The organism is Lactiplantibacillus paraxiangfangensis (assembly GCF_036246185.1).
Taxonomy (GTDB): domain Bacteria; phylum Bacillota; class Bacilli; order Lactobacillales; family Lactobacillaceae; genus Lactiplantibacillus; species Lactiplantibacillus paraxiangfangensis.
Genome location: NZ_BTPW01000002.1, coordinates 1 through 57,671 on the forward strand (window position 1 = coordinate 1; position 57,671 = coordinate 57,671).

General features: G+C 45.7%; 39 protein-coding genes, 1 riboswitch and 1 other annotated feature (1 of these 41 running past the window's edge). Of the genes, 6 read left to right on the forward strand and 33 right to left on the reverse strand.

Translation table 11 applies throughout. From position 1 onward, the window contains the following. Positions 1–651 precede the first annotated feature (651 nt). The 12 genes from lysS to pth all read right to left on the reverse strand — a co-directional run bounded on the left by lysS (position 652) and on the right by pth (position 16,207). Positions 652–2,154, reverse strand: coding sequence for a lysine--tRNA ligase (lysS, locus tag AAA939_RS01110; protein WP_338208170.1), 1,503 nt, complete (start codon positions 2,152–2,154; stop codon positions 652–654). A gap of 101 nt (positions 2,155–2,255) precedes the next feature. Next, positions 2,256–3,269: a tRNA dihydrouridine synthase DusB gene (gene dusB, locus AAA939_RS01115; protein ID WP_338208169.1), complete on the reverse strand. Its 1,014-nt coding sequence runs from the start codon at positions 3,267–3,269 to the stop codon at positions 2,256–2,258. Position 3,270: 1 nt separating this feature from the next. Next, positions 3,271–4,158 carry an Hsp33 family molecular chaperone HslO gene (gene hslO / locus AAA939_RS01120; protein WP_338208168.1) on the reverse strand — a complete coding sequence of 296 codons (888 nt, stop codon included), beginning with the start codon at positions 4,156–4,158 and terminating at the stop codon, positions 3,271–3,273. A gap of 95 nt (positions 4,159–4,253) precedes the next feature. Continuing rightward, positions 4,254–6,482 carry an ATP-dependent zinc metalloprotease FtsH gene (gene ftsH / locus AAA939_RS01125; RefSeq protein WP_338208167.1) on the reverse strand — a complete coding sequence of 743 codons (2,229 nt, stop codon included), beginning with the start codon at positions 6,480–6,482 and terminating at the stop codon, positions 4,254–4,256. A gap of 100 nt (positions 6,483–6,582) precedes the next feature. Then, positions 6,583–7,122 (reverse strand): hypoxanthine phosphoribosyltransferase, encoded by a 540-nt coding sequence (hpt, locus tag AAA939_RS01130; RefSeq protein WP_338208166.1) that lies wholly within the window; start codon positions 7,120–7,122, stop codon positions 6,583–6,585. Between the two features lie 19 nt (positions 7,123–7,141). After that, positions 7,142–8,494, reverse strand: a complete 1,353-nt coding sequence (tilS, locus tag AAA939_RS01135; RefSeq protein ID WP_338208165.1) for a tRNA lysidine(34) synthetase TilS — start codon at positions 8,492–8,494, stop codon at positions 7,142–7,144. A 504-nt stretch (positions 8,495–8,998) separates the two neighbouring features. Beyond that, positions 8,999–9,544, reverse strand: coding sequence for a S1 domain-containing RNA-binding protein (locus AAA939_RS01140; RefSeq protein WP_338208164.1), 546 nt, complete (start codon positions 9,542–9,544; stop codon positions 8,999–9,001). Positions 9,545–9,668: 124 nt separating this feature from the next. Next, positions 9,669–10,067 carry an FtsB family cell division protein gene (locus AAA939_RS01145; protein ID WP_057706581.1) on the reverse strand — a complete coding sequence of 133 codons (399 nt, stop codon included), beginning with the start codon at positions 10,065–10,067 and terminating at the stop codon, positions 9,669–9,671. 121 nt (positions 10,068–10,188) lie between these two features. Then, the gene (locus AAA939_RS01150) at positions 10,189–10,470 is read right to left on the reverse strand and encodes an RNA-binding S4 domain-containing protein (RefSeq protein ID WP_338208176.1); all 282 of its coding nucleotides are present in this window, start codon (positions 10,468–10,470) and stop codon (positions 10,189–10,191) included. 2 nt (positions 10,471–10,472) lie between these two features. After that, the gene (locus AAA939_RS01155; protein WP_338208163.1) at positions 10,473–12,077 is read right to left on the reverse strand and encodes a polysaccharide biosynthesis protein; all 1,605 of its coding nucleotides are present in this window, start codon (positions 12,075–12,077) and stop codon (positions 10,473–10,475) included. Between the two features lie 19 nt (positions 12,078–12,096). Next, complete coding sequence (gene mfd, locus AAA939_RS01160; protein WP_338208162.1) at positions 12,097–15,633, reverse strand: transcription-repair coupling factor; 3,537 nt, start codon at positions 15,631–15,633, stop codon at positions 12,097–12,099. A gap of 16 nt (positions 15,634–15,649) precedes the next feature. Continuing rightward, entirely contained in the window at positions 15,650–16,207 is a 558-nt protein-coding gene (pth, locus tag AAA939_RS01165; RefSeq protein ID WP_338208161.1) for an aminoacyl-tRNA hydrolase, read from the reverse strand. A 316-nt stretch (positions 16,208–16,523) separates the two neighbouring features. On the opposite strand from pth, the gene AAA939_RS01170 reads away from it, so the two are divergent. The 3 genes from AAA939_RS01170 to cbpA all read left to right on the forward strand — a co-directional run bounded on the left by AAA939_RS01170 (position 16,524) and on the right by cbpA (position 20,332). Beyond that, positions 16,524–17,486 carry an L-lactate dehydrogenase gene (locus AAA939_RS01170; RefSeq protein ID WP_338208160.1) on the forward strand — a complete coding sequence of 321 codons (963 nt, stop codon included), beginning with the start codon at positions 16,524–16,526 and terminating at the stop codon, positions 17,484–17,486. Between the two features lie 658 nt (positions 17,487–18,144). Beyond that, on the forward strand, positions 18,145–19,539 hold the full coding sequence (locus tag AAA939_RS01175) for a L,D-transpeptidase family protein (protein WP_338208159.1): 1,395 nt from the start codon (positions 18,145–18,147) through the stop codon (positions 19,537–19,539). A 154-nt stretch (positions 19,540–19,693) separates the two neighbouring features. Then, positions 19,694–20,332 carry a cyclic di-AMP binding protein CbpA gene (gene cbpA / locus AAA939_RS01180; protein WP_318767160.1) on the forward strand — a complete coding sequence of 213 codons (639 nt, stop codon included), beginning with the start codon at positions 19,694–19,696 and terminating at the stop codon, positions 20,330–20,332. Between the two features lie 81 nt (positions 20,333–20,413). Here cbpA and AAA939_RS01185 read toward each other — a convergent pair whose 3' ends face one another. The 5 genes from AAA939_RS01185 to cshA all read right to left on the reverse strand — a co-directional run bounded on the left by AAA939_RS01185 (position 20,414) and on the right by cshA (position 25,129). Then, positions 20,414–20,920 (reverse strand): QueT transporter family protein, encoded by a 507-nt coding sequence (locus tag AAA939_RS01185; RefSeq protein WP_338208158.1) that lies wholly within the window; start codon positions 20,918–20,920, stop codon positions 20,414–20,416. An 8-nt stretch (positions 20,921–20,928) separates the two neighbouring features. Beyond that, positions 20,929–20,973: riboswitch (PreQ1 riboswitch) on the reverse strand. Between the two features lie 187 nt (positions 20,974–21,160). Beyond that, the gene (locus AAA939_RS01190) at positions 21,161–21,553 is read right to left on the reverse strand and encodes a type II toxin-antitoxin system PemK/MazF family toxin (protein WP_057706573.1); all 393 of its coding nucleotides are present in this window, start codon (positions 21,551–21,553) and stop codon (positions 21,161–21,163) included. Positions 21,554–21,809: 256 nt separating this feature from the next. Beyond that, on the reverse strand, positions 21,810–22,937 hold the full coding sequence (gene alr / locus AAA939_RS01195) for an alanine racemase (protein ID WP_338208175.1): 1,128 nt from the start codon (positions 22,935–22,937) through the stop codon (positions 21,810–21,812). Next, positions 22,937–23,299: a holo-ACP synthase gene (acpS, locus tag AAA939_RS01200; RefSeq protein ID WP_338208157.1), complete on the reverse strand. Its 363-nt coding sequence runs from the start codon at positions 23,297–23,299 to the stop codon at positions 22,937–22,939. The genes alr and acpS overlap by 1 nt, the downstream gene beginning before the upstream one ends. 240 nt (positions 23,300–23,539) lie before the next feature. After that, complete coding sequence (gene cshA / locus AAA939_RS01205; RefSeq protein ID WP_338208156.1) at positions 23,540–25,129, reverse strand: degradosome RNA helicase CshA; 1,590 nt, start codon at positions 25,127–25,129, stop codon at positions 23,540–23,542. A 1,128-nt stretch (positions 25,130–26,257) separates the two neighbouring features. Between cshA and AAA939_RS01210 the strand changes: the two genes are divergently transcribed. Next, the gene (locus AAA939_RS01210; protein WP_338208155.1) at positions 26,258–31,771 is read left to right on the forward strand and encodes a BspA family leucine-rich repeat surface protein; all 5,514 of its coding nucleotides are present in this window, start codon (positions 26,258–26,260) and stop codon (positions 31,769–31,771) included. A 314-nt stretch (positions 31,772–32,085) separates the two neighbouring features. Here AAA939_RS01210 and AAA939_RS01215 read toward each other — a convergent pair whose 3' ends face one another. From AAA939_RS01215 to AAA939_RS01235, 5 genes are all read right to left on the reverse strand, one after another. Next, a complete protein-coding gene (locus tag AAA939_RS01215; RefSeq protein WP_338208154.1) occupies positions 32,086–33,474 on the reverse strand; it encodes a UDP-N-acetylmuramoyl-tripeptide--D-alanyl-D-alanine ligase in 1,389 nt (462 codons plus the stop codon). Between the two features lie 219 nt (positions 33,475–33,693). Then, a complete protein-coding gene (locus AAA939_RS01220) occupies positions 33,694–34,482 on the reverse strand; it encodes a hypothetical protein (protein ID WP_338208153.1) in 789 nt (262 codons plus the stop codon). A 60-nt stretch (positions 34,483–34,542) separates the two neighbouring features. Further along, positions 34,543–35,442 carry a zinc metalloprotease HtpX gene (gene htpX / locus AAA939_RS01225; protein WP_338208152.1) on the reverse strand — a complete coding sequence of 300 codons (900 nt, stop codon included), beginning with the start codon at positions 35,440–35,442 and terminating at the stop codon, positions 34,543–34,545. An 11-nt stretch (positions 35,443–35,453) separates the two neighbouring features. Then, positions 35,454–36,014, reverse strand: coding sequence for a LemA family protein (locus AAA939_RS01230; RefSeq protein WP_338208151.1), 561 nt, complete (start codon positions 36,012–36,014; stop codon positions 35,454–35,456). Positions 36,015–36,121: 107 nt separating this feature from the next. Next, complete coding sequence (locus AAA939_RS01235; RefSeq protein WP_338208150.1) at positions 36,122–36,826, reverse strand: class A sortase; 705 nt, start codon at positions 36,824–36,826, stop codon at positions 36,122–36,124. Positions 36,827–37,024: 198 nt separating this feature from the next. Between AAA939_RS01235 and AAA939_RS01240 the strand changes: the two genes are divergently transcribed. Continuing rightward, positions 37,025–38,161: a baeRF6 domain-containing protein gene (locus AAA939_RS01240; protein ID WP_338208149.1), complete on the forward strand. Its 1,137-nt coding sequence runs from the start codon at positions 37,025–37,027 to the stop codon at positions 38,159–38,161. A 121-nt stretch (positions 38,162–38,282) separates the two neighbouring features. Here the strand turns inward: AAA939_RS01240 and AAA939_RS01245 are convergent, their stop codons facing one another. The 5 genes from AAA939_RS01245 to AAA939_RS01265 all read right to left on the reverse strand — a co-directional run bounded on the left by AAA939_RS01245 (position 38,283) and on the right by AAA939_RS01265 (position 45,722). Next, entirely contained in the window at positions 38,283–41,837 is a 3,555-nt protein-coding gene (locus AAA939_RS01245; protein ID WP_338230421.1) for a bacterial Ig-like domain-containing protein, read from the reverse strand. A 288-nt stretch (positions 41,838–42,125) separates the two neighbouring features. Continuing rightward, on the reverse strand, positions 42,126–42,371 hold the full coding sequence (locus AAA939_RS01250; RefSeq protein ID WP_057706561.1) for a type B 50S ribosomal protein L31: 246 nt from the start codon (positions 42,369–42,371) through the stop codon (positions 42,126–42,128). Positions 42,372–42,477: 106 nt separating this feature from the next. Then, positions 42,478–43,773 (reverse strand): transcription termination factor Rho, encoded by a 1,296-nt coding sequence (gene rho / locus AAA939_RS01255; RefSeq protein WP_338225895.1) that lies wholly within the window; start codon positions 43,771–43,773, stop codon positions 42,478–42,480. Positions 43,774–43,805: 32 nt separating this feature from the next. Beyond that, positions 43,806–45,086 (reverse strand): UDP-N-acetylglucosamine 1-carboxyvinyltransferase, encoded by a 1,281-nt coding sequence (locus AAA939_RS01260; RefSeq protein ID WP_338208146.1) that lies wholly within the window; start codon positions 45,084–45,086, stop codon positions 43,806–43,808. 444 nt (positions 45,087–45,530) lie between these two features. Beyond that, positions 45,531–45,722: a hypothetical protein gene (locus AAA939_RS01265; protein ID WP_057706558.1), complete on the reverse strand. Its 192-nt coding sequence runs from the start codon at positions 45,720–45,722 to the stop codon at positions 45,531–45,533. A 373-nt stretch (positions 45,723–46,095) separates the two neighbouring features. Here AAA939_RS01265 and AAA939_RS01270 point away from each other — a divergent pair, with 373 nt between their 5' ends. Further along, positions 46,096–46,422: a hypothetical protein gene (locus AAA939_RS01270; RefSeq protein ID WP_338208145.1), complete on the forward strand. Its 327-nt coding sequence runs from the start codon at positions 46,096–46,098 to the stop codon at positions 46,420–46,422. A 63-nt stretch (positions 46,423–46,485) separates the two neighbouring features. Here AAA939_RS01270 and AAA939_RS01275 read toward each other — a convergent pair whose 3' ends face one another. The 6 genes from AAA939_RS01275 to AAA939_RS01300 form a co-directional block, all read right to left on the reverse strand. Beyond that, entirely contained in the window at positions 46,486–47,220 is a 735-nt protein-coding gene (locus tag AAA939_RS01275; protein WP_338208144.1) for a helix-turn-helix transcriptional regulator, read from the reverse strand. A gap of 166 nt (positions 47,221–47,386) precedes the next feature. Beyond that, positions 47,387–48,277, reverse strand: coding sequence for an L-serine ammonia-lyase, iron-sulfur-dependent, subunit alpha (gene sdaAA, locus AAA939_RS01280; protein WP_338208143.1), 891 nt, complete (start codon positions 48,275–48,277; stop codon positions 47,387–47,389). Between the two features lie 13 nt (positions 48,278–48,290). Then, positions 48,291–48,944: an L-serine ammonia-lyase, iron-sulfur-dependent subunit beta gene (gene sdaAB, locus AAA939_RS01285; RefSeq protein ID WP_338208142.1), complete on the reverse strand. Its 654-nt coding sequence runs from the start codon at positions 48,942–48,944 to the stop codon at positions 48,291–48,293. Positions 48,945–48,980: 36 nt separating this feature from the next. Next, positions 48,981–50,039, reverse strand: coding sequence for a PTS sugar transporter subunit IIC (locus AAA939_RS01290; RefSeq protein ID WP_338208141.1), 1,059 nt, complete (start codon positions 50,037–50,039; stop codon positions 48,981–48,983). A 301-nt stretch (positions 50,040–50,340) separates the two neighbouring features. Continuing rightward, positions 50,341–51,612 carry a serine--tRNA ligase gene (serS, locus tag AAA939_RS01295; RefSeq protein WP_338208140.1) on the reverse strand — a complete coding sequence of 424 codons (1,272 nt, stop codon included), beginning with the start codon at positions 51,610–51,612 and terminating at the stop codon, positions 50,341–50,343. A 56-nt stretch (positions 51,613–51,668) separates the two neighbouring features. Beyond that, positions 51,669–51,869, reverse strand: a binding site (T-box leader). Between the two features lie 243 nt (positions 51,870–52,112). After that, on the reverse strand, positions 52,113–57,671 hold the 3' portion of the coding sequence (locus AAA939_RS01300) for an MBG domain-containing protein (protein WP_338208139.1). Its footprint extends 4,194 nt past the window's final position; the window shows 5,559 of its 9,753 coding nt (coding positions 4,195–9,753); the start codon falls outside the window, past its right edge; its stop codon occupies positions 52,113–52,115.

A 57,671-nucleotide genomic window follows, 5' to 3' on the forward strand; every position in this document is an offset into this window, starting at 1 on the left:
CGCCGCCAGCGTTCGTCCTGAGCCAGGATCAAACTCTCAAATTAATGATGAGTTCTAAAAAAGCTCATTTAAAAAGTTGGTTCAAATTTATTAATTGTTTTCACGAATTGACTTCGCAAATGTTTTTGCTCTTGATACAAGATCAAGAGACCCTACACATTTGATTTGTCGAAACTTTGTTCAGTTTTCAAAGGTCTAAATCGTTAAGTTGATTACCTCAACGCAACTTAATCATCATATCAAGTCATCAGCAACTTGTCAACAACTTTTTATAAATGATTTCCGTTGAAGCCAAGCGGCTAACCGCTTTGTGCGCCTCAACAACGTATACTAATTTACCAATTATCCCTGCCAATTGCAAGCCCCAAATCGTAATTTCAACCAGTAATTATTACCATGTTAGCTTCCCGATTTTTATAATGTACGGATATACCAAATTAAAATGGGCTATTTTGATTTCCAGGCCCCCTTTTCCAGAATGATAATTCGTTTTTTCTTGATTTTAACTCCCAAATCAGAAAACAATGTTCGTTTTAAAATAATTTCAACTTTTTCTAAAAATCCCATTTTTTCACCCATCATTGCCGGTTTACAACGCAAAAGCGACTCCGAAATTAGTTTACACTAATCTCGAAGTCGCTTTAAATTAATTTATGCTTTATCTTCTTCAGGACGCATCGTTGGGAACAAGAGCACGTCGCGAATAGAATCCGCATCAGTCATTAACATCACTAAGCGGTCAATCCCGATACCTAAACCACCAGTAGGCGGCATACCGTATTCCAAAGCTTCAACGAAGTCTTCATCAATATGTTCAGCTTCGTCGTTTCCTTCAGTCCGTTCAGCAGCTTGAGCTTCAAACCGTTGCCGTTGATCGATTGGATCGTTCAGTTCGCTAAAGGCGTTCGCATATTCGTTACCTAAGATGAATAATTCAAACCGATCGGTAAACCGAGGGTCTTCTTCATTCTTCTTAGCTAATGGGGAAATTTCCACTGGGTGCCCGTAAACGAAAGTTGGTTCGTTCAACGTGTCTTCAACAAATTCTTCGAAGAACGCATTGATAATGTGTCCCACCTTCCAGTACTTTTCGTACTTCACGTGGTGTTCATCTGCTAACTTACGTGCATCTTCTAATGACATTGGTTGCCAGAAGTCGATTCCAGTCTTTTCCTTGATTGCATCTACCATGTGAATCCGGTGGAATGGTTGGTTGAAATCAACCTTCTGATCGTGATAAGTCACAATCCCATCATCAGTAACAGCTTCTGCCGCCGCTTTAAAAATGCCTTCCGTTTCGTCCATGACGTCGTGGAAGTCAAAGTAAGCCACGTAAGTTTCCATCATCGTAAATTCAGGGTTATGTTCACGGTCCATCCCTTCATTCCGGAAAACCCGACCAATTTCATAGACTTTTTCCATCCCGCCGACAATCAAGCGCTTAAGGTGTAATTCCAGCGCAATCCGCAAGTATAAGTCGATATTCAAGGCGTTATGATGGGTTACGAACGGACGAGCCGCCGCACCACCAGCCTGGTTATGCAACATTGGGGTTTCAACTTCAGTAAAGCCTTGACCATCCAAATGGTGTCGAATGGCTGAAATGATCTTTGTCCGCTTCAAGAACCGGTTAAAGCTGTCACGGTTAGAAATCAAATCCAAATAACGTTGGCGATAGATTTGTTCCACGTTTTGAAGACCATGGAACTTGTCTGGTAATGGCCGTAACGCCTTAGATAAGAACGTCAAACCAGTTACCTTGAGGGTCAACTCACCAAAGTCCGTCTTGAAGACGTCCCCAGTAATCCCTAAGAAGTCACCAATATCTGAACGTCTGAAAATGTGATAGGTGTCTTCACCAACAACATCTTTTCTGACGTACAATTGCATTTTACCGGAACGGTCCCAAATATCAGCAAAGCCGACCTTACCTTTACCACGTTTAGCAAGCATCCGGCCCGCAATCGTTGCGGTAACCTTTTTTGCGTCTAAGTCGTCTTTGTCCATGTCCCCGTATTTATCATGCAGGTCCTGAGCCAAATCTGTTCGTTCAAACCGGTGACCGAAGGGATCAATCCCCTCTTCACGCAGTTCATTCATCTTATCGCGACGAACCTTAAGTTGGTCGTTCATCGTCTGTTCTTGTCGTGCCACTAGTGTTCCTCCATTTCTAGTTAGCGTGCATTTAAACCGCACCTAAACAATCACTACATGTTAATTTTCACAGTCACGTTGCAAAAATGCAAGTGAATTCTTCACTTTAACGCTTTCGTTGCCAAATAAGTTTCCGTTTGGGCCGTAAACGCCTGTAAAATCGTCACCATTTCCGCTGACGACTCTGATTCCATCAAAGCAACCTTCGTCCGTGCCGAACGCGGAATCCCCTTCAAGTAGTAGGGCGCCTGTTCACGAAATTCGTGCGCCCCTCCCCGTTCACCTTTCAGGGCGACTAACCGACGCAAATGTTCCTGCGCCGTCGCCATCTTTTCGATTGGCGTTGGTGCGGGTAACAATGTCCCCGTCTCTAAATAATGGGCCGTCTGCTTTAACATCCACGGGTTACCTTCAACGGCTCGCCCCATCATAACGGCATCCGCACCGACTTCCGTTAACATCTTTTCGGCATCTTGCGGCGTTTGAACATCCCCATTACCCATAAATGGGATCGTTAGGGCGTCAGCCACCCGCTTCAGGATATCCCAATCGGCATTTCCCCGGTACATCTGTTTCCGGGTCCGCCCGTGCATGGCCAGTGCCGCAGCGCCAGCTCGTTCAGCAGCCCGCGCATTTTCAACCGCATAGACGTGTTGGTCATCCCAACCCGTTCGCATCTTGACCGTCACTGGTTTGTGAACGGCGGCGGTAACGGCTGCCACCATCTCATAAACCTTATCTGGGTCTAACAACCATTTGGCACCCGCGTCCGTCTTAACGACCTTGTTAACTGGGCACCCCATATTGATATCAATAATATCCGCCGTCGTCTGCTGATCGACAAACTTTGCCGCGTTGACCAAGGTCTCCTTAGAACCACCAAAGATTTGAATACTCATTGGGTGTTCCTTTGGATCCACAAACATCATATCCAAGGTCTTTTGATTATGGTACATAATGCCGCGGTCTGAGATCATCTCGCAAACAACTAGTCCTGCGCCAAAATCTTTACAGATCACCCGAAACGCTGCGTTAGTCACCCCCGCCATGGGAGCCACCACTAACCGATTCGGAATCGTCACGTTTCCAATCTGCCACGGTGTGTTAAGCGTCATACTAAGCATCACCCTTTGAGCGTGAAAGGACTGCTTCTAGCTCCGCTTCGCTGAAGTGGTATTCATTCCCGCAAAAATGGCAAACGGCCGTCGCACCATGGTCCTCATCGATCATTTCACGAACTTCGTGCTTCGGCAACGCCATCAGTGATTCTGCAAACCGTTCCTTAGAACAGTCACATTCAAACTTGACCGGCATCTTATCCAAAACTTTCACGTCACCATCAAATAACAAGTCCAAAACGTCTTCTGGTGTCTTACCTTCCCGCAGAAGCTGTGAAACTAACGGCATGTCTTTTAGTTTGGTTTCCAAAGCATCGATGGCCTCATCAGTGGCGTTTGGCAAAACTTGCACTAGGAAACCGCCCGCAACACCAATCGTATTATCATCGTTCACAAAAACGGATAACCCCACGGCCGACGGAATCTGTTCAGACTGTGCCAAGTAGTAGGTAAAGTCTTCACCTAGTTCACCGGAAACTAAGGCAACCGTCCCGGTAAATGGATCACCGACACCCTGATCCTTCGTGACCGATAAAAAGCCGTCAGTCCCAACGGCACCCTTAACGTCGATCTTATGTTTTTCATTCAATGGTAAGTGAATATGGGGGTGTTGTAGATAGCCCTTCACCGTCCCATTGGCGTTCCCATCGATCACGATACCACCGACCGGGCCGTTCCCATTAATTTTAACGGTCATCCGTTCGTCACCCTTCAATACGGATGATGCCAGTAGCAACGTTCCGACTAAACTCCGTCCTAGCGCCGCCGAAGCTGCACTCCAAGTATCGTGACGGCGTTGTGCTTCCGCGACAATTCCCGTTGCGTTCACAGCGTATGCCCGAAACATTTCGTTACCCGCCACACTCTTTACTAAATAATCTGCCATTTAAATACTCCTATCTCACATTTAATATTCTGCAATATCATACCGCATAAAAAGAGCCGAGACAAAGTCCCGGCTCCTTTATAGCTTGATTTTAATTAAGCTTGGCTATTATCATTGTTATCTTCAGACTTTGGTGCAGCACTTTCAGCACTGTCCTCGCCTGGCAAACCAGTTTCCGTATCATCAACGGAAGCATCCGCTGATTTTGGTGCACTAGTTGCTTCAGGAGTCGCTTGTGATTCACTTGGGAAGGTTGGCGCTTCAGAGACGCTGCTTGCTGCAGACGCTGCTGAAGTTGCTTCGCTACTCTGTGAAGTGCCTTCGCTGGATTGTGACGCTTGCTTTTCAGCTTCACGCCGTTCCAGTTCACGCTTGGATTCTTCGAAAGTGGCCGCTTTTTCACTAGGAAATTCGCTTGCACTATCTTTAATTGGCATTTCACCAGTCTTAAACAAACTGAGGATTTGCTTTTCATCCAAGGTTTCGTACTTCAAGAGGGCTTCCGCAATCACCTTATGTTGATCACGGTGTGATTGAATGATATCCGTAGCTGTCTGGTGCGCTTCTTCAGCTAACCGTCGAACTTCGTCATCAATTAATTGCGCCGTGTGTTGTGAAAAGGCGTTGGCGCCCATCCCTTGTTGGTAAGCAGCTTGCTGGTTGGCATTTTCTAATTCAACCGGTCCGAGTTTTTCACTCATCCCGTATTGGGTCACCATGGCACGGGCAATTTGCGTTGCCTGTTCAAAGTCATTAGAAGCACCAGATGATTGTGCGTCAAAGATAATTTCTTCGGCGGCACGACCACCCATTAAACCAGCCATCTGTTCCTTAGCATCACGTTTGGACATTAACATTTGATCTTCACGTGGCAACATGATGGCGTAACCGCCAGCACGACCCCGTGGCACGATTGTAACTTTATGAACGACCCGTGCATCGTTTAAGACCAACCCAACAATCGTATGACCAGCTTCATGGTAGGCAACGGTTTCCCGTTCCCGCTTGCTTACCACGCGATCATGCTTGGCTGGACCAGCGATAACCCGGTCTTCAGCCTCATCTAAGTCAGATGCGTCGACTTGTTTCTTATTCCGACGAGCAGCTAATAACGCCGCTTCGTTCAATAAGTTTTCAAGGTCGGCACCCACAAACCCAGGCGTTTGCTTAGCGATTTCTTTCAAATCAACATCGGCGGCCAATGGCTTGTTCTTAGCATGGACTTTCAAAATAGCTTCACGGCCCTTGACGTCAGGACGTCCAACCAAGATCTTCCGGTCAAAACGACCTGGACGAAGTAAGGCAGGGTCCAAAACATCAGAACGGTTAGTCGCAGCCATGACGATAACACCTTCGTTACCCGTGAAACCATCCATTTCAACCAATAATTGGTTCAAAGTTTGTTCACGTTCATCATGACCGCCGCCCATACCGTTACCACGTTGCCGCCCAACGGCATCAATTTCATCAATAAAGATGATTGACGGTGCGTTCTTCTTAGCTTGTTCAAACAAGTCACGAACCCGGCTAGCACCAACCCCGACGAACATTTCGACGAAGTCAGAACCAGAGATTGAGAAGAACGGCACGCCGGCTTCACCGGCAACCGCTTTGGCAAGCAACGTTTTACCAGTACCCGGAGGCCCCTCGAGAAGTACCCCCGATGGGATCCGAGCGCCCAATGAAACGAACTTGCGCGGATCTTTCAAGAATTCGACAACTTCGACCAATTCTTGCTTTTCTTCTTCTTCACCAGCAACATCTGAGAAACGAACTTTGTTTTGTTTACTGTCGGCTGGTTTAGCTTTAGTCTTACCAAAGTTCATTACACGATTGTTACCGCCACCCTGACCGGCTTGTCCCATCATCATGTAGAATAGGAATACAAACAGGATCAATGGCGCGATATACATTAATAACGTGACCCAGATTCCGCTAGATTCTTCAGCTTTTGCCGTCAAATTAACGTTGTGTGTAGCCGCCAACTTGGAAACGCGGTCGACCGTCGAATTGTTTTCCAACATAGTTGTTGAAAACGACGTGGTCTTCGTTGAAGCACTCTTAATCCCTAACGCGTTAGCGGAAGAAGTTGTTTGTGCCTTACGATATGAACCGGTTACCTTGTAGACGCCACCACTAGGCTGGATGCTAACGTTCTTAACGTTATTCTTGTCTAATTGTTTGACAAATTCGCTATAGCGAATATTTTGGGTCTGTGAGCTGGAATTTCCACCGAAAAAGAAGTAGATAATCCCCATCAAGCTTAAGAAGATCAAAATATAAAATAAGCTATTACGAAAGAGTCCATTGCGTCGATTGTTCATATGTGCCTCCTTCATCGAAACTTTTTATATACTATTAAAAGCATGGTACTCTACTTCGATAGTCTAAATAATAGCACATTTGACTATCATTGACCAATTATTAATGCTCATAAATTTTTGGCTTGAGAATTCCGACATACGGTAAGTTACGATACCGTTCCGCATAGTCTAATCCGTAGCCGACGACAAACTCGTTTGGCACTTCAAACCCAATGTAATCAGCCTTAATATCCACGAGGCGCCCTGCTGGTTTATCTAACAGCGTGCAGACCTTTACAGAGTTGACGTCCCGTCGTTTTAACAGGTCCACCAAAAACTTCAGCGTCCGACCAGTATCAATAATGTCTTCGATGACTAGCACATCACGGCCAGTGACATCCGCATCAAGGTCCTTCGTTAGCTGAACTTCACCACTTGATATGGTCTCATTACCGTAACTAGACAGGTTGATAAAATCAAGATCCGCATAAATGTCCATCTCCCGGATAATATCCGTTGTGAATAACACGGCACCCTTGAGTACGCAAATAATTAGTGGGTTCTTGCCGGCATACGCGGTCGTTAATTCTTTTCCAAGTTTCTGTGCAACCTGATGGATATCCTCGCGACTATAAAGTACTCGTTCAATGTCGTTGTTCATCGTTTCAGATGTACTCCTTTCAACTCTCATGTTTTAAGGCTAAAAATACTGTTTGTGTTCCAAAATCATGGGCACGATAAGTAAACTTATGTCCCACGACCCATAAGACCTCGCCCCGTGCGTTCACTAACACGTGGATTCCATCGCGCTGACCAGCCGGGACCTTTTGATTAATTAAAATCCGGCGAACTGACTGGTGACCGCCACCCCGAAGCGTGAGCTGGTCACTCGCCTGCCATGGTCGAAAGTAAAGCGGCCAATCCGTATCTGTTAATCGCAAGGGCTGGGCCGTCTGCTCAGTCATCCGCGTGAATAAACCCACAGTTTGAGTTGCAGTTATTTTCTGCCATTGGTTTAAGTCTACCATAGTTTTTTCACCGGGCATTAACTTTTTAACCCTTTTTTTATGTGGTTGAACATCAATGGTACCAACCCTTTTCACCAAGTCCATGTTCCCACTTATTTGGCGCTTCCCGGTCGGCTGGTTTTCATTTTGAATCCAGTGTCGTACGGGGGTTAACTTATCTTCACTAACAAGCTGACCCGTCCGCTGTTCGAGCCAACCTTTCAAAACGGGAATCTGCCATTGTGTTAATACCTGGTTAAATGCAGCCAGTTTCAAACGACTATCCGTTCCGACAACGGTCGGTAATAATTGCGTCACCATGGCTTGCTTTGCTTCCAATAAAGTCTGCAACTGTCGTTCGTACGCCGCAACGTGTGTTAGCAGTTCGGGGTTGACCGCTAAAAGCTCAGGCACGACCCGGTGCCGGATTCGGTTCCGCGTCAGCCGCACGTCTTGATTAGTCACATCTTCAAAGAACGTGACTTGATGTGCCGCCGCGTATTCATGAATCAACGGTTTAGGCCACGTCAGCAGCGGCCGCACGAGTTGACCGGAAGCAAATGGTCGCTGTGCCTTAATCCCCGTCAGCTGCGCCAAGTCTCCTCCGCGGGCTAACTTCATTAAATAAGTTTCAGTTTGATCATTCGCATGGTGCGCGGTCAGTACCGCACTCGCATGGGTAGCGTGCATCACGTCAGTAAAAAAATGATACCGAAACGTGCGCCCCGCTGCCTCGACCCCGGTAAGCGGGTGTTGTGTGACCGACCAATCTGCTAGCCGTAATGTGAGTTCGTGCTGATCACAATACGCCCGTAAAAATTCCGCTTCCCGTTGACTTTGCTTGCGCAAATGGTGGTTAACATGTGCGACCACGAGTTGCGGCCGTTGTGTGGCGGGTAGCTGTTGCAATAACGTCAGCAGCACCATCGAGTCAACACCGGTCGAAACGGCGACGACCACTGTCACATCAGGTTTCAGTAACTGCGCACGTGCTAATTGGCGATTAAATTGTTGAACTGGGGTCATTAAATCACCTCTCACTTAATTTTAAAGCACAACCTTTTATGCAAAGAGCATTGTTCATCAGTAACTAAAGATTGAAAGTTAATTTTAGGATTATCAATATTTAGACTAATACAAATGAGTTAGTCCGGCTGCCACTGATTATCCGATAATAATAACAATAGTAAACAAATTTAGCGAAGGCGGACAGAATTGATGTGCTGTGTCGGCAACGGTAGCCGATGATTTTTGTCGACTACCGTTGCGGGGCGATTCAAAGACGTGGGCTGGCGGCTTTGAATCGAGGTCGCAGACCGCACTTCGGCTGGGGCCGTCCCCATAGCACATCGGTTCTGTCCGCCGAAGCGGATAATTTAACAATGACTATTGCCATTGTTACGGTGTTAATAACAATTTTAACCTTTTCAATCTTTAGTCGTTTTTCAAAAAAAATACGGACGTGACCCGTATGCGTCACGTCCGTGCTTTTTTATTTAAATTAAATTAATGGCAGCAAGCTACTGAATTTTAGCTACGACGACCGCCACGGCCACCGCGTTTGCCTTCAGTGTTGCGCTTCAACGTTGCCAACCGGTCTTCACTATCCTTTAAGAAACCGGACATCAATGAATCAAAGTCTTGCTTCTTATTTTCATGTTGACGTGATTGGAAACGACCACCGCCGTTACCGCCCCGTGAATGGAAATTGTTGGAACGTTCACGATGGTTACCATTGCTTTGGTGTTCGTTATGATCAGAGTGACCATGATTATTACCCTGGTGGTTCCCACCTTGATGGGCGTTATGATGGTCGCTGTGGCTGTGTTCACCCTGTGGATGATCGACCGCTTTACGGATTGATAATCCGATCTTACCATCATTCCCAACGGATAACACTTTGACGGTCACTTCGTCGCCAACACTCAAAACATCGTGGATATCCTTAACAAAGCCATCGGAAACTTCGCTGATGTGTACTAGTCCCGTTTGATTATTACCCAGATTCACAAACGCACCAAAGTTAGTGATCCCAGATACTTTACCAGTGACTTTCGTACCTACTTCAATTGCCATAAAAAAAGTTGTTCCTCCTATGAAATAATGGTTTTAGTATAGCATACTTTGTGAAATACCGAGTTAAACATTTGAACAACGAGCAAAAAGTGGTCTACTTTCAAAAAGCGGACCGTATCCCCGTCTAATTAGCAGTTACGTCAGACGCATTGTCATTTGGTAAGCTATAAACCGTTTCGCCGCTCTTCGTGTAATCGTACTTTGAACGCAATAACTTTTGTAAATAATCCTTATTATTGAGTTGCTTGATTTCCGTTTCTAGCTGGCCGTTTTTTTGTTGTGCTTTCTTCAATTTGACCTGACTAGTCGCAACTTGCTGATTCACCTGATGCAAACTTACTCGCGTATTGATCAGCTGATAGCCAAAAAACAACATCAACGCACCAAATACTGCCACGATCAAAACAAACCGTCGTTTCCGAACTTGACTGACGCGTTGCTTCTGTCCCTGATGGTCAGTTGCAACTTGCCGCGAATAATCATTATTTAACTGTTTGACGTTATTACGTGAACCATTCGTCATGCTAGTGCAGTCCTTTCAAATTGGGTTGCCTAAATTATAACAACTTCAACCGGCGGTGTAAACGACATCATTATGATAGCATCAATGTTTCGGGCCATCTTAATAAACCAAAGCGTTTTAATTAATCGCTAAAAGGTTGGCGATAATCCGTTTTGTAGTCTTCGCTAACAATGTCGTACATCAATTCAGCATCGTTTTTCTTCGTCGTTTCTAACAACTGGGTCACCTTAACGGTCAACGTTTTATTACCAAAGCCAATGATTAATTCGTCATCGACACTAACGTTACTAGAAGACTTCGCAACCTTACCGTTAATCTGAATTCGCCCCTTATCCGCGATTTCCTTTGCGACGGAACGCCGCTTAATAATCCGAGAAACCTTTAAAAATTTATCTAGTCGCATACTCATGAATGATGTTCCTTTCCTTTTGCAACGGCTTTGATCAAGCGTTTACCATATGGCAATACGAGCCACTCGCGAATTGAGAACAACCGCGCGGCGACCGCTCCGCCAACGAAGACGACGACACCAACCACCACACCAATTAGTGTAATGATTCCCGCAGTCCCCCGGTTATTAGCCATGGCAGGTCCAACTAAGGCTTGAATCTCGTGACTGGTAAGCAGTACCACGATGCCCATCCCAATACTAATGGCTAGTAACTTGATCACATAGCCGCTTTCTAATAACACTTGTTGTAAATCATCTGGTGACCCTAGCCACATGATGATAAACATCACCAGCAAACTAAGCACCGTCACGAAGCTCGCCCCGTTAATCCCGTAACGGACGACCAACGTGTAATTCAAGGTTAACTTAATGACCAGACCAGCAATGATCCCAATAATCATCGCCGAATACTGGTTCAAACTCTGAAGCACACTCGTATAGGTCGTAATCAGCGCGGCAAAAATAATGCTGATCACGTAGACGCGTAACGCGGTCGTCCCTTCCAATGAACCGAACAATAGCCGGTTGATTTCGGGCATCAAGACGATTAAACCAACCGTCGCCGCCATCGATAGTGCCAAACTCACGTGGACCATCGCCTGAGTGTGCCGTTTAAATTCTATTAATTGTCGTTTGGCCAGTGCATTCGTTAACGCTGGCAATAACGTGGCTGAAAACGAGGTTGCCACCACCAGACCTAGTTGGACGAGCGGTTGGCCCCGATCGTAGACACCTTTGAGTGACTTTGCCACGTCAGGTAGTTGTCCCTGAGTCATCAATCCCTTCATGACCGAAAACGAATCGACCAATTGTAGCAAGATGACCACCGCGGCTACCAGACATAACGTCCCACCTTCAATAATGAAGCGTTTCGTTAATTTGCGGTAGCTTGGCAATGGGTGTGTTGCCAGTGGCGCGGGCGCCAACAGGTATTTTAGCCCAAAACTGGTAAAAACCAGCGATGAACAGATCGCCGCAAACGCCGCCGAACTCATTGCCCACGTGCCCATGTGGTAATCATCCCAGCCACGGTGAATACTGAAATACGCGGCCATGATAATCACACCGACCCGGACAACTTGCTCAATTAATTGTGAGACTGCGGTGGGTCCCATCAAGAACTGGCCTTGATAATACCCCCGCCCCGTAGCCAACCACGGCATGAAGATAAACATCCAGGCAACCGCACTGACAATCGGCGCCAGCCGGATGTCACCCATCCGAATCGCAATCCAATTAGCACCGAGTTGCAATCCCAGAAATAGGACCAACGACAGCCCACTTAAAATATGAAACGCGCGCCGCGTCACTAACGACTTGCTCGTCTCATCGGGCTGCTCTGCGACTAACTTTGAAATGAAGTTGGGAAACCCGTTTAACGCAAATGTCATCCCGATTCCATAGATCGGATAAATCTGCTGATAAACGTAAAAGCCGGTATTTCCCACCATGTTTTGTAATGGAATCCGGTATACCGCACTCAAGATCTTGGCCACTAATGACGAAACCGAGAGTATGAGGGCACCCCGGAACATCGTGTTCAGGTGATCCTTTGGCATAACAAATCCCTTCTACCGATTACTTGACCGGTGCACTGACCGCCGTATCAGCGGGGGTCAAAATCTCCCCTAACTGCTGAACGAACTGGGTCAGATCATTCAACCATTCTTTAGTTTGCATCTTTGGTTGAATCACTAATTTAACCTTCATTTTATCATCATCGATTCCGACTGTCGCTCGTAATTTGATTTTTGCCAACGCTTTAAAGATATCTTTAGTATCTAGTTTGGCAGTTCCCTGTTTGGACAAGGTCAAATGCAAGTCGCCATCCGTTCGTTGAATCTTTTCAATTAAGGCGTTATCAGCGAGCATTTTCAGCTTACCGACCGCAAGCAGGCTCGCCACTTCATCTGGATAATCACCAAAGCGATCCATTAAGTCGTCTTGAACTTCCATGTACTGGTCATTATTTTCTAACTGGCGAATCCGTTTGTAAATTTCAATCTTTTGCCGCTCATCTTCAATGTAACTCGTCGGCAAGTACGCTTCGATACCAAGTTCCATCGTCGCGTCCGTTTTGACCTTCGCTTGCTGGCCACGTTTTTTAGCAACCGCTTCTGACAACATCTGGGTATAAAGGTCGTACCCGACGGAGTCAATGAAACCGTGTTGTTGTTTACCTAGTAAGTTTCCGGCCCCCCGAATGGAGAGATCACGCATCGCAATCTTGAAACCGGACCCCAATTCGGTGAAGTCCTTGATGGCCTGCAACCGTTTCTCACCAATTTCGGTCAGAACCTTATTTTGTTGATAAGTGAAGTAGGAATACGCCACCCGACTACTACGCCCGATCCGGCCCCGCAATTGGTACAACTGCGATAAGCCCATCCGGTCAGCATTTTCCACAAACAACGTATTCACGTTAGGAATATCGACCCCGGTCTCAATAATCGTCGTCGTCACGAGGACGTCATATTCACCGCGAATAAAGTCGTACAAGATGCCTTCTAGTTGCGATTCTGGCATTTGCCCGTCGATATGGGCCACCGCGGCGTCTGGAACCAGGTCCTTGATTTGAGCAACGACCTTTTCAATATCGTGGACACGATTATGCAAGTAGAAGACTTGGCCATTTCGCTGCATTTCGCGCTCGATACCTTCCTTGATCACGCCAAAGTTTTGTTCCATGACGTAAGTCTGAATTGGGTACCGGTTCGTCGGTGGCGTCTCAATCACCGACAGATCCCGAACGCCAAGCATCGACATGTGCAACGTACGCGGAATTGGTGTGGCCGTCAACGTTAACACGTCCACACTCGCTTTTAACGATTTTAGGCGTTCCTTGTGTTTGACCCCGAAACGTTGCTCTTCATCAATAATCAGCAGGCCCAAGTCCGCAAAATTGACGTCTTTGGATAGGAGCCGGTGCGTCCCAACGACAATGTCCAGTTCGCCGTCCTTTAATTGTTGAACGGTTTCCTTCATTTCTTTATTGGTCCGGAAACGTGAGAGCATCCCGACGTTCACCGGGTACCCTTCAAACCGATTCAGCATCGTTTCGTAATGTTGTTGCGCCAAAATGGTTGTCGGCACTAAGAACGCCACCTGCTTACCGGCTTCAATCGCCTTAAAGGCCGCTCGTAACGCAACTTCGGTCTTCCCATAGCCCACGTCACCAACTAGTAACCGGTCCATCGGCTTTGGACGTTCCATGTCATGCTTAATTTCATTAATACTGCGAATCTGATCCGGGGTCTCTGGATATGGAAATTCATTATCAAAATCATCTTGATAACTGTCATCCTTTGGAAATGCGTACCCCTTCTCAGCTTCCCGCTTAGCGTATAACTCAACTAATTCGTCCGCAATATCTTCAATCTTGGCCGCCACTTTACGCTTGGCCTTGGTCCATTCCGTCCCACCTAATTTGTTAATGTGGGGCGTCTTCGACTCTGACGAAACGTATTTTTGAACTAAGTTCAGTTGGGTGACCGGAATAAAGATCTTGGCGTTGTTCTGATACGCAATCGTGATGTAATCCTGATGCACACCGTCGACTTCGAGCGTCTGCATCCCCACGTACTTCCCAATCCCGTGGTTCACGTGCACAACAAAGTCACCCGGCTTCAAATCGGTGTAGCTCTTCAGCCGTTCCGCGTTAGCTAAGGTCTGCCGCCGGGGCCGCTTTTTGGCCACCTTTTTGAACATCTCTTGCTCAGTGATAACGACTAAGTGCCCGTCTGGAAATTCAAACCCGTTTTGCAAACTGCCTTCGACGATCTGAACGACACCGGCTTGTAGGTTCTCCGCCTTAGTCATAAGCGCCTTGATTTCAAAATCATCGAGGGTGTTGCTGACCTTCGTTAAGCGTTCCGCTTCCGAAACCATCAAAACCACGGTCTGCTTAAGCTTATGCCACCGGTCAAGCTCCGTTTTGAGCGTTGGCAGTTGGCCAAAGAACTCTTGCATCGGCCGGGTCCGTACGTTGGTCACTTGCGCTAATTTGACGTTCCCAATACCCTTTTGAAATAACGATACTAAGACTTGCGCGTGTTGATCATCACGCAATAGGTCGCGCATTTCGTTACCGTAACTCGCAGTCGATAAGACCCGGTGATGGGCCAGTTGGTCCGTGACCCAATCCGCTTCTTGCGTCAGTAACTGTTGCTCGCTATCTAAGATTCGGGAGTACTCGTCAAAAACAACGACACCGTCCTTAGCAACGTAGTCAAAGATACTCGTCTTACGATCATACAAATAATCGCCATACAGTAGCAGGTCGCTACCAATCAAGCCCTTTTCCATATCTGACAACGGTTGTGCCAAGTTATCTGCTAACGTCTGTCGTTCTGCGGGTTTCAACTTTTTGTTTTCCGCAGCCATCGCGGTCTTCAACCGTTTGGCGCCGGCTTGGAGCATTTCATTGGTCAAAATAAAATCAGTTGCCGGTAAAACCGTATAGTCATCTAAGTTCTCAACCGAACGCTGCGTTGCCGGATCAAAGTACTTCAGCGTATCGATTTCCGTATCGAACAAATCCAACCGGACGGGATAATCGGCATCCAGCGGATAAATATCCACAATTGACCCTCGGATCGCAAAATCCCCGGGACGGGCAACCAACTGTTCCTTAACGTAACCCATATCGTGCAACTGAACTTGAACCTGAGTTAGATCAAGGTCATCGCCGATTTTTAACGGTAACCGCGCCGCCTTGAATTGCTCGACCGGTGGCAAGAACCGCCGGGCACCAGAAACGGAGGTCACAACGATGGCCGGCTGATCACGTAATAACGCGTTAACCGCCTGAACCCGTTGTGCCCGGTATTCTGGAGAACTCGTGGCAATTTCCGAAGCCATCATTTCCTCGGCTGGGAACAAGAAGACTTGGTCATCATCCAGTAGACTCATTAAATCATCGACCATCTGACTGGCATGAAACAAGTTGTCCGTCACGATCAATAAAGAATGTGTCAATTGATGAAATAACGCGCTTAAATAAACCGTCCGGGCGGAACCGTTCAAACCGGTTATTAACTGCCGGCTCTTCGGACTAATGCCCGCTAAAATTGTTTGAAAGTCGGGCGTTTGCTCAACAATCGCTTCTATATCCATGTGACTTCCCCCTCGTTTAGTTATATTGATTCATGACCGCCGCAAAATCGTCCGTCGTTAACCACGCTTCAATGGCGGCCACCGCCGTAATCTTGGCATCGTTAAAGTCCGCTAACTGTGCGGGTGAAAATTTTCCGAGTACGTAATCGACCACACTCATTTTTTCGGGGTGATCAATCCCAACCTTGACCCGTTTAAACTTGGGGTCGCCAACGTGGCTAATAATGCTCTTAATTCCGTTATGACCACCAGCCGAGCCCTTTTGCTTCAAACGAACCTTGCCTAAGGGTAAATCCAAATCATCATGGATGACCAATAGATCTGCCGGTGCGACGTTGTAATAACTCATCAACGGTCCCACTGCTCGTCCAGATTCGTTCATATACGTGGACGGTTTGACCAGCATGAGTTTTTCACCATCTTTAAAGACGGTCGCCACTTCAGCTTCAAACTTGCTCGTCTGGAATTCCGCATTGAGCCGCTGCGCTAAATCATCGACTATCATGAAACCTACGTTATGCCGCGTCTTTGCATACTTACTACCAATATTGCCTAATCCTACGATCATTTTCATACTTATATAAAACTCCCGTTATCTTTTGACATACCAAACAGGCCGAATCGGGACTTACCCTGATTCGGCGACCTGCCTGCTACTTATTTCAACTCAATATTATGCGTGATGACCACCTAAACTCACGGTTGTTTTCATAGGGGCCATTTAGTGCAATTAGTATAACACAATCAATTAGTGAACGCCCGTCAAACGTGCGCTTTGCAAACGCTAACATTTTCATTAAAAGTGTACCGAAATTAGAGACTTGTGATTGTTAAACATGGTATAATCTAATCGTAAAAACCAAATTTTTATTACGAGAGGATGACTTATTTTGTCAAGCATGCCAAATCATCAAAAAGTTGTGTTAGTCGGCGATGGCGCCGTTGGTTCCAGTTACGCTTTTGCCATGGCACAACAAGGAATTGCTGAAGAATTTGTAATTGTCGATGTCGTCAAGGATCGTACCAAGGGTGACGCCCTTGACCTTGAAGACGCCCAGGCTTTCACCGCTCCCAAGAAAATCTACTCCGGTGAATATGCAGATTGCAAAGACGCCGACCTAGTTGTGATTACCGCTGGTGCACCACAAAAACCAGGGGAATCACGTTTGGATTTAGTTAACAAGAACTTAAACATTCTGTCCTCAATTGTAAAACCAGTTGTTGACTCCGGTTTCGACGGGATCTTCTTAGTTGCCGCTAACCCAGTTGACATTTTGACTTACGCTACTTGGAAATTCTCTGGATTCCCTAAGGACCGCGTTATTGGTTCCGGGACTTCCTTAGACTCATCACGTCTCCGGGTTGCTTTAGGTAAACAATTCGACGTTGATCCTCGTTCCGTTGATGCCTACATCATGGGTGAACACGGTGACTCCGAATTTGCAGCTTACTCAACTGCAACGATCGGGACCCGCCCAGTTAGAGACATCGCCAAGGAACAAGGCGTTTCCGATGAAGACTTAGCCAAATTAGAAGATGGCGTCCGTAACAAAGCTTACGACATCATCAACTTAAAAGGCGCAACCTTCTACGGAATCGGGACCGCGTTGATGCGGATTTCGAAAGCCATCCTTCGTGATGAAAATGCCATTTTACCAGTTGGTGCCTACATGGACGGCCAATATGGTTTAAACGATATTTACATCGGTACACCGGCCGTTATTGGTGCCACTGGTCTAAAGAAGATCATCGAATCACCACTTTCAGCTGATGAATTAAAGAAAATGCAAGACTCCGCTGCAACCTTGAAGAAGGTTTTGACGGACGGCTTAGCTGCACTCGAAAGTAAATAGTTTTAAATTACAGGGAACTCGGCATTGCGCCGGGTTCTTTTTTAGTTAACAAGAAAAACCTAATCCGGTCGTCGCTGATAGCATGCGGTCGTGGGACCGGGCCAAGCCAAGGAGCGGTCTTGCCCCTCGCCTGGAACAGTTGCAAAGAACGCAACTGTTTCAGACCGTCCGTGGTTTAAGGCCGGACACCCACCGCCCTAACACCACCTTCACGACCGATGCTATCAGCGCCAACCTCCGAGCATTCGATAACAATAACGGTAGTAAGCTGTTTTTAGCATAGTTAAGCAGTCCTTGTATGATGTAACGGCAAGCTCAAGCTTTCTAATTTCTAGTTCTTACCCCATTAATTTTTCACTCAGGTCACTTACTCCCATAACCTCTAGTAACCATAATTCTTGAGTCATGGATTGGCCCGCGTTTCCGTCTACATTAAATCAAAATAGTTATACTAGAACTGTTTCATACTACGGTTATTAACCGCAATCGACTGTGTCTCGTAGTATCAATTAATTTATGTCAAATTTACCAGTAGTTTGTGTGTTATTTGGGGTTTCACCTCTCTTATACCGGCCTTAGCGTTTGCACTTCTAGTGATTCTGTTATAAGGTGAAAATATTACAAACCAATTACAAACCAAATGGAGGCCAACATTATTATGAAGCACAAACGCGGGCTCATCATTGGTGGCAGTATTCTCGGCGTCCTCGCCGTGGCATATATTGCGACCAGCCTGATTTGGCAAAACCAGCATACCTTTTTACCAAATACCGAAGTTGCTGGCATTGACATCAGTGGAAAAACCGCTGCTCAGGCCGCACCCCAAGTGAATCACGCTTTAGATCACCGAACTTACCACGTCATTGAAAACGGACAGACCCAGTACGCTTTTACGAGTAAATCAGCTGGCATTTCAATTAATACCAACCAAGAACTTAGTAAGTTAATTTCACACCAAAACTACTGGCGCTGGCCAGTTTCATTGATTGCTTCTGCACAGGCCGACGACGACACCACGGTTGGTGACGTAACAATTGCTAAGTCTGATCTTCAGACGTTGCTTAAAAACATTACGTCTAAAGCCAACCAAACGAAACGGACTAAAACTGAAAACGCTAAGTTAGTTTATAAAAATAACGCCGTTGCCATTCAAAAAGAAGTCCAAGGAACCGAATTAAGTCAGGCCCGACTAAAAACGCTCGTCACCAAATCACTGAGTGAAGGCAAGAGTCAGATTAGTCTGAAAGACGCCTATGTGGCTCCCACGGTTACGAGCACAAGTACCAGCTTGAAGACCGCCCAAGGTAAAGCGCAAAAATACGCTACCGAAACGGCCACGTACCATATCAATGGGCATAAATTCAACATTCCGCATGACACTATCCTGAGTTGGATTCAAGCTGACCATCAGGGTAACATCAAGTTGAACCAAACGGCCGTTGAAAGTTACGTCAAGCAACTTAACAATAAGTACCATACTTATCACACGACCCGGACATTTAAGAGTACGAGTCGCGGAACGGTCAAAGTCAGTGGCGGTTTCTACGGTTGGAGCATTAAAACGGCCGCTGAAGCCAAAGCCCTTTCTAAAGAAGTCCTTGCGGGTAAGGACTTTACCCGCTCGCCAATAATTAGTGGTTCCGGCTATAACAAAAAAGGGACCGACATCGGTAACACCTACATCGAAGTTGACAAGGTCAACCAGCACATGTGGGTCTACGTTGATGGTAAAGTGAAAGTCTCAACCGACGTCGTTACTGGGAAACCTGGCAAGCACGAAACAACTACCGGGGTCTGGGACGTCTGGAGTAAGCAACACAACGCCACGCTGAGAGGCAACAATGACGATGGTTCCAGCTACACCCAACCAGTTTCTTACTGGATGCCGTTTGACGATACCGGTGAAGGGATTCATGACTCACCATGGCAAAAGCAATACGGTGGCACCTGGTACAAGACGCATGGTTCCCACGGTTGTGTGAATACCCCACCGACCGTCGTGGCCAAAGTCTTCGCGGCAGTGCCAACTGGTACACCCGTTGTTGTTTTCTAATTTAAATTTAATTTAACAAAAGCCAGTCCAAGTCCATTGGGCTGGCTTTTTTGCTGACAATCGACGCCAAATCAACGTGGATTGATACAACTTAGGACGGGTTTTATGGTATCATTTATTAAAACAAACTAATAAATCTGGGGGATCATCCGTTATGTTATTAAAAACTCTCGTTAAACCTAAAGAACGTTTAACTACGGTCACTGCCGATTCGACCTTGGAAGAAGCCTTACAAGTTCTCGAAGATTCTGGTTTCCGCTGTGTACCGATCCTCGATGAAACCGGCCATATTTTCCGCGGTAACATCTATAAAATGCACATCTACCGTCATAAGTCGCGTGGTGGCGACATGTCTTTACCAGTAACTTCACTGTTAAAGAACGCGACTAAGACGATCCAAGTCGACGCAGCCTTCTATAACGTCTTCTTCTCAATTAAAGATTTACCTTACATCGCCGTCTTAGATGAACACGGCTACTTCTACGGTATTTTGACCCATACCCGCTTACTGGATATGCTGTCACAATCTTGGAACGTGAACGTCGGCAGTTACGTTTTGACCGTCGTTTCAATCGGTGAACGTGGGGACTTGGCTGCCATGGCCAAAATCATCACGAAGTACACGTCGATTGCCGGTTGTTTGACCCTTGACGTTCAAAACGGCACGCTGGGCCACCGGACGCTGTTCACCCTACCAGAAAACGTGGATACCGAAAAACTCAAGCGCATTACGGATAACTTAAACCGTAAACAGTTTAAAGTCATCGAAGTTGAAGATCTTCAAGCTGAATAATAGTTAAAACGGCAGTCCCTTGAATGGAATTTTTTCCATCGAGGGACTGCCGTTTTTAAACTTAATTTCTAAAATTTGCGATTAACTAATGCGATCACTAAAGTGGAGTACCCGGTCAAGACCGTACATAATCGGTGCGGTCACCGTCATAATGATCAGTTCTGAAATCGCCGTGGTCAAGTAGGTTGGCCAAAATGCCACGCCACTACTCATCATCGTAATCATAAGCGCAATCATGAACATGGAGACCGTGAACAAGAACACGTTTAAGACCATCCGTTGCCAGACGGTTTTCAGCTTAGGCGCAATCCACGTCAACACGAGCAAGGCAAGTAAGGACTGGCCACCGCCAAACAAGACATTGAGCAAGCTTGCTCCCGGGCCAAACGCGTCGAATAAAATTACACCAGCGACAATGCCCCAGATATATTTGCGGTTAAATACGGCCAAGTGGTTCAAGCCTTCAGATACTCGAAATTGAATCGCACCCGAAGCTAAACTGAACGCCGCCGGGCCGAGACATAAAACAACGTACATCGCAGCCACCAGGGCGTTAATGATCCACGGTCGAATCTTCGATTGAGTCATATTAATAATTCCTCCTAGTTTTTTTACGTGGGATGGTTACGAACCACGTATTAAAAATGCAAAACGGTTTTCATCGTAGCACGGGAGCTCCTGGTCCGCAAGTTTGATTTCAGATTCCCTAGCCGTAAAAAAAGAACGTGTGCCCTATTCTAAAGGCACACGTTCTTTTGCATTGCTTACCCATCACGATTCGCACCGCGCTGGGTCAATTATGTAAACTGACTAATTCCCGTCAATCAACTATGGTTGTAAGGTGCGTTGTGAATGGCGTTTTGTCCGATCAGCAAGTCCAATACTAATCTGTAGCGCGTTATCAACCCGCCGCATCGTCTGATCATCTAAGTGCGTCACGCGATCCTTCAACCGCTGTTTATCAATGGTACGAACTTGTTCTAGCAGTACCACTGAATTTTTTTCAATTCCTGTATGAGCAGCGTTGATGTTCACATGTGTTGGCATCTTAGCCTTTTGGACCTTGGCAGTAATCGCCGCAACAATGACGGTTGGGCTATAATGGTTCCCCACGTTGTTTTGCACGATTAACACCGGACGCATGCCGCCCTGTTCGGACCCCACAACGGGTGATAGATCTGCATAGAAAATATCACCCCGCTTAATATCAGCTGCGGCCATCGCCTCATCTCCCTTTATACTGACACCCATAGTTACTCACAGTACCCCACTGTAACTTTGATTATGACTATTCTTGCTACTCATGATAGCATGAATTCTTCACTTTTAGCAACCGTTTACTAACTTTGGCTAATCAGTTGATTGTTAACCCAGTTCAGTTTAACGCAATCTGTACAAAATAGTCCCGCTCATCACATTGCGTGCTGAGTGGGACTATTTAACCATCATAATATCTAAGCGTTACTTTTTACCAAAACTAATCCACGTAGACTCGTGGCAACCGTGGTGCTAATCCACACGCAATTTCGTAGTGGATCGTGCCACAGTAATCCGCAATATCTTGTAACGTAATGGTCTGGTCACCATCCGTGCCGACCAACGTTACTTGTGTCCCAACCGGAACCTCGTGCGGCAAGCGTACCATCATTTGATCCATGCAGACCCGGCCAACAATCTCACAAGCTTGACCGTCAACTAAGACGTGAAAGCCTTGCAAACGTCGTTCATAGCCATCCGCATAACCAATTGGAACGGTCCCAATCCATTCATCTTCCGCCGCGGTATAGGTCGCACCGTAGCTAATCGACTTGCCCTTAGCTAACTTCTTAACAAAGGAAAGCTGAGCCGTCAAAGATAACGCTGGTTGTAACTCGTACGGTGCACTGAGTTCTTGCCCTGACGGATTTAAACCGTACAACGCAACGCCAAACCGTACAACGTTTCCGTTGCAGGCTTGATGCCATAAACTAGTCGCCGAGTTTGAAACGTGGACGTAACGTGGCAACTCATCCACCACCGCAATTAACGCTTTCCAGTTGTTCAACTGGTGTGTAAAGTAGGTATCGTCGGCCTGATCCGCAGTCGCAAAGTGCGTAAAGATGCCTTCAAAATCAAACGGTGTGTTAGGTCTGTTTAATGTTGTCACTGCCGCAGCCAATTCCGTAGGTGTCTGGAACCCAATTCGGCCCATACCCGTATCAAGTGCCAAGTGGACGTGCAATGGCGTAGTAACGTCATTGGCCGCTAAAATTGTCGCGACGGTATCCAACCAGTCCTGCGTCCCAACCGCTACCGAAATATCTTTTTCAGCAATTAAAGGCGCATATTCAGGCTCCGTAATGCCTAGTACCAAAATCGGCTCCGTTATTCCGGCCGCCCGTAAGGCTAACGCTTCGTCTAAAATTGCCACGCAAAATCCAGTTGCACCCGCTTGTTTTGCCGCCTGTGCGACCTGGATAATGCCGTGACCATACCCGTTAGCCTTTACAACGGCCCAAAGTTCAGTCAGCGGATCTTTACGATCCATCTCCGCTTTAATATTATTTTTGATTGCCTGCAAGTCAACTTTAACTTGTGTGTGGCGGTGTTCCCCAATTACAACCATCACATTTTGCCTCTTTCCAATATAACTTGTGTCATCACGAGCTGATCCGTATGGGAGATTGATACCCACGCCGGACCAGTAAAGGGATGACGCGTAATTTCCGGTTTGCCCGCTTCATTATCCAAAATTTCAATATCTTGAAAACCAACTGCGGCACCAATTCCAGTTCCAAAAGCCTTACTATAAGATTCCTTGGCAGAAAAGCGGCCCGCTAAAAATTCAATTCGTCGCTTTGACCCATAGCGATTAAAAACAACCAATTCCGCTGGGGTTAGGACTTTTTCAGGAAGCTTAAGTCCCGCATCCACGATTTTTTGAATACGTCCAATCTCCGTCAAATCAATTCCGGTTCCGTAAATCATCTCCGCTGCCGCCTTTCAAAACTAACAATTACGCTTGATGTTTCCAATTTACCACAGCTACGGGAGCGATAAAAGGTTAAACCGCACGCAATCTTTTCACGTTGTCATGAAGGTTCTTCTGCTTAGACTGATACAACTTGATTTTATCATCATGACCAAACAAAAAAGCCGAGCAAGCGCTCGACTTTTTTTAAATCATCCGTCAGTAACGACGTTAATTTGTTATTTGAATGCTTAAACCTAATCGTTCGTCCGAATCGTGTAGCTCCGCTTGCTGCTTTGCTTACGACCGTCATCATGATTACGGTTGTTGCTACGGTTATCATCGCGTGAACGACCCTTGTAGCCGCCACTCTTATGATCACCACGACCATGGCCGCCACGATCACGGTCACTGCTACGACCATTATGTGAGTAGCCGCCACGACCGCCACCATGGTTACTGTTACGATTACGGTTACCACGGTAACCACCGCCACCACGACGGTTGTTGCCACCACCCTTATGACGAGGTAATGGGCGTTCTGGCGTAATCTTAACTGGTACCGCAGTGGAGTCGTCCTTGGTTAAGTCATTTAATAATGCCGCAACCAAGTCAGTTGCATCGTACTTCTTTAATAATTCTGCAGCTTGTTCCGCATACTTATCAGTAGAAGTCTTTGCAACCAACGCACCAACACTAGCTTCAGCAGCTGCTAATTGGCCAGAGAAAGCTTCTTCTTCTGTTGGTGGCTTCAATGGTAACATCCGCTTCTTGGTCAACTTTTCGATGACCCGGAGGTATTCCATTTCATTTGGCGTTACAAAGGTTAAGGAAACCCCTTTATGTCCGGCACGGCCAGTACGGCCAACACGATGAACATAACTATCTGGATCCTGTGGAATATCGTAGTTGTAAACGTGGGTCACACCAGAAACGTCAAGTCCCCGGGCAGCCACATCGGTTGCAACTAAGATATCTAACTTACCAGCTTTGAATTGACGCATGATTTGCGTCCGACGTTGTTGACTCAAGTCACCATGAATCCCAGCGGCGTTGTAGCCACGAGCTTCAAGGCCTTTTGACAATTCGTCAACCCGGCGCTTCGTCCGACCAAAGACAATGGTTAATTCAGGTGCCTGAACATCGAATAAACGCGTCATGATATCGAACTTTTCAAATTCTTTTGCTTTAACGTAGTATTGATCAACTGTATCAGCGGTCAATTCTTTTGCTTTAATTTTTACATGGTGTGGTTCGTGCATGAACTGAACACCGATGCGTTTGATTTCAGGCGGCATCGTTGCTGAGAAGAGCATCGTTTGCCGTTCTGAAGGAACTTGTTTGATAATTGATTCAATATCATCCAAGAATCCCATGTCTAACATTTCATCGGCTTCATCTAAGACCAACATCTTAACATGGTCTAATTTGACCGTGCCACGACGAATATGATCCAATAAACGACCTGGCGTCCCAACAATCACTTGTGGGTGTTGCTTCAGGTTTCTGATTTGACGACGGATGTCAGAACCGCCGTAGACGACTTGGACTTTCGCCCGTTCGTCTTTACCCAAACGGAAGATTTCTTCCTGAGTTTGGATTGCTAATTCACGCGTTGGTGAAATAACTAAGGCTTGAATGTTAGGATTATCAAAATCCAAACGTTGTAGGATTGGCAATGCAAACGCGGCGGTTTTACCAGTACCGGTTTGTGCTTGGCCAATCACGTCTTTCCCATCAAGCACCATTGGAATGGTTTCTGCTTGGATTGGGGTGGCTTCTTCGTAGCCTGCTCGAGTAACTGCTTTAAGTAGGCTATCGGATAAGCCTAATTCTGTAAACTTCAAATATGTTTCCTCCTAAGGATGACACCATGGGATTACTGACAGCTAGGAAAAAATCCGTTCCCCGTAAGGCGCTATCATGCAAGCCAACGGTCTGACTTTCAAATGGTACAACTGAATTATCATACACCGGTTACTATGAATAAGCAAGAAAGACACTTGGCCTAAATACCGCACAACCATCAACTTCCCCGCCACCACTAGGGTTCTAAATGAAAATAAATATTGAAAATCAATGATATTCTTTCATTTTCAGTTACGGTCAAATTTTTTCTGCACTTAGCATCCCTAAACGCTGCCATTCCGTCCTGACATTACAGACCCCATTCAAGAACACGTTAATTTTACTCCTAACTGGATCAGCTGACCTAAAACTACCTATTATAGATACCTTTCCCTAAAAATCTTAAATTTATCGCCACCATCACTAAAATTTCCATCGTTTATTCAGCCCTAATCTGAATAAATCATCGTCCAACGTTAGTGACCTTTATTAACGAGACTAAAATATAAAAAAATTTTTGCTTGTGTTCGAAATAATTGGCATAAGCAAATCATTAGTTAGTCAGCCAAAATATCCCTAGTCTGTTAATCAGATTAACTCGATTTTTTATGATAACTAAATGTCCAGAAAATTAGAGGAGTATGAAAGCGCTTTTTATTGACTTTCAAGAACCTAGCCACTCCTTATTCTGATTCAATCAGTTTATCTATTTTTCGCAAATACAGTCATTTTAATTAATTAACATCAGTCTAATTAATTAATTCGGTTAAAAATATAACAATTAGGTGCTATTAGAAATATTAATAATAAAATTTTATATTGCACTCAATTCACTGATAAATCAGCGATTATATGGACTTGCTTAACTGTTTACAAATAAATTTATTGATATAGAATACAACTTATCGATAGTTAAGCACCAAAACATAATCTGTCGTTGAACGTTACGTTCTCCTTGTTTAACAAGCCAAGGGGAATACTTATCCTAATAAACTGTTTAAATCAGTTTATTAACATACTTACCGTATCGTTTACCCAACCGTGCTTAGCTAAAAATACAATCGACTAATACCGCTCATCCCGCTTCAAGACGTTGTGAGTGGCGTGTGAAAGGAATGTTTATAATCATGGCTCAATCTACAGATCAAAAAACGCATTACAAGATGTACAAGAAAGGCCGTTTCTGGGTCTTTGCCGGTATTACTGCTTTTACTTGGCAGCTGAATGCGATCAATGTTCACGCAGACACTGCTACGCCTACTGCGGTCACCACTAATCAGGTCGCTCCCGCAACAACTAGTAGTGAAGCTACGATTCCATCCACAACCACAACTGATCAAACGACCACGAAAACCGATGAGTCAACTACTGACCAACCGGTAACTAAGACTGATGACACCACTACTGATCAAGTGACGGTCAAAACGGACGATGTGACTACTCCTGATCAAGTGACGACTAAAGCTGACGACACGGTTACTACAGAAACCAGCGATGCTAAGACTGAACAATCCACCGATTCAGCCGTGGAAAAGAACAATCAGAATACGACTAGCGACACTAAACAGTCCACAACGGGTGAGACTAAAACAACGGAAGTTTCATCTAACACGGAAGCGCCTGCTTCTAATAGTGAAAATGACACTTCAACTAACACGGATCAACCCGTTGACAACACAGCTACTGACACAACCAATCAGGGTCAATCCGAAAACACAGCAACCGATAATCAATCCGGAACTAACAATGGGGTTGTCGGTTCCACGGAAGTCGACACAACCAACGATGCTAATCAGGCCGTAACGGATCCGACGACTGTTACCGATCCAGCGACACCAGATCTTGTCGAAGAAGCACCAATCGCTGATGTTCCAACTGACACGCTCACCAGTAAAACAACAACCGCTGCACCAACGACAAAGAAAAAAGCAACCCTTGCTAGAGCTGCCGTAAAAGCGGATATCGCTACTGGAAATTACGGTAACAGTGCCTGGCGAATTGATAGTGACGGCGTCTTGCACATTAGTGGCGGAACGTTCGCTAACACCGCTGGTAAAAATCCATGGGCTGCTTACGCCAAGGATATCAAAGAGATCGTTTTTGAAGACACGGTCACCGGTGCTGCCGATTCATCCGGCCTATTCCGCGACTTAGGTAGTTTAACAACCGTCACTAATGCCAATAACTTTAAGACGACCCAAGTCAAAAACATGCAGGCTATGTTCGCCAATGATTCCGCATTGACCACGCTCGATGTTTCTCAATGGGACACGAGTAACGTCACCAACATGAACAGCCTGTTTTACCATGATACTGGACTAGTCTCAATCAGTTTTGCCAACTGGGACACTGGTAACGTCAAGAACATGCGCAGCCTCTTCTCCGGTGATACGGCCCTCAAGACCATTGATGTCAGCAACTGGAATCTGAGCAACGTCACTGACATGGCCTTTATGTTTGCAAACACAACTAGTCTGGTCAACCTCAACGTCAGTGGTTGGAACACTGGTAACGTCACTAATATGAACAACCTCTTTGCCGGTGATGAAGCACTCGCCAACATCGACGTTAGCAACTGGAATACTAGTAACGTGACTGACATGGGCTACACCTTTTTCAATACTCAGTTCACTAAGCTTGATGTATCCAAATGGGACACCAGTAAAGTCACAACGATGGTGGATATGTTCTGTGGGAACACCAAGTTAACATCGCTAGACGTTAGCAACTGGAATACCAGTAACGTCACTAACATGGCTAAAATGTTCTTCGGCTGCGGCGTCTTGCCAACATTGAACGTCACCAACTGGGACACTAGCAAAGTCACCAACATGAACGGCATGTTTCAAGCGGCCTACTTAATTAGTGGCCTCGACGTTTCTAATTGGAAAACCGGTAACGTCACCGACATGAGTAAAATGTTTTACAATGCCCACAAAATAACTAGTCTTGCGACTACCAACTGGGACACTAGCAAAGTCACTGACATGAACAACATGTTCTACGGCAATAACCAGTTAACATCGTTAAACGTTACCAACTGGGATACCAGCAAGGTCACTGACATGAGTTTAATGTTTTATGGTGTATCTAAGCTGACCACTTTAGATGTGTCCAAGTGGAAGACAAATAACGTGACTGACATGCGCGGCATGTTTTATGGCACTAACGCTTTGAAAACTTTAAACGTTGCTAACTGGAACACGGGTAAAGTCACCGATATGAGCTACATGTTCGCCAACACGTGGAAATTGAACGGACTGGATGTTTCCAATTGGAACACCAGTAATGTCACCACCATGCAAACGATGTTTAACCTCGCTGAATCTTTGACTAGTTTAGATACTAGCAAATGGGACACCAGCAAAGTCACCAATATGGGCTACATGTTTTATGGTACCAACGCTTTAACAGCTTTAGACGTTTCCAACTGGGATACTAGCAAGGTTACCGATATGAGTTTCATGTTTAACAGTGCATGGTACTTGAACGGCCTGGACGTTTCTAACTGGAATACTAGCAATGTCACCACCATGCAAAACATGTTTGCCTACAACGAAACGCTAACCGGCTTAGATACTAGCAAATGGGACACGAGCAAAGTGACCAACATGAGCCACATGTTTCACGGCGACTTTAAGTTAACCAACCTCGATGTCTCCAATTGGGATACCAGCAAGGTCACTGACATGAGCTACATGTTTTATACCGCAAACGCTTTGACAGCTTTGAACGTTGCTAACTGGGATACGGGTAACGTCACCGATATGAGTTTCATGTTTAACAGTACATGGTACTTGAACGGTCTGGATGTTTCTAACTGGAACACGAGTAATGTCACCACCATGCAAAACATGTTTGCCTACAACGAAGCGCTGACCAGCTTAGATACCAGCAAATGGGACACCAGTAAAGTCACTGACATGAGTGGCATGTTCCTCGGCGACTTTAGTTTAACGACCCTCGACGTCTCTAACTGGAACACGGCCAACGTAATAACCATGTTCAATATGTTCGACGGCACCTCCGCGTTGACCAAGCTCGATGTTTCCAAATGGGATACTGGCAAGGTCACCAACATGGGATTCATGTTCTGGGGCAATTCGAGCTTAGACACCCTTGATTTTTCTAACTGGGACATGAGCAACGTCACTACGACGGAAAGTATGCTCGCTAATACCAACCTGGCTAAGATTATCTTAGGCACTAAAAACAAATGGTATACCAATACTGGCTTGCCAGACCTTACCGCGGATGACACTTATACCGGGAACTGGATCAGCAACAATGGAAATACCGCTTCTTCTAGCGACTTGTTAACTAATAACGTCGCAGGCACTTACATCCATGAAAAAGTTAACAGTCAAAGTTCCTTAGAAACTAATGACAGTAACTTAGTCGCGGGGCCAAATACGACTTGGGACGTCAGTGACGGCTTCAGTGGAACTGATTACGATGGCAACCAATTAACAATCGATGACGTTACAGTCGGTGGCGATACCGTTGACCTGACTAAGGCTGGCGTCTACAAAGTCACTTACACTTACAAGGACGCTGCTGGTCAAACGTTTACGAAAACGGCTACCATTACGGTCACTAAGACAACCGCATCCGTTGAGACCCCTGAACAAACCGTTGAGCTGGGCGATACTTGGAACGCAGCGGACCACTTTAACGGGGTGGATGCAGATGGCTCGGCCGTCGACTTTAACCGCGTAGCTGTAAGCGGTGACACGGTTGATACCAAGACGCCAGGCACTTATACCGTCACCTATAGCTTTACTGACAGTGCCGGTAACGTTATTACCAAGGACGTTCAAGTCGTTGTTTACGGGATCATCTTAAAAGAAACGAACAAGGAAATCTCAACAACCAGCACTTGGGACCCAGCCGCAAACGTTAATGTTGCGACTAACCAAGCCGGTGATAGCTTAAGCGGAAAAGACTTGATCATCACCATTAAAGACGCCAATGGCAATACGGTCGCAAATCTGAATAAGCCAGGCACTTACACCGTCACTTACACGTTTGTCAGCCGGGCACGGTCTGCTGAGACTTATACCGTAACCGCAACGATTACGGTCACTAACAAAGCCAGCCTTGACCTGACCACGGACCAAGTGAACGTCATTGACGGCGAAAACTTTGACGCTAAGGACTACTTCAAGAACGCCACTGACGAAAATGGCGATTCAATCAGCTATGATCAAATCACCATCAGCGGCGATAAGGTCGATACTAGCAAGCCAGGCACTTACACCGTTATTTACACTTACCGTGACAGCGCTGGAAATGAAACTTCCAAGACGCTAACCGTTACGGTGGCTGCTAACCAGGCCAGCCTTGACGTCAACGATGGCTCGATTCAACTTGGCGATACTTGGAATCCAGAAGCTAACTTTAACGGTGCCACCAACGCGGACGGTACTACCGTTAACTTCAAGGACGTGACCGTTTCTGGTGATACTGTCAATACTAAGGTTCCCGGGATTTATAACGTCACTTACAGCTTTACTGACAGTACCGGCAAAGTTGTCACTCAAACGGTCAAAGTGGTTGTTTACGGAATCATCTTGAATGAAACCAACAAAGAAATTTCGACTACTAGTGATTGGGATCCAGCAACCAACGTTCAAAAGGCAACGGATGGTAACGGGACAGAATTGACCGGTGGTGACCTCTCAATTGCAATCACGGATAAAGATGGCAATGCTGTCACATCAATGAAGCAGCCCGGAACTTACACGATCACTTACAGTTTTCTCACTCGTACGGGCGAAACTTATACCACTACGGCGACAGTAGTCGTTTCAAGCAAAGCCAGTCTTGACGTTAATGATTCTAACCTCACCGTTGACGACACTTGGAATCCTAAAGACAACTTTGTCAGCGGGACGGATGAAAACGGGGATGCGCTGGACTTTAGCCAGGTTACTGTTGACGGCACCGTTGATACGAAGACTCCCGGAACGTATAAAGTCACTTACAGCTATAAAGATGCCAGCGGTCACGAATTAACTAAGACCATTACCGTAACGGTTACAGCTAAAGATACGGGCAATGGAAATGGTGATGGTGACAACGGTGACGGTGATAACAACGGCGGTGGAGGCACTGATACCGGTGACAACAATAACGGTGGCGGTGACACTGATACCGGCGATAACAACAATGGTGGCGGTGATACCGATACCGGCGATAATAACAATGGCGGCGGTGGTACTGATACCGGCGATAATAACAATGGTGGTGGTAATACCAATACTGGCGATAACAACAATGGTAGCGGTAATGCCAACACCGGCAACAATAACAACGGTACTGGTAACACAACCGACGAAACTGATGATGGCGATACCATCAATAGTGGTAACGGCGTTGCTAAGGATAAGAACCAAAGCAATACCACGACAAGTCACGGTGATGCGACGACTACTAAATCCAAGCCAGTCACACCAGCTGCCGCTCAAGCTAGCTTAAATGCGGCTACTAAGCAAGCCCCAAACAGCCAAGGCAACTTACCACAAACTGGTGAAACTGCCGCACGTAAAGCAGTGGCCACGTCAGGCGTCGTTCTCTTGGCACTAGGCGGATTACTCTTCGGCTTAGGTAAAGTCGCTTTGAAACGTCGTAAAGATTAAAGTTTTCAAATCGTAGCGAATTAATAACCGCCCCCAAATTCGTTACCCGAGTTGGCCACAACGATGCAGAGATTGCTTCGTTGTAGCCAACTTTTATTTTCCAGATAACCGCTCCGTCGGGTAGCCTTGGTGTGCTATGGGGGACGGTCCGGGACAATCGCGAATTGTGCAAGTGTTCCGGGCGAGGGACTAGACCGCTCCCCAGGCTAGGCCCGGTCCCACGACCGCATGTCATCAGTAGCAACCGGACTAAAATAGGACTCAAGATTGCGATGACAATCTTGAGTCCTATTACTTTGATATTGATTTTATAACTATGCTTGATCCGCCGTTTCAAGCGCCGTCAAAACGTTTTCCAAATGAATGCCGTGACTACCTTTAAGTAGTACTTGGTCATCCGCCTGTACTTCGTTTTTGAGGGCGGCGATTAATTGATCCTGATCTTCAGTTGGGTAGTAGTGCACCGCACCTTCTGGATACTTGTTAGTCAAAGTGGCAGCCAGCGCCTGCATGTGTTGGCCATTCAGGTAAACACTTGAAATCGTTTCTGGATTCAACTCACTTGCTAAGCTGACATGGAGCGTATCGGATTGTTCACCCAATTCCAACATGTCACCCAAGACCGCAATCCGCTTGCCCTTAGCCGGTACCGCAGCAAAAGCTGCTAGAACACGCCGTGCCGCAGTTGGATTAGAATTGTAGACATCGCTTAAAATCGCTTCGCCCTTGCTCCCCGTCAACCATTCCGTCCGATTTTCTGTCGGAACAAAACTAGCGAGCGCTTGTTGGGCAGCGTTTGGCCGAATATGGAACGTATCAGCAACCAATAACGCGGCTAACGCATTATTGACATTGTACGCCCCCATCATCGGAATCGTGTACGTTTCATCAGGCCATAGGCTAGCTTTGAACTGGGTTTGCGCCCGACTCGTTGCTACGTCGCTTCCTGCTAACGTGTTCGTTTCATCCAAACCAAACGTCCGTTGGTGCTGGGTGACTTCTTTTGCCCGTTCCCGTAACAATGGTTCATCACCATTAAAGATGAACGTTCCGTCCGCCTTTAAGCCGTGAACAATTTCCATCTTAGCGTCCGCAATCTTATCACGGGTCCCAAAGAATTCAATGTGGGCTTCACCAATCATGGTTATAACCGCCACGTCTGGTTGCACTAATCGACTCAGAAAATCAAGTTCGCCAAAGTGATCCATACCCATTTCGACAACGACTACTTCGGTGTTAGGTTCCATACTTAGTAACGTAATCGGAACCCCAATCTGATTATTGAAGTTCGCATGCGTTTTAGTGACGTTAAATTGCGTTCCCAGCAAGCTCGCAATCATATCCTTAGTCGTCGTTTTACCGTTACTTCCAGTAACCGCGACTACTTTAGGATTGATTTTTTGTAAATAATATTGACCGAGTTGTTGCAACGCGCTCAACGTATCCGCCACCAGAATAACGGGCAAGTTTTTAGGCGCACTGTCCGCGTGATCACTAGCCCAGAGTGTGGCAACTGCGCCATTATCGACTGCACTTTGAATAAATTGATGCCCATCATTCTCACCAACTAGCGGAATAAACAGGTCACCCGCTTGTAACCGTCGACTATCAAAGGCCACCCCCGTCACGTTGACGTCGGGCCAAGCCTGTTCGGCATTGACCGCTTGAACGGCCTTAGCAATTTCGGTAACTTGCATCTTCATATAGATTAAACTCTCCATTCGTGGTTCCCATAATGGGTAACCCAATTTTGACTAAGGTTCCACTTTCTCGAATCGTAGTTAAATTAAAATTAGCTACGCGCATAAAAATTATACCACTTTAGCACCAAAGAATGTGAGGTTCCCTTAGATGCGGCATTTCTAACCACTATCCATATAAATAGCGGACGTGACAATTGCCACATCCGCTAATAATTTTCACTATAAATGGTCTTCAAAAGCTGTCTGATCATGGACTTGTAGCTCCCATTCACCTGAAACCAGGTTGAAAGCTAACGTTGCCACGTTATGCGTGTGCAAATTATCTTCACTGCGCGCTGGGTCAAACACTTCAATATCGTTGTTGGCCATCTCCGTATGCACCGGCACTAGTAACTGGCGTTGCCGGACCATCGCTTGATCAAAATACAAAAACAAGCCATCTGGCATCAACTTCACTAATTGCTTTAAAATAACTTCCGGCACTCTTGGAATACTGAGTGAGCGCATAAACATCCGCCGACCGCGGTAAGCAGCTAACGTATGGCGAACGATCGCCGCACTCAAGATGTGACTAAAGGACGAAATGTAGTAGAAATAGACCTTAATGCCACCATTACGCTGTTCCAAAAAAACGTAGTGGTTGCGCAACTTATAATTAAAAGGAGACCGAATCGGACGATCCATATGACCGAGGTACAACAATTCCGCAATTTCAGTAGCGGTCAAAAAGTCTAGGTCCCCCACTTCATCATAATCCAACCACTTAACTGGCAACGAATGGCTTTGCAACAGATACCGCCGAATTTCGTTTTCATCATTGATTACGTTTAATCCAGTATGGGCATTAACGGCGTGCTCGTCATCGTCAAGCCCGACTAGCGAGACTATATTTGCGGGTAAACGTTTAATACCATGCACAAAATCACTTTGGTCAATTCCATAGGCAAAGACTAAATTATCAAGTTTTTCTAAATTGGCGTAAATATATCTGCGTTGCAACCGTCTCACTCTTTCAACTGTCTATTTAGTTTTATTATAATCCGTTATTACAGTAATCACAGTCTTTTATTACATATTTTTTAATCGTTCAATCCGATCAGCCATCGGTGGGTGGGTATCAAACAAGTGCGCCCACGACTTTTTAGCCTTGAAAGGATCAGAAATATATAAGGCGGCACTACTTGGATCCGCCTGCTGCATAGGTTGACTATCGTCAATTTTTTCTAAGGCGTTAATTAGGCCTAACGGATTCCGGGTCAATTCAACACTACCCGCGTCAGCCAAATATTCCCGGTTACGGGACAGCGCCATCTGCACAAGGCTCGCAGCCAACGGTGCCAAAATGATCACCACGACCGCCAAAAGCATGATCAACAGTTGCGCACCGTTGCCATCACGGTCATCATCTCGACGTCGGCGACCACCGCCCCACCAAAAAGCGTTCATGCCCCAGTTGACTAGCAAGCTAATGGCTGCGGTTAACGCTAACGCAATCGTCTGTAGGCGAATATCGTAATTGCGCACGTGGGTCATCTCATGACCGATGACGCCTTCCATTTCTTCACGGTTCAAACGGGCTTGAATCCCAGTCGTGACCGCAACGGCTGCGTGCTCGGGATTATTTCCGGTCGCAAATGCGTTGGGACTATCATCCTCAATAATAAAGACCCGCGGCATCGGTACCTTAGCCACCATGGCCATATCTTCAACCATGTGCCACAACTCCGGATCATCATCTTCACCGTGCAGTTCACGCGCGTGGTTCATCCCCATCACGACATCAGTCGATTGACCGATCATAATCATCATGTAGATGGCAGCGACGACGATTGCCATGATTAGCCCAGCAACCGTGCTGTCAAAAAAGACATACCCGATAGCCATCCCAATTATAGCCACTAACACGACAAAAGCGGCCATCACGTAAACCGTGTGCCGCTTATTGCGGGCAATTTGCTCAAATAACATGGGCATAACCTCTAATCTTCAAAAGAAACTTTAGGTGCTTCCTTTTCCGCTTCAGGAACGCTTAAGAAATCGACCTTCTGGAAATGGTGAATTCCTGCGACCAAGTTAGACGGAAATTGTTGTAGCTTCATGTTGTAGCTAGCCGCACTGGAGTTAAATAACTGACGGGAATAAGCGATTTTATTTTCCGTGTTGCTTAATTCTTCCATCAATTTGCTAAATTCTTGGTTAGCCTTTAAATCAGGATAATTTTCAGCTAACGCAAAGATACTCTTCAATGAACTTGTTAATTGGTCCGAAACTTTCATTGCTTGTTCATGGTCACCGCTAGGAACTTGCGTTAACTGGTTCCGTAAGGCCACCACTTGTTCTAACGTGCTTTTTTCGTGTTTCGCATAGCCCTTTACGGTATTAACCAAGTTAGGAATTAAATCCGTCCGCCGTTTAAGTTGGACATCGATCTGACTCCAAGCTTCCTGGGTGTACATCCGGGACTTGACCAAGCCGTTATAGATAACGACGTAAATCGCAATCAGGACTAGGATAACAGCAATAATAATTAAACCTACCATCAAGTGAGGCCTCCTCTAAAAAAAATCTACTGACACAGAATATCAATTACTTACATTGTACCTTGAAAACTGAGCCGAGAACACTATTCAGATTAAATGTAATATTGTTAATATTTGTTATTGAAATGACTTGCAAACGATTTTTGAACGCTATCCGGTGCTTGCTTAAAGGCCCATTTTTGAACGTAGGTCCCTTGAATCATTAGGCGCCCCGCCCCCGTCTTATCACAAGTAATCAACGTCACTAAATTTTTACCCGGCACGTCATCAATGACCTGCACGTCGGTTGCCTTAATAAAGGTCCGCTTACTCGTCTTATAAGCATAAATGTGGTTGGCATCAGACAAATAGATCATCTGACCCACCTTACTCTTGTAATAGAGTGGGCTAAAGAGCGCGCCGTGCTTGATCATGTGGTGACCAGCCAATGCGTAGTTACCCTTCCCCATCTCCTGATCAGCCTTCATCGTTCCGGCCGCCAATGCCAAGGTTTCGTTACTTACGCCGTTCCCAATCGGCAAGTACAGATCAACCGACGGAATCGCAATCGAACCAATCACGTGAATCGCGTTCTTATTCATTCGGGCCTTAGCGACCGTCTGAAAATCTAGCGACTTCACTTTAGAGAAGTCAAAGTTACTCTTCTTCTTAGCGTTTTGTTTAACTGACTTAGCCGTAACCGTTGGTGAATAGGAACTAACTAACCAGCTTTTAATCTGTTCATTAAAAATCAGTGCTAATGATATTGCAATTAATACAACGAACAATCCCCGACCTAACCACTTTAAAGCGGGATGCTTTTTTGATTGCATAACCGTGCCTCCCATATGTTTAACGTCAACTATTTAAGACGTCTACCGTAAATATACCTTAATTAGTCCATAGAAGAAAGCACCGAATTCGAAAAAGCACTTTTAATTATTTTTATCTTATCGTAGTCATAACACTTGCATAATCGATATAATTTTTGTTATGCTAGATTTATCAAATAAAGAAAGTAGGTTGGACCTATGGATACCATGGTAAAAAACGATCTCACCCAATTAATGGCACAGCGTGATGCTGGCCCATTCATCGCCATCTATCTGAATACCGCGGCAGTACTGAATGATTTAAACCGGCAACGCTTAGAATTTAAGCAGCTGGTTAACGAAGCACGCACCCAGTTGGCCCAACGCTTTCCTAGTGTTAGTTTTCAACCGTTCCGCGAACAATTTGAACGCCTCATCGGTGACAATGACTTTTGGTTACAACATACCGGGCCACAGACGGGCTTAATTGCTAACGACCAACAAGTCATGATTTTCGACTTGCAGTACCCGACTGATAACCAAGTCATCGTCAACAGCATGCCCGCTATTCGACCCATCTTAGCCGACCGGCAGCACGAATTTGACTTTGACTTACTAGCCTTAAACGAAGATTCACTGATGATGTGCCAGCAGCGTCAAGGCAATTTTACCATCGTAGATTTACCATCAGAAGCGCCCACAACGTTACAAGATACGCTGGGCACTGAAAAACGCGGTGGTGACTTAAACTTCAACTCCAGTCCCGTTCACGGTGCAAACTACCACGGCCACAACGCTAAGGCCGAAGAACGTGAAATCGATCAAAAAAACTACTACCAACAAGTCGCGCAGTACATGCAGGACTATTCCCGGACAACGCAACGACCGTTAATTTTGATGGGCTTGCCACATAACCAGTCGCTCTTCCGTCAAATTAATAAGAATCCGTACTTGTCCGAATATCTCAGCATTCCAAAGTCACCTAAGAACTTATCGTTAGGCGCAATTCAGACAGCCACTGAAGCCATTCAAACTAAGTGGCATACGCAGCTGGCGGATATCATGTTAGACCGCTACGATAAGGCCCAGTCCAAGCAGTTAGCCCTCAGTGATCCGTTCGGCATGATTAAGCCCGCTTTAAGTGGTCGCATTGAAATGTTGATCGTGGCGAGTTCCGCCAACGTTGCCGGGACCTTACCGTCAACCGAAGTCCTCCTAGATGATCCAATCGCACAGCCGGATAACCTCATCGACGATCTAGTCGACGTTGTGATGGCTAAAAACGGACAGGTGCGCATCATTCCCGCTAACAGGATGCCAACTAACACTGGCGCCTTAGCGTTACTGCGCTACTAACTGACCGTTCCAAAACAATCCTGTTCCAATTAATTAATAGCACGTCATAAGTCGCCTACTACTTGTAGAACTACTTATGACGTGCTATTTGATTAACGATTAACTAAAATAGCTAGTCTGATTAGTGTCGCTTTAAACGACCGACTAACGCTAAGTAGCCACTAACAACTAGTCCGGTTAAACCAATGAGGACACCAGCTTCATGGCTATCAGTCTCGCTGGTTTGGGGCAGACTGGCTGGTTTAGATTCTAAAGTCGGCTGACTTGGTTTCGGCCGGGTCAAAACAGGGGTCGTCGGCTGACCACCATTCTGATTCAAGTCCGGTTGTTGTGGCTGGTAACCACCATTCCAATCATGGTTACCATCTGGATTAGGCTCACCTTGGTTGCCATTACCATTACCATTACCTAAATTATGGTCACCGCCCGAATTATTACCCCCTTGATTGCCGTTACCACCACCGACGTTATGGTCACCGCCCGGATTGCTACCGCCTTGGTTACCATCACCACCGACATTGTGGTCACCGCCTGAGTTATTGCCGCCTTGGTTGCCATCACCACCGCCTGAATCAACGTCAGTATTAGGGTCGAATACCGTGACAACCGTCGCTTGGCTAGTTTGATTCCCAGCGGCGTCCGTATACGAATACTGCACTAAATAACGACCAGCACGGTGCGTATCGACATCCCCTGTAACTTTTATTTTGTCCCACGACAACGTCCGCCCGTGCTCATCAGTCGCACTGACGAACCCAGCTTGTGGTTGCCAAGTTGCACCAACTTGAATCTTTTGATCATGCGCAACTACGCTTGCTTTACTAATAATCTTCACTTGGGTTTGCACTTGATGGGTGCCTAACCGATCATCAAACCGATAAGTGACCAAGTAGGTGCCAGGAACCGTTAACAACGCGTTTCCAGTTGTGCGTCCCTGACTTAGCGCAGTTGCCACGATTTGTAAGTCCGCTGCACTTAAGTTTTTACCTTCGGCGTTAACCGCACCTTGTAAATTCGTTGCCGGTTGCCAATTATCAGTTGTAGTTGCTTCTACATTTTGCTGCTTTAATTGGATACCTGCCACCGTTACCGTGAGAACTTGACCAACGGCATAGCCAGACGCATCAACATAGTTGTACGTGACTTGGTAATTACCAGGAATATTAACGTTGGGTTGACCCTTAACGCTAACACCGGGTGAGGTGACCGTTAATGGGTGACCGTTTTCATCAATCGCACTGAAATTATCGCTAGGATGCCAAGTTGTCCCTAAGTTAATTGCACTATTCTTACCAGTAATTGCTGCTAAGCTGTAGACCGTTAACGGAATCGTGACCCGACTAGCCAAATCATCGCCAATCTGGTAATGAATCAGATAGACTCCGGGCGTTTGAAAATTAGTCACCGTTTGGCCTTGGCTATCAACAATGGTCATGACAATTGCACTGGCAGCGACTGGATTTCCTTGAGCATCAATTGCTAATTTGACGTTATCGCGAGGTGACCAGGTCGAGGTCGTGCTAATCTGCTTACTAAAATCTTGAAGAGCAATTCCCGTGACAACCACTGGTGCTTGCCGGGTGGCGACATTCTTATCCGCATTCATAAAAGTATAAGTAACACTCTGTTTTCCCAACTGTTGCGTATTTGGCTGATTGCTTATAGTAATCTGCGGATTATCAACTGTTACGTCACCACCATCTACGTCGGTTGCACTGACAAAGTTATCACTTGCTTTCCAATGTTCCTTTAGATGAATGACGCTATCTTTAACTTCTAAATTAGTTTGTTGTTGATAAGTTGCAGTTGGATTATGATCCGTGACACTAATAGCAGTTGGGGTTTTTCCGACGACAGTATAGAGTGCAATCAGCTGTTCAGTGGTATAGACTTTGTGCGTCCGCGTATCGATCCACTTTCCCGTATACCAATTTCCGTCATGAATTTCACCCATCAAGAATGCCTTTAGTCCGGATAACTGGGGATTTGGAGTCGGATGTAGGGACATTACATGATCCGAGTTAGAGTCATAGTCAGGGCCCGAATCAGGGTCAGAATCAGAATCTGATACTAGGTCCGGCTCAACATAGCATAACTTGGCATTGGATCCTAACGTAATTTTTAGTGGCGTTGTGTCCAGTATCTTGGGCATCTGATCCACTTTTTCCATGTCAAAATTGCCAAGATTAATTGCAATCATTTTGTCAGCGCCAGTTCCTTCAAACATTTCGGTCATATCTTTGACCTTTTGCGTATTAAAACTCGACAAGTTTAAGTTACTCAAGGCATCCATACCGCTAAACATTGACGACATATCTTGAACTTGACTTGTATCAAAGCTCGACAAATCTAGCGTACTAATATTTCCATCTGCCATAAACAACCCAGCCATGTCGACTACATTTCCCGTTTTCAAGTTTGATACATTGAGTTGAGTTAAATTCACATCAGCTGCAAACATACCAGCCATTGAAGTGACCTGACGCGTATCAAGTGGCGTTAAATCTAAACTTGTTAGCGAATCTAGTCCAAAAAACATATTCTGCATATTTGTTACTTTGCTTGTGTCGAGACCCTTCAAATCTAGCTTTTTTAGGCTTCTATCACTAGAAAACATAAAAGCCATATTCGTTGCTTGACTAGTATCCAGTTTATCTAGACCATCGATAGTCTCTAAAGAATCCATATCCATAAATAGTCCTGATACATCCGAATTGGCTACTGCCTTCCCCTCAAACTTGATATTAGTCACTTCATTAGTATGCTCACCCCACAAAGGAGTTTGATCTAAAGACCCATTTGGATCTTCATCTTCTTTGCTTGGTGCCACATACTTACCAGTATTATCGAATTGACCAGCCCCAATATGTAACACATAATTAGCGTCGACCCAATATTCACTAGTCCCAAACTGCCCACTAGACAGATTATCTTCTCGGTGATAATCTGCGTAATCCGTTGCGGGGCGCACTTGCTGATCTACTTGGTTCGGATCAACATCTGGCTGTTCCGACTTGGTTGTCACCGCCCGTGGTGCTGGTTTGGCTGCGGATACTTCACTCGTACTTGCTGGTATTTTAGGTGCTAACTTCTCAGGCGTAACGGCTGTATCCGGTTGTGTTACCGGCGCCTTGACTACAGGAGCGGCGGGTGCCGGAGTAGCTGGCTTTGGGCTGACCGTTACCTTACTCGTGTCCGAATCCGTTGGTTTAGTCGGCTCAGCTGGTGACACTGGTTTCGACTCACTAGCCTTTGATACCGAACTGTCCGGCTTGGAAACGATTGGTTGGCTGTCAATTGGTTGATCTTTAGGTTGCGCTTCAGGTGTTACCAGTGTCTTTTTCGGCTGCTCGCTTCCCTTAGGAGCGACTTTAGCAACTGGCTTGTCAGCTGAGGTTGCTTCCGGTTTAACATTAGCTGGCGCTGTTACCTTTGGACTGGCTGGCGTTACTGGTGTCTGACTACCTGATCCTTGCAAAGTGACTGTCTTTTCAGCCGTCGTCTTCCCACTAGCGACCTTCGCTGCCTGCGTGGTATCCGGCTTAGAATCAGCCGTCGCTGCTTGCCCAGTCAACCCTACAACTGGCAACACCAATGCGACTACGCCTGCCACTAGCCACGTCTTTCCACTTTTGTACATTCTAAAATGAACCTTTTGATCGTTACCCATTAACATTCATAATCCCCCTAAAATAGCTACGTGATTTGTAAGTTAACCTAACGTTTCAAATTCATTATATGATTCGCGGTTAAGAATGGAAAAGATTTCATCACGCGAATTTTCAGAAAATAGGAAAGTTATAATTTTCGGTTATTACGAGCGGGTAAAGTTTAATTCAAAAAAGTCTGGCGGAAAACTCAAATGACTGTTCAGAAATATTTCGACCCTATTCCAGTTAGCGATAGGCGTGACACCACAAAAAAAGACGCCCAGCCGAAGCTGAAACGTCTATTAATTGAATGCTTATTTGAGACCGTATTTCTTGTTGAAACGATCGACAGCACCATCGGCCTTGTTGAACTTTTGTTTCCCAGTGTAGAATGGGTGTGAATCTGAAGTAATTTCAACACGGATCAATGGGTAAGTGTTACCATCTTCCCATTCAACAGTTTCGCTAGACGTTGCTGTTGAACCAGAGATGAATTTGAAACCAGTCGTTGAATCTTGGAAGACAACGGCGTGGTAATCTGGATGGATTCCTTTTTGCATAATATTACGCTCCTTTGCCCTGAATCATTTGCTGAAACAGAGATTATCATTGTTTTAATCAACGGGTAACATCTTATCATGAACCCGCTATAATCGTCAAGTTGATTTACGAGCGGCGCGGTCGCCGTGACGACTGACTACTAAACTTTAAGCTCGCCAGGTCACGCAAAAACTCGGCGTTGGTTTTTGTATGCCGGAGGAATTGTAATAATTGCTCCGTATACTCTAACGCATTCCCGTTCATCGACCGGCGAATCTGCCAAATCGGTTCGAGTTTCTGCTTCGTAATCAACAACTCTTCCTTCCGCGTGCTGGATTGTTTCAAATCCAACGCGGGGAAGACCCGGCGTTCTGCCAGTTCCCGTGAAAGTTGTAATTCCGAGTTCCCAGTTCCTTTAAACTCTTCATAAATCATATCGTCCATCCGGCTACCCGTTTCCACTAAGGCCGTCCCAAGGATCGTTAAGCTCCCGCCCTCTTCAATATTCCGTGCGGAACCAAAGAACCGCTTCGGCTTGTAAAAGGCCGTGGGATCTAACCCACCAGAAAGCGTCCGACCACTTGATGGAATCACTAAGTTATAGGCCCGGGTCAGGCGGGTAATTGAATCCAGCAAAATAATAACATCCTGCTTATCTTCAACTAACCGGCGCGCCCGTTCTAAAACTAACTCAGCGACCCGCACGTGATTTTGGGGCTGCTGGTCAAAAGTTGAACTGACCACTTCACCCTTAATCGAGCGTTCAAGGTCGGTCACTTCTTCCGGACGTTCATCAATTAATAACATAATTAACTTGGCATCCGGATAGTTGGTCATAATCCCGTTGGCAATGTTTTTTAACAGCGTCGTCTTCCCAGCTTTCGGGGGCGCCACGATCAAACCCCGTTGCCCGAACCCAATCGGTACAAACGTATCAATTAACCGGGTGGCAAGGACTGAACCAGTTGTTGTTAATTTAATCTGTCGATCTGGATATAGCGGCGTTAGCGCCGGAAAATGAGGCCGCTGCTTAGCGTCGTTGGGATTCTTACCGTTGACCGTCCCAACGCGCATCAACCCGTAATAACGCTCATTAGGCTTGGGTGGACGTGCTTGGCCAGCGACGTAATCACCGTTCCGTAATCCAAACCGGTGAATTTGAGATTGTGAAATGTAGATGTCTTCTTGCGACGGCCCGTAGTTAATTGGCCGCAAAAAACCATAGCCCTCTTGGCCAATAATTTCCAAGACGCCTTCCATTTGCACAAACCCACGCTTTTTATCCTGTTCCCGCAATACGGCTAGCGATAATTCCTTCTTATTCATCTGTGAATAATACTGAATCTTGTAGTCGCGTGCATAGGTATAAATTTCCTTCAGCGTTTTTTGCTCAAGGTCGTGCATCGTTAAAATTTTTTCCATAAGCACAGCTCTCTTTAGCTTGTAACAGCGGTCTAACCTTCAGAAATTTGTTCGTCCGCTGCAATTTCTACGTCCGCACCTAAAGTGTGCAGTTTTTCGATTACCCGATCGTAACCCCGTAAAATATTGTCAGCGCGTGAAATTTCAGTCGTGCCATTGGCCGCTAAGCCAGCAATCATTAGTGCAGCTCCCGAGCGGATTTCGCCCGCCTCAACGTGAGCACCTTGTAAGTGGGAAGAATGCCCCACCACGATCAAGTTGTCCTGGACGTGAATGTCCGCGCCCATTTTACGCAGCTGCGCAATGTGCTGGGTTCGTTGTGGATAAATCGTATCGATCACAACACTGTTGCCCGTTGCCCGTAATAATAACGGCGTAATGGGTTGCTGTAGGTCGGTTGCAAAGCCTGGATAGGTCGCCGTCTTAATCCGGACTGGTCCGAGATTAGTCGTGCGTGGAACGTAAATACTGTCTTCATTAATCTGTAGATCAACGCCCATCTCGATCATCTTAGCCGTAAAGGACTCCATGTGTTCTGGAATAACATTCTTCAGTAAAATGCCGTCACCTAATGCAGCCGCCAATGATAGATAAGTCCCCGTCTCAATTCGATCAGGGATAATCGTATGGGTTGCCCGTGAACGCAAGGAATCAACGCCTTCGATCCGGATAACATCCGTACCAGCGCCCCGAACCTTAGCACCCATGTTATTTAGGAAGGTCGCTAAATCGATAATTTCGGGTTCTTTTGCAGCGTTTTCAATTGTGGTTGTCCCGTGGGCTTTAACGGCCGCTAGGATAATATTAATCGTAGCACCAACGGAAACCACGTCTAAAAAGATGCGGGCACCGTGAAGGCCTTCCGTACCAGTTGAGATAAACACAGAGTCGTTTTCTTCAACGACGTTGGCACCAAGTGCTTTAAAGCCCTTGATGTGTTGGTCAATGGGCCGTGGCCCAATATTGTCCCCACCCGGGAACGTCACCGTAGCACGGTTAAAACGCCCTAGTAAGGCACCCATAAAGTAATATGAAGCCCGCAAACTTTTAATTGCGTGACTTGGTAATTCGGATTCTTCAATGTGGGTTGGATCAATGGTTAAAACATCATTTTCAAATGTGGAATGGACGTTCATCGATTCTAAAATAATCTTTAAGTTGTGAACGTCAAGGATGTGCGGAACCGTGTCAAATCGGACCGGAGTATCTGCGAGAATCGCAGCAGGAATCAGTGCGACGGTACTATTTTTTGCGCCACCGATCGTTAATTCCCCAGAAAGTCGTTTTCCGCCATGGATAATCATTTTTTTCATAACATAACTTTCCTCGCTAAATAAGTGTCACACTGTATCATACAATCATTAACCATAATAAAGAATGTCGCCCGAAAAAACAACCAATATCAGGAAACTGTAATCTTTTTAAACAAGAAATTCTTGTACTGTTCTCATTTAACCGTTTTCATTAAGATTCCACAATTTTTTAGCCCCGTTATCCCCAAATAAAATGCTTCCTCCCCTAACATTTGTGCGCATTAATTAACTTTCAGGTGAAGAAGTAAAAGTCAAACGATTTAAAACTAATGACTTCGCTCAAAACAACCTTACTAGCTAACAAGCCCACCGAATTTTATGTATTCAAAAAGTGCTAATGCGCAAAGGTAATTTGGGCATTAGCACTCTCTGGACTGAATTGAGCCTGACGGACTATCGGCTGTCATCATAATCACTTCCTTATTATATTGTTAGGGTGGTTCTTTAATTAATCGCTAGTAACTGGCCCACGTTGTCCGGGTCCATATTAAGCTCTCGGAGATTTAGCAGTAGGTGCATCAATCCTTGATATTCAGCTTCGGTATACATCCGATCCTCAATATCAACTTGGTAATCGTCGGCAATCGTGACTAACTCACATTGCAATCGGCGTCTGACTTGCTTGGCAGTTAACATGGTCTTCACCTCCATTGATTACTCAATATCATATCATATAAAATGCTCCGTTTAGACCGTGCAACCAATTTGATAATTTCTGATAATCATGAATTCACGTGCTAAACGGTTGACTGTAAAGGCTTTCAACTACTTTGGACAAGTTAAAAATGAATGAGATTTATCACGGTAATAATCAATTGATAACTGAAATTCAAATGGGTGCTCCTAACCCCGGCATGATAATATTTAATAATTGATAGAAAGTTTTTGCAGCAAGTAGCGCTAAAGACTGGTCTAATCATATTTTCATAAATCCCACTTTCTTTCATACCTGTTTCCCATTTAAATCTATGATATACTGCAACTAATTTAGATATCGGAGGTGGGAATTATGCTGATAAGTAATTATATCGTTGTCTTTTGCTTAGTTGCGGTCATTATTTTAAACGTCTATTTGCAGTATGCCTTGGGAGTGATGAAAGCTTCAGTCCGCACAGCACGCATCCTACCCATTAGTTATGCCATCGTAATGCCGCTACTGATCGTAGCCGTTGCTGGTATCACGGCCAACAGTGCACTCCTAATCGTTGGTCAATTGATCGTCGCTAATTGGCTTTTCTGGCTCTACGAATGGGGTACCAAGCATCCGCAACAGGTGCGTCCCTCCAAAAGATCAGAAACGTCATCAATGACCCTGAGCCTCAAAAAGCGGTCGTAGTTCTTCAAATAATAACGCTAACGCAAAAACCACCCTGCAGCTATTCTGCAGGGTGGTTTTTCGTTAATCAGTATTAATATTTTTATCCTCATCCTTAACCGTCTGTAAGTAACGGTAAACACTCGGATCAGAAACCTTGATCACTTTAGCCACTTCGTTCACTGAATCCTTCAGCAAGAAATAGCCTTGGTGATACAAGTTCCGCACAATCTCTAATTTCTCGTTTTGCTTTAAGTATTCAACTGACACGCCGTATTCCGCACAGACCGTCTGGGTGACTTCACGCGCTAAGTCGGTAATTGACGTCGTCAAGTGTTCTGGTGCGACCGGTGAATCGTGAACTTCTTCTTGGACCGGGGCAGCCTTGGGCGTATGAATATTTGGCGCATTTAAATGTTTGTAATCGCGCATAATTTTGATGACCTGTTGTTGGAGTTCATCCAGGTCACTCTCGTCGGTGTTAATACAAATCATCCCCACGATTTCACCATCTAAGCGCAGGAAGTAAGTTGACGACCGCATCGGATATTTTCCGTGGGTCACACCCTTGTAGTTTGCTAAGTAATCGCGCTTTTCCGTTTTACCGGCCTTCATCGTTCGTAAAGCTAAGTCGGTAGCTGGATCGCCAACCTTACGATGCGAAATATGTGAATTCCGAATCGCCACTACGGAATGGTTCAAGTCTAATAAATCATTTAATACGACTTCACTATTGGGACCTAAAATATCCGCTAAGAAATCAACAAAGGGAATGAACTCTCGGATATAGGCCTGCTTCATTGATAATGTCTTTTCCATGGACCGTCACCTCACTAGGTCTTTCACTATTGCTACGCTAAAATTTTACTATCACGATATTTAATACTATTTTATCACAATAATAAAACCGCTTGCATTAATTCAACTGCTTCTTGATAGAAAAAGATGACGGCCGCTTTAGTGGCCGTCATCTTGCCTGAGAACTTTAAGCTTTCGTTTGGGCCTTACCGAAGATCTTCATCTTCATCCGAATCCCGGTTGGCGTAGCCGCTAAGCCACCTAAACCAGTTTCCCGTAACGCCTTCGGTAGTCCTTTACCAACCCGGTCCATCGCGCCGATAACCTCATCGGCGGGGATCTTATTGGTACAGCCGGCTAACGCCATGTCGGCGGCAATCAATGCGTTACCGACCCCGATGGCATTCCGCTTAACACAAGGTAATTCAACCAAGCCCGCAACGGGGTCACAAACTAACCCTAATAAGTTACTGATTGCCATGGCTAAGGCTTCAGAACTCTGTTCAGCAGTCCCACCAGCGATTTCAACCGCGGCAGCGGCTCCCATTGCGGAGGCACTCCCAACTTCGGCCTGACAGCCACCAGTGGCCCCAGCGATGCTGGCGTTATTAGCGATGACCATGCCATAGGCGCCCGCTGTGAATAAGAACTGAATCATCTGGTCCCGGCTCAAATCTAGACGGTCTTTCAAGGTGAAAATCACACCTGGTAAAGTCCCCGTTGACCCGGCCGTCGGTGTCGCACAGACAACCCCCATCGCAGCGTTAACTTCGTTAGTTGAAATGGCATTTTGAACGGCTTGCATCATCGTATCGCCAGATAAAGTTTGACCCTTTTGCCGGTACTTTTTAAGCAAGACGGCTTCGCCCCCGGTTAAACCGGTCGTCGAGTAAACCCCATCACCCGTTGCGCCCTTTTTGACGGCAGCTTCCATGACGTCCAAGTTCCGGCTCATCGTATGCCAAACTTCTTCACGACTGCAGTTTGAAGTGGCCATTTCTTGTTCGATCATTAATTCATAAACTGGTTTACTTTTCGCAACTGAATCTGCGACTAAATCCGCTACACTCATATACATGCTCTCGTACCCCCTATAAGTAAACTAACTTGGAATAATCTTTGGCCATCTTTTCAATCTCATCATGTTTCAAACGCCGATCCAAATCGTATTCATACATATTTCCCTTGGTCGTTTGATAACGTTGATGCGCATTCACTTTAGTTAAATCTGCTAATTGCTTAGTGACGTTTTGATGGTCATCTTCGCCCCCCTGAACTAGCAGGATTGGAAGCGGCCCCTTTGGTTTAATGTCAAAACCATCCATATGAATCTCGCGAATTTCAATCGTCCCACCGCCGATGGAGCAACCGGAGACTGACACTTGTTTATGTTCATTCTTCAAATCAATAATTGCGGTGTTAGGGTGATTGATTGGACTATCACCAGGTTCTTCAATAAACGTGATGTTAATGCCTTGGTCCCGTGCCAACCCAATTGCGTATGGTACCCGACTATCATCCGGGTCAAAACCTAAGATACCGCTAATAATGGCGTAATCCGTTCCGTGCCCCTTATGTGTCTGGGCAAAAGAATCATAATAATGAATGACAATATCCGTTGGCTTATCCTTAAAAATACTGTTGGCAGCGCGGCCAATCGCACAGGCGCCAGCCGTATGAGAACTGGATGGTCCAATCATGATTGGACCAATGATATCAAATACACTTTTATAATTAACCGTCATCGTAGTCATCCTCCTACTAAATCATCACCGTGGTGTTTAAGCTTTTGCTTCGGCACCAGCTTGATAGTCATCCGTTTGATCGTCAGCCCGAATTTCAGAAACCGTGTGAATCTTGAAGTTCTTAAATACCCAGGCACCAACGTAAGCCCAAATCGTACTGTTAATAAAGATTAAGGCTACCGCCAGTAAAACTTTCATAACTGGATTCATCCCAAGGGTAACAATTAAGCCCGCCCAAGGGGTCGCCATCCCAGTCACATTAATGACCAATCCGAAGGCCGTCACGATGATTCCGTTGATAGCCCCGGCCACCGCGTTGGTAGCAAAGATTGGGACTGGATTAGCTGCAATAATATCTATTTGTGTTAGCGGTTCAATCGCCACCGCTAAAGTCGTGGAGTTGTCACCGAATTTCAACTTCCGGAAGAAGCTAAAGTTCAGGAAGGAGTTCCCGGTACAACCGAGCGCCCCGATTGCCATTGGCACGCCGGTCAACCCAATCAAGCTGGTCAAGACCATTGATGATAATGGCGTCATCCCGACTAATGGAATAATTGCACCTAAGACCGCGCCCATAACGTATGGGTTCCCCTTAGTAGCTGTCACAATTGTCCCACCAATCGTGTTCAAAATCATTAAAACTACGGGTGAAATTAACCCTGCGATGAAATTAACTAAGATGGGACCAACTAACACGATAATAATAAGGTCTAAACCATCCGTAACCCGCTTCTGAATTTCTTTAATTAAGAATGACACAATGTAAGCGGCAATAAATGCTGGTAATAATTTAACTTTAAGTAAGGAAACCCCCAATAAAACTGCAAATACTGGATTGATCCCAAAGGCTAATGGTACTAACGCCCCTGCAGCCAAGCCGCCTAACGATCCCATGGTGTCCCCAATTTGTTTAATAAAATCAATATGGAATACGCCCCCAATGGCATAGCTTAAAAATGCTTGTGGTAAAAATGTTGCGCAAGCAGCCCCCGAAAGTGCACTAACTGCTTTTTGGCCTTGCGGTGCTTTAAAGGTGAACAGTGTCATCACCGCAATCACACTAAGTAATACTAGTACGCCCAAAATTATCTGCATGATGAATCCTCCTAACTTTTTCCGTAAGGGTCGTCTCAAAGATGAAATTCGCAATATCCGGATTGTGAGCTACATCACTTTCTCTTCTTTGGAAGCCCTTTCATTTACGATAAAAGATTATCATCAATAGAGAATTTTCGCGTGTGAATTCAATTGCAAGTCCTAATAAATTAATTGTATAAATTAAAATAGATTGGCATTTAGATTAAAATGATAATTTATCTAAACGTCAATCTATTGATATAAATGGATTTATTAGTTATGTTAATTATGAGAATAATAATTTATTCTCATAATAATTTTATTTTATTTCAGTCATGCCATGCATGTAAGGTTGGAGCACTGCCGGGATTTTGACCGAGCCATCCGCTTGTTGGAAATTTTCCAATATCGCAGCAACGGTCCGACCAACAGCAAGTCCAGAGCCATTCAAGGTGTGGACATAGTCAACCGTGCCGTCCGCTTTGCGGTAACGGATCATGGCCCGCCGTGCTTGGAAGTCTAAGCAATTTGAGCACGAGCTGATTTCACGGTAAACACCTTGTTCTGGCATCCATACTTCAACGTCATACGTTTTAGCCGATGAGAAGCCCGTATCACCCGTTGATAGTTCAATCACGTGGTAAGCCAAACCAAGTTCACGTAAAACTTCTTCCGCATTATCCGTTAGTTTTTCCAATTCTGTGTATGAGTCTTCTGGTTTACAGAACTTCACCATTTCAACTTTATGGAATTGGTGCATCCGAATCAAGCCCCGGGTGTCCCGACCAGCACTCCCCGCTTCTGAGCGGTAGCAAGGTGTCATCGCGGTGAAGTAAGTTGGCAATTGATCCTCACTCAAAATCTCATTGGCATAGTAGTTCGTCAACGGAACTTCCGCCGTTGGAATCAACGTCATCCCCGAAGATTCAACCGTGTAGACGTCTTCCTTGAACTTAGGAAATTGGCCCGTTCCGTACATCGTTTGCGCATTGACCAAGTATGGCGGAATAATTTCGTGGTAACCCTGCTTCTGGGTATGCAGGTCGAGCATGAAGCTGTAAACGGCCCGTTCTAGCAACGCCCCCGCATCCTTATAATAAACAAAGCGTGCCCCGGAAACCTTCGCTGCCCGATCAAAATCAAGGATGCCTAAGCTTTCGCCTAATTCCCAGTGGGCTTTTGGTTTGAAGTCAAAGGTTGGAATAGCGCCATGCTTGCGTTGTTCAACGTTGCTATCTTCGTCAGGACCAACGGGAACGTCATCGGCCGGCAAGTTTGGGAAGCGAATGGCTAAGTAGTTCAGCCGTTCGCTAACTTCCGTTTGGGCCGCTTCAGTACTCTTGATGTCCCCGTTAATGGTTTTAATTTGTTGAATCAGGGCTTGCCCAGCTTCCGTCTTAGGATCACTTTGGCTAACTTGTTGAGTCAATTGATTCTTTTCACGTTTAAGCCCCTCGACCTTAGTAATCGCATCGCGGTTTTGACGATCTAATTGTAAATATTCTTCAACTTCGGCTGGATCAACTTTCCGCGTTTGTAGCTTAGTCTTGACCAGTTCTGGATTGTTACGAATATATTTGGGATTTAACATAATAAAAACCTCCTAAAAAAAGTAAAACGTCCCATAGTCTTAATTAGTTACTAAGACTATGGGACGTTGATTATCAACGTGGTACCACCCAATTTAATGCATCGGCATTCTCTAATGAGTATAACGTCTCACCGTGGTTTCTTATCTCGAAACCAAGCGCTAAATGGTGGATTCAACCAACCAGCTTAACTAACTTCCACTAACCGTTAGCTCTCTAAATAAGCCGTTCGTTTACTAGCCATTATGGTCGCGCTTTCATTACGCCTTCTAATCTAAACTACTCGCCAATCAAAGTCAATAGTTTTTTATTATCATTTTAAATATTTATTATCAAAAGCGGCCTGATTACACTTACGGTCCTTCCTTAAAAATCAGTATAAGAAAAGCGCATCCTGATTAACAAGATACGCTTTATCGTAGAACGCCAAAAAGCCGCCCTTAACCTCAGGACGGTTTTTTGGTCTATCTAGGCATTGCTCTCATGCCTTTAATGACTCAAATTAATGTGAGCGCCGACGAATAAATGGTACTGCCAACAGTGCTAATAAGACTACCCCTACTTCGGCCAATAAACTTTCATTCTTTTGACCCGTTTGTGGTAATTCCGTTTGCTTCTGATTGGACTTCGCCTTTGGTTGAGCCTGCACACGCCCAGTTACAGCAACGTCACCTGCTACTTCATTAGTCGTTGCTGACTGCGCACTCTTTTTACCTTGAACCACTGGTTTCGCCTGCTTACTTGCACGCTTGCCTTGGTTGATACCAGCTTTTTGTACCGTTACCTGGCGACGACCCGTTTGAGCAGCAAGTTGACGTGTAAAGGAAGGTTCCGTCCCAGCTTTACCAAAGTTGACGATTACTTTACCACCAGCACCATCTACTAATGTTACTTGCGAGGCATTCGGATCGATCGTTTGTTGATCAACCGTCTTACCATCCCTTTGTTCCGTAACCGTTCGCTTACCAGTAGCTGGATCGTAAGTGTAAATCGTCTTGCTTCCATCAGTCCACTGCTTCGTTACTTTAACGGCATTGCCATTGGCATCCGTCGTCGTAGCAGTAACGTTACCGGACTTATCAGTCGTGGTCTTGATAGTCTCATGTTCAAACGTTGGTTGTGACCCTGGTTGCCCAGCGTTAACAATCGTTTCAACACCAGCACCGCTCGATAATGTGGCTTTCGTCGCATCAGGATCGATGGTTTGTTGATCAACTACCTTACCATCTCTTTGTTCCGTAACCACTCGTTTACCGGTGGCTGGATCGTAAGTGTAAGTCGTCACGCTCCCATCAGTCCACTGCTCAGTAACCTTGATGACATTACCATCAGCGTCTTTCGTCGTGGTCGTAACGTTACCAGACTTATCAGTCGTGGTCTTGGTTGCATCATGTTCAAACGTTGGTTCAGTGCCTGGTTGCCCGGCAGTCACGATGGTTTCAACACCATCTCCACTGGCCAATGTGGCTTTCGCATTAGGTGTGATGGTCTTCTCATCGACCGTTTGACCGTCTTTTTGCTCAGTCACTGTTTGTTTACCAGTCTTTGGATCAGAGGTGTAAATTGTCTTACTCCCATCGGTCCACTGCTTCGTAATCTTAACAACGTTTCCATCGGCATCCTTCGTCGTGGTTGTAACGTTACCAGCTTTATCAGTCGTGGTCTTGGTTGCATCATGTTCAAACGTTGGTTCTGACCCTGGTTGCCCAGCAGTCACGATGGTTTCAACACCATTACCACTTGATAATGTCGCTTTCGTATCAGGTGTGATGGTCTTTTGATCAACCGTCTTACCATCTTTTTGCTCAGTCACCGTTTGTTTACCAGTCTTTGGATCAGAGGTGTAAATTGTCTTACTCCCATCGGTCCACTGTTTCGTAACTTCGATGACATTGCCGTCAGCGTCCTTAGTCGTGGTCGTAACATTACCGGACTTATCAGTCGTGGTCTGCGTCGTGTCATGTTCAAATGTTGGTTCTGCGCCTGGTTTCCCAGTATTAACAATCGTTTCAGCGCCATCGCCACTTGCCAACGTTGCTTTTGGCTTATCGGGAGTAATGGTCTTCTGATCGACCGTCTTACCGTCTTTTTGCTCCGTAACGGTCTGTTTACCAGTAGCTGGATCAAACGTGTAAGTTGTTTGGCTACCATCGGCCCACTGCTTCACAACCTTAACGACGTTACCGTCAGTGTCTTTCGTTGTGGCAGTGGTATTACCAGACTTATCAGTCTCAGTATGCGTCGTGTCGTGTTCAAACGTTGGTTGTGACCCTGGTTTCCCAGTATTAACGATGGTTTTAACGTCATCGCCACTCGACAAGGTTGTCTTCGCATCATCAGACGTAATCTTCTGCTGGTCGACTGGCTTGCCATCCTTTTGTTCCGTCACTGCACGGTCCCCAGTAATTGGATCGTAAGTGTAAGTCGTTTGACTATCATCAGGCCACTGCTTAACTACTTTGACAACGTTTCCGTTGGCGTCTTTCGTCGTGGTCGTATCACCATCGGTCTTTGTCGTCTCATGATCAAACGTTGGTTCTGACCCTGGTTTCGGCGCATTAACAGTGGTTTCAACACCGTTACCAGTTGACAAGGTTGCTTTCGGATCATCAGGGGTAATGGTCTTCTGATCGACTGTCTTACCATCCTTTTGTTCCGTTACCGTCTGCGTCTTAGTAGCTGGATCGTAAGTGTACTTCGTCGTACTCCCATCGGTCCACTGTTTAGTGACATCAATAACGTTGCCAGTATCATCCTTCGTCGTGGCAGTAACGTTACCAGCATCATCTTTCGTCGTCTGCGTTGTGTCATGTTCAAACGTTGGTTGTGACCCTGGTTGTCCGGCGTTAACAATCGTTTTAGCACCATCTACAGCAGACACAGTTGCTTTGTTAGTATCTTTTGCAATTGGCTGATTGTCTGTCTTACCGTCTTTTTGTTCCGTCACAGTCCGATTCCCAGTAGCTGGGTCATACGTGTACGTCGTTTGACTATCATCGGGCCACTGCTTAACTACTTTGACAACATTGCCATCGGCGTCTTTCGTCGTGGTCGTGTCGCCATCAGTCTTCGTCGTCTCATGATCAAACGTTGGTTCTGCACCTGGTTTTGGCGCATTAACGGTAGTTTCAACACCGTTACCAGTCGACAAAGTGGCTTTCGGTGCATCAGGAGTAATGGTCTTTTGATCGACCGTCTTTCCGTCCTTTTGCTCAGTCACATTCTGTTTACCAGTGGCTGGATCGTAAGTGTAGGTCGTCGTACTCCCATCGGTCCACTGTTTGGTGACATTAATGACGTTGCCAGCATCATCTTTCGTCGTGGCAGTAACATTACCAGCATCATCTTTCGTCGTCTTGGTTGTGTCATGTTCAAACGTTGGTTGTGATCCTGGTTTCCCAGTATTAACGATGGTTTTAACGTCATCACCACCAGACAAGGTTGTCTTCGCATCATCAGACGTAATCTTCTGCTGGTCGACTGGCTTGCCATCCTTTTCTTCTGTCACTGCACGGTCCCCAGAAATTGGATCGTAAGTGTACGTCGTTTGGTTACCATCTGGCCATTGCTTGACTACTTTAACGACATTACCATCGGCGTCTTTCGTCGTGGTAGTATCGCCGATAGCATTTGTCTCCGTCGTGTCGTGTTCAAATACTGGCTGTTTGGTCGTAGGATCAAGTGTAACGGTCGTGCTTGTATTGGCATCATCAGACAACGTTACCTTGGAAGCATCCGAGGTAAGTTCCTGTTGGTCAACCTGTTTGCCATCCTTTTGCTCACTTACAGTCCGCTTATCTGTCGCTGGATCATAGGTGTACGTTGTATGGCTACCATCTGGCCACTGCTTATCAATTTTAACTACGTTGCCAGCTGCATCTTTTTCAGTGATTGTCGTAGTACCAGCCGCATCTTTTTCCTTGCCTAAAACTGTTAACTGACCATGAAGAACCTTCACGTCATAATTAGTATTTCCGTTAGTGGCATCAATCGTGTAACTTCCGACGGCAGGATTGGTTGGTTCGCTGTAAGTTAAGTTCAGGTCAGTTACCCCTTCGCCATCCTTAAACGCGCCACTTGTTAATTTCGCATCGTTTTGCGGGTTAGCTTCACCTGCATAAGATTGTTGGTCGGAAACTTGAACCGTGACGGGCCGTTTAGTCACAGTCAAAGCAGCATCTGTACCAAAGGTAAGCTTGTAGTTGCTATTATCCTTACTTAACTTATCTTGAGCAGCCTTCGTCAACTGTACCGTGTAGCTTCCGTTAACTTGTAGTTTATCAGTAGTCACAACAGAGTTTGTCTTTGTATCAACAATCTCGAAATTTTCCGCGTTCAACTCACTAGCAGCTGCCCCATTAACTGAGACTGACAAGCTTGGCAATGAATTGCCATAAACGATACTAGTCCCCGTTACGGCCACGTTACCGGCCTTTTGATCAATCTTCAGCGTTCCATCTTTAAGCGTTACATCATAGTTCGCTGAAGCATCCTTCCCAGTAATCGTATACGTCCCAACATTAGTTTCAGAAATTGGATTCAGAGTAACACTAAGCGCATCATTGCTGTCGCCATTGACTAGCTTATCGTCCTTGGCAATACTGAAGCCATTTGCGCCATGTGCTGTACCATCGTAAGTGGTCTCAACATTATTAATTTGCACCGTAATTGGACGCTTAGTTACAGTCAATGCATCCGTACCAAAGCTAAGTTTGTAGTTGCTATTATCCTTACTTAACTTATCTTGAGCAGCCTTCGTCAACTGTACCGTGTAGTTTCCGTTAACTTGTAGTTTATCAGCGGTCACAACAGATTTTGCCTTTGTATCAACAATCTCGAAATTGTCCGCACTCAACTCACTTGCAGCTGCCCCATTAACTGAGACTGACAAGCTTGGCAATGAATCACCATAAACGACACTAGTCCCCGTTACGGCCACGTTTCCGTCCGCTTGGGTGATATTCAGTGCCCCATCTTTAAGGGTTACATCATAGTTCGCCGAAGCATCCTTCCCAGAAATCGTATATGATCCAACATTAGTCTCAGAAATTGGATTCAGAGTAACACTAAGTGCATCATTACTGTCACCATCGACTAACGCGTTATTCGGCACATCCGTTGCAATGACGAAACCATTCGCACCATGCGCCTTGCCATCGTAAGTGGTAGTAACATTTTTAATTTGTACCGTAATTGGTCGCTTAGCCACGGTTAAAGCAGCATCTGTACCAAAGCTAAGTTTGTAGTTGCTGTTATCCTTGCTTAACTTATCTTGAGCATCCTTCGTCAACTGCACCGTATAGGTTCCGTTAGCTTGTAGTTTATCAGCGGTCACAACAGCGTTTGTCTTGGTATCGACAATCTCGAAATTGTCCGCACTAAGCTTATTAGCTGTCGCTCCATTAACTGAGACCAACAGGCTTGGCAATGAATCACCATAAACGACACTAGTCCCCGTTACAACCACGTTTCCGTCCGCTTGAGTGATATTCAGTGCCCCATCTTTAAGCGTTACATCATAGTTCGCTGAATCAGCTTTTCCAGTAATCGCATATGTCCCAGCATCAGTCTCAGAGATTGGATCCAGAGTAACGCCAAGCGCACCATCACTGTCACCATCGACTAACTTATCACCCGATGCAACGATGAAGCCATTCGCACCGTGCGCCTTGCCATCATAAGTGGTAGTGACGTTATTCATTTGCACCGTAATTGGCCGCTTGGTCACAGCCAATCCACCCGCAACAAAGCTGAGAGTATAGTTAGGGTTAGCCTTGCTTAAAGCATCCTGAGCCTTTTGTGTCAACTGCACCGTGTAGCTTCCGTTAACTTGCAGTTTGTCAGCAGTCACAACAGATTTTGTCTTTGTATCAACAATCTCGAAATTGTCCGCACTAAGTTCACTAGTATCTGTTCCGTTGACCGTTACCTTATCATCTGACAAAGCGTCACCGTAAACCACACTAGTATCGGCAACCGTGGCGGTTCCAGCAATCGGTGCAATCGTGAAGGTCCCATCGTTTTCAATGGAGACCTTGTAATTACCATCATTGGCAGCCGT

What these genes read in the sequence shown, in the direction of transcription:
- dusB (WP_338208169.1), bottom strand. Translation starts at nt 3,269, where the DNA reads ATGACGCTTAACACACCGTGGCAGATTGGAAACGTGACGATTCCGAAT.
- hslO (WP_338208168.1), bottom strand. Translation starts at nt 4,158, where the DNA reads ATGGCAGATTATTTAGTAAAGAGTGTGGCGGGTAACGAAATGTTTCGG.
- ftsH (WP_338208167.1), bottom strand. Translation starts at nt 6,482, where the DNA reads ATGAACAATCGACGCAATGGACTCTTTCGTAATAGCTTATTTTATATT.
- hpt (WP_338208166.1), bottom strand. Translation starts at nt 7,122, where the DNA reads ATGAACAACGACATTGAACGAGTACTTTATAGTCGCGAGGATATCCAT.
- tilS (WP_338208165.1), bottom strand. Translation starts at nt 8,494, where the DNA reads ATGACCCCAGTTCAACAATTTAATCGCCAATTAGCACGTGCGCAGTTA.
- AAA939_RS01140 (WP_338208164.1), bottom strand. Translation starts at nt 9,544, where the DNA reads ATGGCAATTGAAGTAGGTACGAAAGTCACTGGTAAAGTATCTGGGATC.
- AAA939_RS01145 (WP_057706581.1), bottom strand. Translation starts at nt 10,067, where the DNA reads ATGACGAATGGTTCACGTAATAACGTCAAACAGTTAAATAATGATTAT.
- AAA939_RS01150 (WP_338208176.1), bottom strand. Translation starts at nt 10,470, where the DNA reads ATGCGACTAGATAAATTTTTAAAGGTTTCTCGGATTATTAAGCGGCGT.
- AAA939_RS01155 (WP_338208163.1), bottom strand. Translation starts at nt 12,077, where the DNA reads ATGCCAAAGGATCACCTGAACACGATGTTCCGGGGTGCCCTCATACTC.
- mfd (WP_338208162.1), bottom strand. Translation starts at nt 15,633, where the DNA reads ATGGATATAGAAGCGATTGTTGAGCAAACGCCCGACTTTCAAACAATT.
- pth (WP_338208161.1), bottom strand. Translation starts at nt 16,207, where the DNA reads ATGAAAATGATCGTAGGATTAGGCAATATTGGTAGTAAGTATGCAAAG.
- AAA939_RS01175 (WP_338208159.1), top strand. Translation starts at nt 18,145, where the DNA reads ATGAAGCACAAACGCGGGCTCATCATTGGTGGCAGTATTCTCGGCGTC.
- cbpA (WP_318767160.1), top strand. Translation starts at nt 19,694, where the DNA reads ATGTTATTAAAAACTCTCGTTAAACCTAAAGAACGTTTAACTACGGTC.
- AAA939_RS01185 (WP_338208158.1), bottom strand. Translation starts at nt 20,920, where the DNA reads ATGACTCAATCGAAGATTCGACCGTGGATCATTAACGCCCTGGTGGCT.
- AAA939_RS01190 (WP_057706573.1), bottom strand. Translation starts at nt 21,553, where the DNA reads ATGGCCGCAGCTGATATTAAGCGGGGTGATATTTTCTATGCAGATCTA.
- alr (WP_338208175.1), bottom strand. Translation starts at nt 22,937, where the DNA reads ATGGTTGTAATTGGGGAACACCGCCACACACAAGTTAAAGTTGACTTG.
- acpS (WP_338208157.1), bottom strand. Translation starts at nt 23,299, where the DNA reads ATGATTTACGGAACCGGAATTGATTTGACGGAGATTGGACGTATTCAA.
- AAA939_RS01210 (WP_338208155.1), top strand. Translation starts at nt 26,258, where the DNA reads ATGGCTCAATCTACAGATCAAAAAACGCATTACAAGATGTACAAGAAA.
- AAA939_RS01215 (WP_338208154.1), bottom strand. Translation starts at nt 33,474, where the DNA reads ATGAAGATGCAAGTTACCGAAATTGCTAAGGCCGTTCAAGCGGTCAAT.
- htpX (WP_338208152.1), bottom strand. Translation starts at nt 35,442, where the DNA reads ATGTTATTTGAGCAAATTGCCCGCAATAAGCGGCACACGGTTTACGTG.
- AAA939_RS01230 (WP_338208151.1), bottom strand. Translation starts at nt 36,014, where the DNA reads ATGGTAGGTTTAATTATTATTGCTGTTATCCTAGTCCTGATTGCGATT.
- AAA939_RS01235 (WP_338208150.1), bottom strand. Translation starts at nt 36,826, where the DNA reads ATGCAATCAAAAAAGCATCCCGCTTTAAAGTGGTTAGGTCGGGGATTG.
- AAA939_RS01240 (WP_338208149.1), top strand. Translation starts at nt 37,025, where the DNA reads ATGGATACCATGGTAAAAAACGATCTCACCCAATTAATGGCACAGCGT.
- AAA939_RS01245 (WP_338230421.1), bottom strand. Translation starts at nt 41,837, where the DNA reads ATGTTAATGGGTAACGATCAAAAGGTTCATTTTAGAATGTACAAAAGT.
- AAA939_RS01250 (WP_057706561.1), bottom strand. Translation starts at nt 42,371, where the DNA reads ATGCAAAAAGGAATCCATCCAGATTACCACGCCGTTGTCTTCCAAGAT.
- rho (WP_338225895.1), bottom strand. Translation starts at nt 43,773, where the DNA reads ATGGAAAAAATTTTAACGATGCACGACCTTGAGCAAAAAACGCTGAAG.
- AAA939_RS01260 (WP_338208146.1), bottom strand. Translation starts at nt 45,086, where the DNA reads ATGAAAAAAATGATTATCCATGGCGGAAAACGACTTTCTGGGGAATTA.
- AAA939_RS01265 (WP_057706558.1), bottom strand. Translation starts at nt 45,722, where the DNA reads ATGTTAACTGCCAAGCAAGTCAGACGCCGATTGCAATGTGAGTTAGTC.
- AAA939_RS01270 (WP_338208145.1), top strand. Translation starts at nt 46,096, where the DNA reads ATGCTGATAAGTAATTATATCGTTGTCTTTTGCTTAGTTGCGGTCATT.
- AAA939_RS01275 (WP_338208144.1), bottom strand. Translation starts at nt 47,220, where the DNA reads ATGGAAAAGACATTATCAATGAAGCAGGCCTATATCCGAGAGTTCATT.
- sdaAA (WP_338208143.1), bottom strand. Translation starts at nt 48,277, where the DNA reads ATGTATATGAGTGTAGCGGATTTAGTCGCAGATTCAGTTGCGAAAAGT.
- sdaAB (WP_338208142.1), bottom strand. Translation starts at nt 48,944, where the DNA reads ATGACGGTTAATTATAAAAGTGTATTTGATATCATTGGTCCAATCATG.
- AAA939_RS01290 (WP_338208141.1), bottom strand. Translation starts at nt 50,039, where the DNA reads ATGCAGATAATTTTGGGCGTACTAGTATTACTTAGTGTGATTGCGGTG.
- serS (WP_338208140.1), bottom strand. Translation starts at nt 51,612, where the DNA reads ATGTTAAATCCCAAATATATTCGTAACAATCCAGAACTGGTCAAGACT.